Here is a 57,671-nt window from a genome sequence, read left to right as displayed (position 1 = left end):
GTATATACAAAAGTTAGAATTAAAGATATCGTAAAGGGGTAACACATGGCTCATAAGAAGGGACAAGGTGCTTCACGTAACGGTAGAGATAGTAACGCACAATTCCGCGGTATCAAAAAATACGGCGGAGAAAACGTAAAGCCTGGAACCATTATCGTTCGCCAATGCGGAACACGTTTCAAACCAGGAGTTAATGTTGGCCTGGGAAATGATTACACTATTTATAGTCTTATCGGTGGCAAGGTAAAATTTGAGAGAAACAGAGTTATCAGTGTTTTACCTGCAGAATAGTAAGACAACCTAAATAATAGAGAGTACTACCATCTCTCTATTATTTTCCTCCATCGCAAATATAACCACCAACTTTCTCACCAAAACTACTTTCAAAAATACCGCAGCGCCTTCATAGAAGATTTGTATATGGACACAAAAAAACTATTGGTACTTGTTTTATCCTGGTTACTTCCAGGAAGTGGTTATTGGTTTGTACAACAACGACTAAAAAGCGGCATACTATTTCTCCTAATTGTTCCAACATATTTTTTGGGAATTTGCATGCTGGATTTCTCCACATATTTTTTACACAAACATCGTTTCTACTATGTTTTGAATTTTGTCATCGGACTTCCTGGAATACTTTTTGTCAATTTTGCGACTAGCACTCCACAACTAGTATCTTCGCCTGATGTGATTCAGCTTGGTTTTTTGTGCATAGCAGTATCATCGCTACTCAATATACTGTTATTCTCCAAAATATATTTTACACTCAGTAAAGTTTCACGATGATTTCTCTAAAATTTCTGACAATGATATATTTGTGCTATATAATATGTATGTGCTCCGCCTTTACTTCAGAAGTCGACATCACCGTTTCTTTTGTAAAGGGGTGTAAACTTTTCGCTATAACCCTTGGCCTCCTTGCTATTATATTCTTTCTGATATAGAGAAACTGTGTAGGAGAATACGCATGTATGCTCAAGTCGCTCTCCCCTTACCATTAAAACAATTGTTTTCATATAGTATTCCCGAAGACTGTACCTTAGAAACAGGTATGCGCGTAAAAGTCCCCTTTGGCCGCCGTACGCAAATAGGGGTCTGCATTGAAACTGTTGCACAAATCGAAAATACAAAATTTCGTATCAAAAGCATTCACGAAGTCATCGACACGAAACCGGTAATCGATTGTGCAATGCTCGAACTGGCCAAATGGATGTCTCAATATTATAGATGCTCTCTCGGAGAAGCTCTGGAAACGATGGTTCCTAGTTTTTTGCAGCAAAAAAGTTATAGTAAAACCATCGCGTATTTACAAATTGCTGCTCATGAAGAAATAGAGCAGCAAATAGAGCAGCTGCAAACGAAATTTCCCCTACAGGCCCGTGTACTAAAGCTTGTGCGAGAATTTGATGGTGAACTCACGGCCAAGTCTATCTGCAATCGACTCGGTATAAGTCGTTCTGCGATAAAAACGCTACTGAAAAAAGAACTACTATGCGAGCGTTTTGAGGAACAAAATATCAATCCCTTTGACGAGATAGAGGTTGAAAAAGTAGAAAAACCACAGCTCAGTCGTGAACAGCAATCTATTGTGAACAACTTATTACCTGTTATGCGTGAACAACGCTTTTTTCCTGCTTTAGTACATGGCGTTACTGGCAGCGGCAAAACAGAAATATACATGCGTTGCATTGAAGAGGTGGTGGACAACAAACGTGCCGCTATTGTATTAGTACCCGAAATTGCCTTAACACCACAAACCGTAACGCGTTTTAAACAACGTTTTGCCAATGTTGCGGTATTGCATAGTGAACTTACCAATGCCCAACGCAATTTTCAGTGGCAAAACATTTTGCAAAATAAAGCCGACGTTATCATTGGTCCAAGGTCAGCATTGTTTGCGCCGGTAAGTAATTTAGGACTCATCGTTGTCGATGAAGAACACGAACCCTCCTTCAAACAACAAAATACACCCCGCTATAATGCACGAGACTCTGCGGTGAAAAGAGCACAAATTAGCGATATACCTATTATTTTAGGATCGGCGACACCGGCATTGGAGAGTTATTACAACACAGATACCGACAAATACAATCTATTTGCTTTGCACCAACGCGTTGGTGACAAAAAACTTCCGCATGTCAGTGTTATTGACATGAAGGAGGAGTGCCGTGATCACAAAAAGTTCGTATATTTTTCGCGCATTCTACTTAATGATTTACGAGCGGCTCTTGACAAAGGACAACAAGCGATTTTGTTTTTAAATCGTCGTGGTTTTGCCACAAGCTTGACTTGTCCACAGTGTGGCTATAATGCCAAGTGCGATAATTGTAACATTGCCTTGACATACCATAAGAAACATCACACCGCTATTTGTCACTATTGTAATTATGACTATATACCGCCAAAGAGTTGTCCCGTATGTTCTTGTCCAGCGATTTTATACGCAGGGGCAGGAACCCAAAAAATAGAAATGATGTTGAAAAAAATTTTTCCAGAAAATAACATTGTACGTATGGATAGTGACACTATGGTCGGAAAAGGTAAGTATGAAGACGTCCTGTCGCGATTTGGTAAGGGGGAAATTGATATTCTTCTTGGAACACAAATGATCGCAAAAGGTTTAGATTTTCCCAACGTGACCTTAGTTGGCATTATTTCTGCAGACACAGCACTTCAAGTGCCTGATTTTCGTGCAGCAGAGCGGACTTTTCAACTGATTGTCCAAGTGGCGGGGCGTTCTGGGCGTGGAGAAGTAGCGGGAAAAGTGATCGTGCAAACGTATCATCCCGATCATTATGCGATCCAGACTGCTATTCACCAGGACTATCATTCTTTTTTAAAGTATGAGATGGGGCAACGCAAGGACATTGGCTATCCGCCTTTTGCCAAACTACTACGCGTTCTCATTCAAGGAGAAAAAGAGCAACTTGTTATCGATGAATCCTTACGAATTTCTCGTTGTTTACGTCAAGATAAATACGCGAAAAATATACAGATATTAGGGCCCGCCCCTGCTCCCATAGATCGCATAAAAAATCGCTATCGCCATCATCTCATTATTAAATGTCAAAGTGTACAACTATCTATGCATTTTTCGGTGTTTCTAGACCGTATTATGGAAGATAGTCACAAATCATTACGGGTATCTCTTGATGTAGATCCAATATCACTTGTATGAGTAAACACTATGTTAACAAAAAAAATTCTTCATTTACTATCGTGCACTGTGTGTGACGAAAAGCTAATCGAGCACTCTAAAGGATTATTGTGTGAGAGTTGTAACAAAATATACCCGATTGAAGACGAAATCATCATTCTCTTGCCAGAAAAAGCAATCGACAACGTAAAATAATAGGACAATACTATGACAACAAAAAACGGAAAAACTAACAAGATCGCGACAAAATCGACGACGAAAACTCAGCAATTGCAAAAAATTTTCACAGAAAAAGTTAAAAAAGTGGCAATTTTTATCGGTAATCCCGACCCTGATTCTATTGGGGCCGGACTGGGAATGAATTTATTTATACAGCGAACCTGTGGCGCTGTATGTGACCTTATATATGAAGGTCAAGTATCACATCCGCAAAATAAAACACTGCTCAATGTTCTCAACATTCACTTTCTCAACAAAGATGAAGTTTTTGGTAGTGATCATCCCCCACTTGACGAAGTGTACGATAAATTTGTGTGCGTAGACCATGTTCCCAGGGAAAGATGGTGTAAAGAGTTGAATATGACGGCAGTGATCGATCATCACAAAGTGAATTACAACGATTCAGATTTTGTGGATATTCGTCAAGTAGGGTCGTGTTGCTCTATCGTACTTAGCTATCTGCTTGAAGCAGAAATAGACTTTTCCCAAGACGACGATGGTCTATTGTCCAAAGCAGTCACCGCAATGTTGTTTGGAGTGAAAACTGACACATTGGACTTGATGTCGGAAAGCGTGACGGATTTAGATTTCGATGCTTATCAACACCTAGTAAAATACGTCTCTCGTTCGGAACTCGAACCGATAATCAATTATCAACTGCCGGCATATTATTTTGATATTCGTCGCGTTTTAGAAGAAGAAGGCAACAGTATTACCAAGGGATCTTTTTTCGTTGCAGGAATAGGGATTATCACCGCAGCAAGGCGCGATTGTCTACCGATGCTTGCTGATGAGCGCGTACGTATGGAAGGTATCTCTACCGCTATTATATTTGCTGTCGTCGACAATTATGTTGAAGCGAGCATTCGCAGTAGCAATCCGGCGGTTGATGTAAATTCTTTTTGTAAAAAAGTTTTTGGCCGCGACTATGCCGGAGGAAAACTGGGAGCAGGAGCAGCGAAAATCCCGATGGGAATTCTTGCCATCGATTCCCTTCCTGCGGATTTGAAAAAAGAGGCATGGGAAACATATCGCAAAATTATTATGACCAAAGTATTTCGCATTTGTGATAGCGAATAACCCGTACAGTTTCATACAACGCTAGACAAGAGGTAAATATGACAACGCAAGAAAAAAGTAATATATCTTTACTGTTTATTCTTCAGGTAGCATTGGTATCCATTATGCTTCTTTTTATCGTAGGTTTCGCAATGGATGCCACATATAATCCACTGTATTTTTTTATCACTTTGTCTGCACCTGCTATTGCATTGCAACAAAAGCTGAGCATCTTGCCCACATCTTTTTTGCTAATTATTGCTGTACCTTATGTTATTGTCTGTCCAGTTGTCTCTGGTATTTTTTGTACATTAAAGTCTTGTAACATAAAAGAGGTTCTTGTTACCTGTTTTGCGTCTATTTTTACAGCATTCATCATTCACGCTGCTGGATTTTATATTTCCATTCTACCATATGCGGGATAGTAAATTGCCATTTTGTCTTCTTTGTTTCCTTATACAAAAACATCTAGATATTTATAATGTAATTTCGTAGTATAATACCTAAAATCAAGACGGACTATATGTGAGGAAAAAGGTATGAGTTTAGAAGAAAAATGGCAAAAGGCCGCAAAAGAAACACGCATTATCCGTTCGCGACTACAACGACTATCAAATACAGAAGCAACAACTCTAAGTTATATATTTTTGGCACCTTCCTTGGTAAACACTGGGGACACTGTGGTAAGAACTGGTAAAATAATCGTTGATAAGCCCGCCATTATTTTACCAAAAAATCTACCACAGTTTTTTGGTTTTGATTTTCAGGATGAACTAGGAGTAAACGACGATAGTGTACGCTCATTTTTGATTATAAGAGGGATTCAGTATCCGTCTTTAAAATATCAAAATGAGATTTCGACCATCGATGTATTTGAAGGTAATGTCGACAGTGCCATCGCGCATTTTGGTAATGATTTAGAACGTAAAGAAGATATCGAAACGGCTTTACTCGTCGGAAATACAGAGGCATGGCAATTATCATTGCTCATTTACGTTTCCGTACTCATTCAGCGTTCTCTACCAAAAGATCTCGACAATTTGTTCGACCAATTTAAAGATTTTTAAGCTGTTGTTTGGGTTGGTGTTGAGATGAGAGATTCTTTCTCCGGATTGGTGCCCTCACGGTTAGAGATTCTTTTCCGGATTGGTGCCCTCACCCGTAATTTTGGGGTTCGTTTAAGTTTAGGTGTTCTATCTCCGGATTGGTGCCCTCACGGTTAGAGATTCTTTTCCGGATTGGTGCCCTCACCCGTAATTTTGGGGTTCGTTTAAGTTTAGGTGTTCTATCTCCGGATTGGTGCCCTCACCATCGAATTTAAGGTTTTAGCTTCGCTAAAAGCCTTAATTCTCATGCCTCTCCCACGGGAGAGGCGTAACGCGTCTAAATTTGATTCCATTTGTTTTCTTTAGTGCTATCACAGTACAATATCAATCAAAAGAGTCTATTACATCACTACTTTTGATCCGCAACTCAAGCGAATTTTGTTTTTACCAAAAGAGAAGCATTACACCTCTCCCTGTGGGAGAGGTATGAGAATAGCAGCTTACAGCGCAGCTGTAACTGCTAATTCGATGGTGAGGGCACCAATCCGGAGAAAAAATCTCTAACCGTGAGGGCACCAATCCGGAGAAAGAATCTCTAACTCTAACCTACTCCCGCTTATACGCATTGTGTTCACGTCTTCTTTGGCTCACCGATTCTTCTGATGTCCCTTCTGTTACCACCTCATAAAGTGTCGCTTTTTTATCACCGTGTTTACGTAAAATACGTCCTAGCCGTTGAACGTGTTCGCGGACGCTTGCACTTCCCGAAAGAATAATTCCAATACTTGCCGAAGGAATATCCACTCCTTCATTGAGTACCTTTGAGGTGACGATGATACTGTAAACCCCCTCACTATACTTTTTTAAAATATCTTTGCGCTCTTTTATTTTGGTTTGGTGAGTGATGACGGGAACCAGAAAACGCAAGGAAATTTTGTAGGCTGTGGCATTGTCATGGGTAAAAATCAATAGGCGTTCATTGTGATGTTTGCGAATTAAGTATTCTAAGGTTTTTAGTTTGGAGGGTGTTGCTTGGGCAATTTGTTTTTGTTTGCGATATGCAATAAATGCACGGCGTCCTTCTTCGGTACGATGCGATACCTGGATGAATTTTTGCCAGCCGTTTCTTCCCATTTGTAGATAATTACGTCGTAGAAAAGTCACATATAATGAACGATTCTTTTGATACTCTTTTCTTTCTTCGGCGGAAAGTCGCGCGGTAACTTGGACAACATTGTAGTCGGCGAGATATGGTCCGGCCATTTCATTAATTTCTTTGCGAAACACACATGGGCCAATGAGGTAGTTCAAGTCATTATGTCCGCCATCTAATCTTTCAGGAGTGGCACTTAAACCCAGACGATATGGGGCTAAAATAAATTCAGCGCCTAGGCGATAGGTGCGACCTGGTAAATGATGACATTCGTCAAAAATAACTAGGCCGAATAAATTGCCTATTTTGTCAAAATGAATATAGGCGGAATCATAGGTGGTAATTGTAATAGATGCGGGTTGGTAATTTCCACCACCGATGAGTCCTATGGGAATGTTGGGAAAGAAATTTTTGACATTGTCGTACCATTGATGCATTAAATCGATGGTTGGTACCACAATTGCAGTACTACGTTTAGATTCGAGCATTGCCAAAATAGCGACAAATGACTTTCCTGTTCCCGTAGGTAAAACGACATAGCCACGTTTGCGAAATTTATTCCATGATGCAATGGCTTGTTTTTGATGATGAAATGGTTCGCGATCTAGTTGGTGATCCATTTGCAAAATTTCGTAGAGGCGTGCCTCGTCTTTGTAGGGGATTTCCTTGTTGTATAACACCGTAATCAGCTCGTGGTATTTGAATGCCGGAAGTCGAAAGCACTGTGTACGGTGATCCCACTTACAACCAGGAATTGACTGAACGACAAATGAATTGTCTGAATTTACCACAATGGACAATGTACCTTGGTAGAAAGAAATTGTTATCATGAAGCACCATAAAAGCGAATAAACGGAATCGGGAACGGGATCGTTTTTTGTCAATTTTTCGGGATCGGGATCGGGAACGGGATCGGGATCGTTTTTTGTCAATCAATTAGCGTAAGTCATAATAAATTTGTGTTGTATTCTATAGTAGTCTATGTATAATCTACCAAAAATTTTTACCGTAGAAAACCTTTTCTATTCACAGAAACGATTTTTATGATACGTTTACTAATCTGTAGCGTTGTATTCGTTTGTGGATGTGCAACAACAACAGAAAATTTAAACAACGAGGGAATTGCGCTCGCAAACCAACAAAAATATCAACAAGCGTTACAAAAGTTTCTTGAAGCATACCGTCAAAAACCGGATCGCTTTGAAAATTGTCTAAACGTGGCACAAATGTATGTGATGCTAAAAGATCCACAGCAAGCGATTGTCTATATTGACAAAGCCTTAGAACTCAATGCTCAAGTTCTCGACATTCACATTCTCAAAATGCAAGTGCTACTCCTGCAAGGCAAAAAGGCACAGGCCCTAGAGATATTGGATTCTGTGGCGGAAAAAAACCACAATAATCCACGTTTGTATGCGTTACTACTCTCGATGGGGGATAATGCCCTTTCTCAAAAAAAATGGGAAGAGAGTCGCCAATGGTACCAAAAAGCCATAGATCTTAGTCCTGAAGAAAGCAAGGCATACATTGCTCTCAGTCGTGCTCTTATATTCAAAGGTTCCCATGCTCAAAATAGTTATGAAAATTTTGCCACTTCCTCTGAGGTGAGGGATAGCGATTTCAACAAAGCAAAGGCAGCGCTTCGCAAAGCGGTTTACCTTGATAAAGATAGTGTTGATGCACACTTAATGTTGGGGATGATTGCGATGCAAACACAGAATTATCAGGATGCTCAGCTTGAATTTGCCGAGGTTTTACGTATTGATTCTAATCATCTTATCGCACTGACAGCTGCCAGTTTTAATCAAAGCCAAATGGGGAATATTTCCAAAAGTATGGAATATTTGCAGTCGGCGCAACAACTCTATCCTGATAGAGCTGAACCTTTGTGGTTAAAAGCGAACCTCCTTATACAACAACAGAGTTTTTCTGAAGCAGTCGCCACTTACATTACTATTTGGACAAAATTTCCTAATCTTCGCGATAGTATTGTGCAAAATTTTCGTATGAATTTTTCTCATTATTTTCCGTGGTTAGTCAAGCTAATAACAGATAGCAATCAACAAATTGCCGACTTTAGCTTTGATATGTTAAAAGAAGTTTCCCGTCAAAATTTTGCGCGTGATGTTGCAAAATGGCAGATGTGGTATAAAGAGAAAGGTCAACATGAAAGTCAAAAAAATTAAAATTATGGCATCATACGATTGGAGTATGTGCTATACCGTGTCAGAATTTTTTAAATTTCTCGACCCCGTTGTTCACTATAAAGGTGAAAAATATCGTTTAGAACTTGGCCGCGTTATTGCCAAACCACTTCTTTGCGGACAAAATTTAAATAACGAAGTCGATTTTGTTGTGGACCGTACCATTCACTGGAATGACTATTATAAATGTTGGGCGCAACAAGCTATAAACTCACAGATGAGTATTGTTAACCACAGTAACACTTTCCAAAATCACGATAAGCACAGTACTTACGATCTAATGGCACGCGCGATGCATCCTAAGGATCGTTTTCCCAAAACCGTTTTACTTCCACAATTTTATCCCTATACGGAAGATCTGGAAAAGCATGAAGAGTGGAAGGATCTACAAGGTTATATCACAAAATATACTAAGTTTGGTCACGATGAAAATTTACGCCAAACAGATTGGGAAAAAATTAACAATCAAATGGAAAGAGCAAAGCATTTTAGAGAACAAGGGAAAGTGGTTCGCGCACAATACTACGACAAAGGAAATTATTTGAAAGACGCGATGGAAACGTATTTCGACAACCAGTTTCCTATTTTTCTCAAAAAAGCCTTTGGTGGTGGGGGAAGTGATGTTTTTAAAATAGACAGCATGGATGAGTTGTATGCGAAATACGATGAAACAGATGGACGTACTTTCCATTTGCAAGAAGCGATTGAAAATTACGATTTATTTGTGCGTTGTATTGCCGCGGGTCCGCAAGTTCTTCCGATGCGTTTCCAACCAGATCATCCACATCATCAGCACTACAGTGAAGAAAAGTTGCATATGGATAAAGATATGTATGTGCGACTACGCAACTATGTGTTGTTTATTAACTCTTTCCATCGTTGGACTTACAACTCTTACGAAGCGCTAGTGAAAAATGGACAAATACACCCCATTGACTTCGCCAACGCATGTCCAGATAGTCACTTTACGTCTCTACACGTACACTTTCCGTGGGTGGTTTGTGCATGTCTGAAATGGTTTATGTATTGTGCGGTCACAGGAAAAGACATGCGTATTGACTTGGAGCAAAAGAAATACTTATCGGTACTCAATGATCCTAACAAGAGTGCACAAGAAAAGTATGATTTTTACTCTAAACTCAATGAAGAATATTTCGAGACAGAAGATTTCGAAAAGTTTTGCAACGAAAACTTTGCCGATATGGAAGAAAAAATGTTGCAGTTCTACGATCAGAGAATTGACGACGTCATACGCTATGCTCTTTATTACAGTGACTTTCCAAAACACGAGCACGATCAATTCTTTCATTACTACAAGCAAATGATGGAAGAAAATTTCCGCGCCAATCCTAAGGAATATTTGTCAACTGTTTTGTATAACTAGGGCAGTTTTCAGATTGGGTGCCCTCACCATCGAAAATTAGGTTGTCAGCTGCGCTGAAACCTGCTATTCTCATACCTCTCCCACGGGAGAGGTGTAATGCATCTTTTTTGGTAAAAACAAAATTTGCTTGATTTGCGGACGGAAGGTTGTGATACAATTATCTTTGATTGAGACGACATTTCGATACGCACAAAATAAAACAAATGGAAACAAATTAAGACGTGTTACGCCTCTCCCGGTGGGAGAGGCATGAGAATTAAGGCTTTTAGCGTAGCTAAAACCTTAAATTCGATGGTGAGGGCACCAATCCGGAGAAAGAATTTCTCATCTTAGCCGCGATGATGAGGGCACCAATCCGGAGAAAGAATCTCTCATCTCACCAATCCGGAGAAAGAATTTCTATAAACTAAACTCTTCCGGGCATTGATTGCGGAATTTTCCTTGGTAGGCGGCGTTGCCTATGGTGCGTTGAAAAATAAATTGACAAATGCGTACCCCTGGTACGATTTCTAGGGGAACAGGTCCAAAGTTACTCATTTCTAGCACTTGGTGGTTATCAATTCCCGGTTGCATAAAGCTCGCCGATATGTGTATGAGTAGTCCTACCCGTGCAAATTTACTTCTTCCTTCTAACCAACCGCATATACCATCGCTTAAAGTAATTCGTTCTACGGTAATACCGAGAATTGTTTCTCCAGGCATAAGTAAAAAAGTTTCGCCTTCTTTTAAACGCACACCTTTGGTTGCCTTGCGGTAGTCAACATCATTTTGAACGCGAATAACCTTTTTTGGTTTGTCAAATACCCGAAAAGAATGACTTAAATGGAGGTCCACAGATGCTGGTCCTACGTGATCTTCGTCAAATGGTGCAATTGCGATCTCTTTCGCAGAAACGGCTTTTAATATTTCATCGCGTGTTAGAATACTCATTTTGTGGAATTATCCTAAAATAAAAGTATGGGAAGTTGTTTATTTGCTATTGCTATTATTTTATTTTAAATCATGCTTGTGCATAAAGCAATAGAAATGTGATGTGGTGGGCTATCAGGCAGTGATGGAGATGAACGGGGCAGATTTAACTGCCCCTCATAACGTATGCATTCTTTAAGCTTGAGAAGAAGCAGAAGTTGCGATAATTTCTTCTGTTGTTGTGATTTCAGTTGTTTCAGTTGTTTCATTTTTGGTCGCGGTGATGATTTCGTCAATTTTACTATTTAACGCTTCTACTTTTTGCGCCAATGCTTCTACATCGCTTTTCGTAGGAATATTCATTTTGCTAAGTAGGTTAGAAATTTCTAGTGTTTTTTCTACATCGTTAATAGTTTGTTTTGTTTCGCTGTAACCTTTTTTCCACAATCCATTGGCCCAAGTATTGAGATTTTTTTCTACTTCTGTTCCTTTGAGAACAAACTGTTTAATTTTTTCTCCGGCTTGTTCCTGATATAAACTGAAAGCTCCAAGAGTCGCTAATCCAAGTTTTTTCAATTGTTGCTTTAAATTTTCTTGTGCTTCACAAGATTTTTGTAATAATTTTTGCGGTATATTTTGTGTGGTTTGTGTTATATTATTAGCTATTTCCATTTGGACGATCCTTTATAAAATTAGTTTTCTTTATCTCAAATTTTTAACTCTGAATAAAGTATAACGCACTGCGTCATAGAATGCAAGAAAAAAATATCGAGATATAAATTATCTTGACACTAAATTGATGTCTATTTTATAATTTAGTATTAAAATAGCGTCATGCTATGCCAAAAAACTCGTCGCCGAAAATGTAAAGACATTGTATTTTCTAGCTTTAATAAGTTAAAATTCTATATAAGCTATTCATAGAATATTGAAGTACATTACCAATTTAGTGACAAATCACTATTGGTTTCCAGGCACATTTTTAACTTACACATATACTTGGGATATGTTAGAAATAAATGTTTTTGGTAGGCTGGCAATGTTCTAAATAACAAACACAAAATTCTAATCACTATTTATTAACAAGATAGAGGGCATAGTAGTATTCCCCGAGAGGTAACTCTTGAAGTAAAAATTTAAAGTAATTTTTACAAACTATAAGGTGTATACATTTAGTTTACAGGAAAACAATACTAGCACGACAACTTCTTACTAAATCAAAGGTACACTAAATACTATTTCTTCAACTTTATTGGCCTCTTAGAGGTACGATTTTTAGTACTATCTTGCTTTTGAGGAATATAAAACTCATGTTCAGACGAAAAAATACTATACTAGGCCTCGACATTGGTACTTCAAGCATAAAAGCGATAGAGATGTCCTCCTCAGGTGGGAGCGGTGATTTTAGTATTACTGGTTATGGGCAAGTTGCTATTACAGATGTTGAAAATCCGCTAAATGACATCAAGGAACTTCTGCACACTAGTGGTATAAAATCAAAACGCGTCATAACAGGAGTTTCTGGACGAGAAGTAATTGTTCGCTACATCTCAATGCAACCTGTCGACAAAGAAAATCTTGCAGAAGCTGTACGTTTTGAAGCGGATAAATATATCCCCTATGACTTGGAAGAAGTGGTTCTCGATTCACAAAGACTGGATGACGATACCACTGTTAATGTAAGTACCTCTGGGGAAATGAAAGTACTTCTTGTAGCTGCAAAGCGCAGCCTCATCGAAAGTCGCGTTGGTTTGCTGCGCAGTTCAGAGCTACATCCTTCGATTATCGATGTTGACTCCTTTGCTTTGGGAAATGCTTTTGTATTGAAAAGTATGTTATCGCCACGGCCAGAAGTAGAAGGAAAAATTGTTTCTTTAGTCGATATTGGCTGTACGAAGACAAATATCAATATTATGATAGGTAATACTTCATTTTTTACACGTGAAATTTACCTTGCAGGAAATGAATTTACAGAAGAAATTCAAAAAAGGTTAGAAGTAACGACCGAAGAAGCAGAAGGGTTAAAAAGAGAACCTGGAATATTTGCTTTGGAAGTTCAAGAAGCCGTTGCGCCGGTTATTGAAGACCTTGCAAACGAGATCACCTTGTCTTTTGAATATTTTGAAGGACAATTCGAACGAGAAGTTGAAGAAATATTTGTATCCGGAGGCGGAAGCCAATTATTTTCCCTTGAACCAGATTTTGAAAGAATTTTTGGAAAAAGAATTAATCGTTGGGATCCAACAGAAAACTTTGAGATTAGAGAAGATCAAGTCGATATAGACGCATTGCGAGCCAACTCCTCTCAGTTAGCTATCGCGATCGGCTTAGCTTCACGCATTTATCAAAATAAGGTGTAAGTTATGATTACAATTAATCTACTTCCTCCCGAAGAGAGAGAAGCCCCTCCAACATCGGCAGCGCGTTTATTGGTGATCGCAGCAAGTGCCCTAATTGCACTTGTTTCTGTAGTCTTTTATGCAATGACCCACTACATTGATCTACCAAATATGCAAACTGCTCTACAAAAAAGTAAAAAAGAACTTGCCGAGTGGCAGTCAAAGAAAATACCACAGCGCCACACCCAAGCTTTTCAGGTGGCCACAGTACTCAAAAAACGTGAAGATACTATTGAAAATATTCGTCTCCTAAAAAGTGAGATGGCGCGTAAGCTCACCGAATACGCGCAAATTATCAAAGAACATGAATATTCATGGTCCGGTGATCTGCACATTAAGAGAAACGATGCCCCGTCGAACGCAAGACGTCGATTAATCCCAGGGCAAATAGTACAGCAAAACACAATTAAGATACCTACATATGAGTGGGCATACGCCGCACGTACCGCAGGTGACAAATTACAAACGGCGATTAACTACTATAAAGCCATACAAAGACACCCTTCTTTTTGGCGTGATTTTGAAAGAATCGCCACTCCTGAATACGAGCTACAAGAAGAAGATCCAGAACTTTTTAAGCCGCACCTCGGCTACAAGTTTGATATTCGCATGACGATGAAGATGAATAGGAAGAAGAAAAAATGAACAAGCTAACAGAAAAACAAATGAACCTGGCGATTGTGGGTGCTGGTGTTTTGGTGGCAATCATTTTCTTCACCATGCGACACTTTGATCAGGAAGAAATCGTTAGATTAGCAAATGAAAAAAAAGGCATTGATTCACAAGTTCAACAATTAAAAAATAAAGAGCGCCAAATCGAGGCGAAAAAGCAAGAACTTTATCTTATGCGTGCCAATACAGATGCCGTAAAACGCTTGCTACCTCAAGACAAAAAAGTCACTGAGTTCTTTGAATTAATGGAACAATTTCGTTTGCAAAACGAAATTCAGGCCTTCAATAAGGTAAACAAGGTAGATCCGCACTTCGAAATTAGAGAAGATGATGAAGAAGATGCTGGACCGAAACCACCACAAGTCGGTTTCCGACCACCGGTAGCTGTCCCCACAGCTTCCAATCCTTTTGTCGAAGATGGTTACCATGTCGAATTTAAGGGATCTTTTAACAATCTGGGTGAACTCATTAGTAAAATCGAATCACATGAACGTTTCTTTAGCGTTAAAGAAATCAAGATTGAATATGCCAATGGTAATCTTGAAGTGGATTTAAAAGATCAGGTAATGAAAGGTAAGGTTCAGTTGGTTGTGACCACGTTTACCTTCCAAAATCCCGATCCGACTATTGATGAAAAACTCGCTAAAATTCTCGACGGTTATGAACCGTCTACTTTGCTCAAGCAAAAAGTACGTGAACGCCGCGAGGAACTCCTCAAACGTTACGTTTTCCAGTGGACAGAACTTGAACTTATTGATGATCCCTTTTATCCCTTCCGCAGAATTGAAATTATCGTTCCCAAACCTGACGGTCTAGTAACTGGCGAGGCTCTTGACGATGCTAGCGCTGGTGAAATTCCCGAGAAAAAAATCGAAGAAATGTACAATGCGGTAAACACATTGTATAACGATACTTTAAAACCTCTGTCGTTGGAAGGGGACTGGACAAAACTTGAGGATGCTCTCAAAGAAAACAATATGCAAGAACAACTGCGTAGATTAAATCTATTGACGTTTCCTTCCGAGTTTGACGCCGACGGGCAAAAACGCGATAAGTTAAATAAAATTCGCGAAGACATCAAAGTTTGGGAAACATACATCGCGGAAATAAGTAAAGAAAAAGCGTTGCAAAAACTGATCGCAACTTTAAGCGAGAAAGTGAACGATGTTGCCAATTTATACAAGAAAGCACGTAAAAAAGGCGACGCACCAGAGCTTTTGAACCAAGTAGTAAAAAAGCACAACGACATTATGCCGGAAATTTTGGAACACAAAGACAAAGAACCACAATACAAAGTCTTGAGTTCAGCGCGTAAGAAGTTGGAGTTTTACTACAAAAAGGCGAAAATTCAACTAGAACTCATCGAACGGGTGAAAAAACTTGAGTTGACAGGTGTGATCTATCAACCAGACAAGAAAAAACCTTCGGTGGCCTTTATCAATAAGAAACCTGTGCGCACACGAAATAGTTTGCCATCGGGCTTTGTGGTGAAGGAAATCAACAATGGTTGGGTTGTTCTAGACTACAAAGGGGAAACCGTTCCTCTGCGAATGAAATCCCTAGCAGCCAAACAAAATTAACATTTAGGGCGCGAAAGCGTCCTAAAATTTGCATGGTCTAAATTGTCGAATATTTATTAGACTCTAACATAATTATAAACCTTCAAATGCTTCTTGGAAAGAAGTCTTGACGACCATAGCGTTTTTTGTATAATCTTTAGTTACAAACATTTATTCATAAATTCAAAAAAGTGGGCATATCAACAATAGCTGTAATGCTTCCCTAAAAATTTTGATTTTTTTGAAATAAGTTTTTCTGTTTTTACAACACTAATAATGTGGGTTTGATTGATAAGGCATTTGACTCTATCAACAAAAACTTCAAAATAATATAATTAAGTTTCTTGAAGGTCCACTCCTGGAGGTTTCCCCTGGGAAATGAAATTATAAATCATATTTCAATATTCTGATAAAAACAGTGGGAGAAACTTAAAACATTTATACCTTAGAAAGGCAGGAAATAGTTCATGCGTTTTTGCTATATTTTTGCGATTATAATATGCTGCTTACTTACTCTCCCGATACAAGCACAACAAAGTACACCTCCTCAGGCTCGTAGTGAACTTATTTCAATAGACGTGCGAGATAAGCCATTTTCGGACATAATCGAAGGGATAAGAGAGCAAACAAATAAAAACATCATATACGATGATGAAATCAAAGATGTTTATGTTACCATTAAGTTAGTACAACTTCCATGGTTGATGGTATTAAAAACAATAGCTAAAAGACACAATTGTATTGTAGAAGAATTAGATCTACAGGTAATCAAAATTTCAAAGCCCGCTGTGGTAAGAATGGAATTCAGCGGTGCTGATATACGCGATGTTATCGATCAGATCGCAGGTTTAGCTAATAAGAACATTATTATCTCTGAAGCAGTAAAAGGTCCTGTAAATTTGAGGTTACACGACGTTGCATGGCGTGATGCATTAGACGCAATTGTTAAAAACAGCGGTTTTGTTATTGTAGAAGAAAACAACATTTTGCGTGTAGTACGCCCTGAAGATATCGAAACGCAAGTAGAGACAGCTATTTTCAGATTGCGTTACATTCGTCCTAAGTCTCCATTTGTCGCACAAATGCAATCAAATTTCGTATTTTCACCAAACCAACAGCAGATTCAACAAGGACAAACACCACAAATTGGTCAAGGATCTGGTGTTCAAACAAGTAATTTCAGTTTATTAAACGCTCTGCAAACGGTAGTTACACCGAACCGAGGTAAAATTACCTACGATGATGGTACCAACACTCTTGTTATTACAGATACCAGACCAAAACTAGACAAGATGGCACAAATCATCAAGAAACTAGACAAAGAACCAAGACAAATTTTTATTGATGTAAAATTTGTACAAACCCAAAATAGCGACATTTTCAACTTTGGTTTGGGTTTTGGTGACACCGGTATTGAAATCACACATACATTTCCTGACCTTTTAAGTCGTCTACCATTTACAAATGGTGACAGTGGTTTCGAAGATGTCATTGCCTTTGCTACTGACGCACAACGTGATGAAGGTATACCTAACGATGCAAACATCGAAGCAATTCAAGATAACGATGGTCCGATCAACGAAGTAGGACAGCTTGACTTCAAAAACACACAGTTTGTTTTTAAACTGTTCAAGCAAGACGTAAAAACTAAAGTAATTCAAGCACCAAAACTAATTACACTCGATCACCACGAAGCAACCATTTTTGTCGGTGATACGATTTCTTTCGCAAAAACAGAATTTATCGAAAACGATAACGGAAACTTATCTGTACAGTTAGTAGAAGCAGATGACTCTCCGGTAACAGAAGGTTTTCAACTTCTCGTCGTTCCGCATGTTATTCCTGACACCAACAAAGTACAGTTGACTGTTGTTTTATCCAACACCTTACTGAGTGGTCAAGATGACAACGCGGGTATTGCTGGTTTCAACCGTTTTGTTGCTGGTGACGTGGAAATCCTCCTTCCACAGTTAACCGAACAAGTAGTTGTTACACACATGATTTTGGAATCAAGCCAAACAGCAATCGTCGGTGGTTTACTACAAATTACCGAAACGGAAAACATCAACAAGGTTCCTTTCCTTGGGGATTTACCAATGCTTGGTTACTTTTTTAAACGTAAAGATATCAACAAGCAAAAAGACGATTTATTTATCTTTATAACACCTCGTATAGTTGAAAGTGCACAAAATACACAACAGAAACTTCGAGTTGATATAAACGATTATAGAAAACGAGACGAAAAACAGTTCAACACTATTTGGGGTGGTAATAAGTAAGACCTTAAGCTTACAATTATACCCATGAAAAAATATGTAACTACCGATGAAAATAAGGTAGTTACATATTTCTATTCAGACTACTTCATTTTGCACTTCTACATTTCTTGTAGGCAAACCAAGAAATCCTTTCCCTACGAATGCAAAATTTAATATCTCACACCCCGATAGCATTTCTCTTAAAAAACTAGAACTAAGGAAAAAAAATGACCAAACGTATTATGCTCATAAACGTAAATGAACCAGAAGAAAATAGAATTGCCGTTATTGATAATGATCGCCTAGAGGAATTATATATAGAAAGAGCCTCATCTTTAGGTCATGTAGGTAACATATACAAAGGTAAGGTTGTAAACATAGAACCGTCCATTCAGGCCGCTTTTGTAGACATAGGCGAAGGACGCAATGGCTTTTTACATGTTTCCGATGTAATGCCTATATACGGGCACATGAACAGCAGTAATAATAGCCGTGACAGAAACAACCGCCATCGAAACAATCATCGTCGCAAGCGCGAAAAAAAAATCCAAGATTTACTTTCCAAAAACGCTGAAGTACTCGTACAGATTACCAAAGAAGGAATTGGTACTAAAGCACCCACATTAACAACATATTTATCTCTCCCGGGCAGATATATCGTTTTAATGCCATCTATTAAACGTTCCGGCGTTTCGCGAAAAATAGTAGACGAAAAAGTACGTAGACGTCTTAAGAAGACTCTTACAGAGTTAGAGCCACCAAAGGGAATGGGTTATATTATTCGCACCGCAGGTTCCGATAAAACAAAGGACGAGCTAGGTAGAGATTTAAACTACTTATTGGATTTGTGGAAAGTAATTACGCGCAGAGCAAAACACTCAACAAGCCCAGCAACAATTTATCAAGAAAGTGATCTCGTTACGCGAACATTGCGCGATATTTTTACCGATGACGTTGAAGAAATTATTGTTGATAGCGAAGATGATTACCAAAAAGCATTGGACTTCATGAGTCTATTGTCTTCTGATTACGAAGACCGCGTACAACTTTACAACAGCCACACCCCTCTTTTTCACGAATATCGTATCGAAGCCGAAATTGAAAAAATTTACAAAAAACACGTTCCACTGAAATCCGGTGGCCACTTAGCCATAGAACAAACAGAAGCGTTAGTAGCTATTGATGTTAACTCTGGGAAATATACCGGAGAAGAAGATATTGAAGAAACAGCACTACAAATCAATCTAGAAGCTGCTGTCGAAATTCCACGTCAACTACGTCTTCGTGATTTAGGCGGAGTGATTATTAACGACTTTATCGATATGAAGGATGAAAAAAACAAAGAGATTGTTGAGCGTGTATTTCGCGATGAAGTACGCAAAGACCGTGCACGAAATCGCGTGGCAAAAATCAGTCCTTTTGGTATCATTGAAATGACACGCCAAAGGTTGGGGCCTTCCTTGAAAAGCTATACCCACAATGTCTGTCCATACTGCGATGGCCATGGTTGGATTAAAAATTTAGAAAGCATGAGTTTACTGATCATGCGTAAAATTAAGCTAGGAGCATTATCGGGAAATATTCACAAAATTATTGCAACGATGAATCCTGAAGTCGCCCTTGATTTGGCAAACCGAAAGCGTAAAGCCTTGCATGAGTTGGAAGAAAAAATAGGTATATCTATCTTGATAAATCCATCTGATGCTTTTTCCATTGAAGATTCCAAAGTGGAATACTTTAATCGCACCGGCTTACCAATACAACTATAAGATACAACAGAAACAAACAAAGCCACAGGAAGCTAAACTCTTTCTGTGGCTTTTTTTAGAGGAAACCGAAGATGAAGGACGGCTTCATACGCAAAACAATCAAACGAATTGCCCTACTTCGCTATCAAGCCGATTTGGCGGCAACGCGTTTTCTGCTAAAGAGAAAAGGAAAACCAACCTATCAACTACGCGGAGCGTGTAAAATGTGCGCTCGTTGCTGTGAAGCGCCTAGCATTCGCGTTAACGTTGTGTTTTTTTATTTCAAGTCCTTGCGCTATTTGTTGCTAAAATGGCATAGCGTTATCAATGGTTTTGTCTTTGAAAGAGAAAATCCACAACTACGCATGATCGTATTCCGTTGCACCCATTTTGATCCCAAAACACGTATGTGCGATTCATACGATAGTCGTCCTGGTATGTGTCGCGATTATCCACGAAATTTAATATATTCGACCAATCCTGAGTTTTTCCCCGAATGTGGCTATTATGCTACGCTCCCCAATGCCAAGAAATTTTCTCAATCCTTGGATAAACTTAATCTTCCACCGGAGAAATTGGAAGAATTAAAGAGGAATTTGCATATCAAGGAATAGAATACTAATTTGTAAAAAAAGTATCCATGCGCCTATTGACATCCTCGGGATATTCGCGATGGACCCAATGTGTGGCGTCATCTATGTAATGTACGGCACAGCTTTTACACATTTTTGCACTTGGTTCAACCATTTTCCACGATAAATACGCATCTTTTTTTCCCCAGATAATCATTGTTGGTGCTTCCACTAATTTGCTGCGCATTTCTTGTTTGGCTATTGTGGAAAATTGATAGCGCATTCCGGCACGGTACCAATTGATCATGGCTGTGAAGGTGTATTTTTGTGACCATGCTTCTTGGTATTTCACTAGATCCTCTCCGGAAAAAGCTTTGTTTTTGGAGCTGTTGCGAAGTGCTTTTTTTAAGTTAAGTGCATGACGAATTATTCTTTCCGGTAAAAAGGGAACTTGGAAAGCCAGCATATACCAGCTACGACACATTTGCCGCACGCTTGAAAGTAAGTAATTACGAAGGACGACAAGATGTGGCATATTGCAAATGACCAGTTTTTTAACACGCTGTGGATAGTTTGTCGCCAGCCACCACGCAATTCCTCCGCCCCAGTCGTGACCGACAACGTATGCTTGATCTATATGCAAGTTGTCCATAAGTGCGACGATGTCACTGGTGAGAGTATCTAAATGATAGTTGCGCACTCCACGTGGTTTGTCGCTCAGGTTATATCCACGCTGATCTGGGGCAATGACGCGATAGCCTTTTTCGACAAAGTACGCAATCTGTTTTTGCCATCCATACCAAAAATCGGGAAATCCATGTAAGAAGATGATCGCATCGCCGTTTTCGTTGCCACCTTCGACTACGTGCAATTTGACGCCGTTGGCTTGTATTTGCTTGTGTTGTAGTTGCATAATTTCCTCTCTTTTTTTGTATGTGTGTTGTGTGTTCGTTTTTCGATTGGTGTAAAGAAAACGAATTCCTTTTCATATTGGTGCCCTCACCATCGAATCTAAGGTTTTAGCTTCGCTAAAAGGAATTCGTCTTCCGATTGGTGCCCTCACCATCGAATTAGCAGTTACAGCTATCGCTGTAAGCTGCTATTCTCATACCTCTCCCACAGGGAGAGGTGTAATGCTTCTCTTTTGTAAAAAACAAAATTCACTTGATTTGCGAGCCAAAATAATTTTGTGTCTCGACTTAGACGGTATAACATTAAACGAATGGACACACATTAAGACGTGTTACGCCTCTCCCTGTGGGAGAGGCATGAGAATTAAGGCTTTTAGCGAAGCTAAAACCTTAAATTCGATGGTGAGGGCACCAATCAGAAAACGAATTCCTTTTCTCGAAGCTAAAAACTTAAATTCGATGGTGAGAGCACCAATATAAAAACGAATTCCTTTTGTCGAAGCTAAAACCTTAAATTCGATGGTGAGAGCACCAATATAAAAACGAATTCCTTTTCTTTAGTGAATCTTTATCCGACCTTTACAAATCTTCACAAAAAATGTAGCATAGCCTATAAACAATAACCGTAAACACTGCGTTTTTCAAAGAGCTTTTTATGAAAACTTATGACTACTTTGCCATGCCGTTTCTCATTATTTTGACAGCAGCATGCTTTTTTCTTTCCATACGCAAATCTCCGCAGAATTTGCACAGTGACAGTATTCAACAAATTCATTTTCTCGTTCCCGGAGGTGTTGGTGGAGGTTGGGATACTACGGCTCGTACTGTGGGAGAGGTGCTGCGTAAGGCGAAATTGGTACCACAAATTTCTTATGAAAATCTGTCAGGAGGTGGCGGAGGTAAGGCCATCGCTCATGTGATTGAAACGGCAAAACATCAACAGCAAACATTGATGGTCAATTCAACTCCCATTGTGATTCGCTCATTACAAAAGGTATTTCCGCAATCTTTTCGCGATCTAACACCTATTGCTAGTATCATTGGTGATTATTCGTGTCTGGTTGTGACCAAAGATAGCAAGTACAACAACTGGTCGCAAATTGTCGCGGAGTATCGCCAAAAACCATCGAAGATTTCGATCGCGGGTGGTTCAGTCAAAGGTGGAATGGATCATCTTGTGGCGGCGATGATTTGTGAGGCTTGCGAGATTGAGCTTTCGGATCTTGTTTACATTCCCTACGATGCAGGGGGCAAAGCTCTCGCTGGCCTTATCTCTGGTGAAACACAGTTGTTGTCTACGGGACTCGGGGAAGCGATGGAATTGGCAAAAGCGGGGCAACTCAAAATTATCGCCGTAACCGCACCGAATAGAGTCAAGGCGATTTCTGATATTCCCACTTTTCGCGAATTGGGTTATGATGTTGTGTTTGCCAATTGGCGCGGTTTTTTTGCTCCGCCAGGGATACATGAAAAGCAACGAAAACTCTACGATAAACTCTTTCGTAAGATGTATGACGAAGTTTTGTGGAAAGAGGCACGTAAAAAAAATGGTTGGAGTGAAATCTACTATGCCAATGACGAATTCACTCAATTTTTGCAGCGTCAAGAACAGCAGCTACAAAAATTAATGACAAAACTCGGTTTCATTAAGGAGACACAAAAATGAATGAACAACGTGTCGGCGGTGTCATTTTTTTTGTTTTTTGCGCTTTGTATTTGTTCTTTGCTACGGATATTACCGTTACAAGTGAAAGTACCTTCAGTGCGCGGACTTTTCCTTATATTCTTGGCGTGATGGGATGCATTGTTTCTTTATTACTAATTGTTTTGCCATCCATTCAAAAAACAATTGCCCTCACACAATTGAAATGGTCCGCAGTTTTTGCAATGTGTTTGGCAATGCTTGTGTATGCTTTTTTGCTGTCGCGTATTGGTTTTATCATCGCAACTATTCTGTTTCTTAATACCTGTTTTATCATTATGCGCGAGAGAAAATGGCGACACATGTTCTACACTTCATTTTCATTGACATGTATATTTTGGTTATTACTAACGCAAGTGCTCAATATATATCTTGCTCCTGGTAGCTGGTGGATGGGATAAATTATGTGGGATGGAATTCTTATTGGTATCAGTACAGCGTTTTCTCCGGTAAACCTCATTGCGGTAATGTTGGGATGTTTTGCTGGAACATTTATTGGTCTATTGCCGGGGCTAGGGCCTATTTCCGCAATCGCGTTAATGATTCCTATTACCTATGGTCTAGACCCGGCGACAGGTATGATCTTGATGGCGGGTGTGTACTATGGGGCTATTTTTGGTGGCTCAACTTCTTCTATTTTAATCAATGCCCCTGGGGTGGCGGGAACGGTTGCCTCTTCTTTTGATGGATATCCTCTCGCCAAGTCAGGCAATGCCGGTAAGGCTCTTGCTCTCGCGGCATATTCATCTTTTATAGGTGGCACGGTCGCTACCTTTTTGTTGTTGCTTTTCGCACCGCTTCTCGCCAAAGTTTCTCTAAGTTTTCAATCGAGTGATTATTTTATGCTCATGGTGCTAGGCTTGACAACTGTGGCCGCCTTTTCTGGTAAGGGAAATTACTTAAAAGCAGGGATAATGACTATTTTTGGTCTAATGCTCTCTACCGTGGGAACAGATCTCTCCACTGGAGTGGAACGATATACTTTTGGGAGTATAGACCTTCTCGATGGCATTAGTTTTTTACTATTAGCCATGGCGTCTTTTGCTTTGGCCGAGGCACTACACAATATTCTCGTTCCGGTGAAGGAAAGCGATACGTCTTCGACGGAAGTTTCCGATTTGTCCATCAGTAAACAAGAATTTGGCGAAGTTGCTCCCACGATAGGGCGTTCTTCTATCTTGGGGTTTTTTGTTGGTATTTTGCCGGGAGCGGGTGCGACCATTGCCTCATTTTTGGCTTACGGCGTGGAGAGAAACTTAGCGAGTGAAGAACAAAAACAAAAATTTGGCAAAGGTAGTTTGCGGGGTTTAGCCGCTCCTGAAACGGCAAACAACGCGGCGTGCTCTGGCTCTTTTGTTCCCCTTCTCACGTTGGGTATTCCCGGATCGGGAACTACGGCGATTATGTTGGGGGCTCTTATTTCATATGGTGTGCAACCTGGGCCACGTTTATTTGTCGATCACCCGCAAGTATTTTGGTCGGTAATTATTTCCATGTATATTGGCAACATGGTACTTTTGATCATGAATTTACCTCTCATTCCCTACATCGCAAAGCTGCTCACGGTACCGCGACCTATTTTGATACCGCTTATTTTATTTTTCTCTTTGATCGGTGTGTACTTGGTTTCTTTTAACACGACTGATTTATACATCATGGTGTTTATCGCAATCTTTGCGCTACTATTACGTCTTCTTCAATTTCCCATTGCGCCAATGCTTTTAGGTTTTATACTTGGAAAACCAATAGAAGACAACCTATACCGTGCACTTCTCGCCAACAACGGCTCTGTTAGTTTTCTTTGGGAACGACCTATTACGCTAGCAATTTTCTGTCTAGTGTGTGCAGTGGTTATTTTGCCGTGTTGGCGCATATATCGGAAGCGAAGTAGCGATTAGCGTTTCGTTAAACCTATTTTTTGCGGACGAAAGTTAGGGAATATCTTTGCGATTTGTCGGTTGTTTAAAACATCGAGTAAAATTTCACTTAGTAGTGAACGGTAGTCGTATTGAACTTTTAATCCTCCCGGACCTTCTTCGTCATTGTCATTTTTGAGTCCCGGCCATTTACCAAGTACTTGACCGCCATTTATCTTGTTGCCCAAAGCAAAAAAGGTAAATGCGCGCCCATGGTCGGTACCCATGGAACTATTTTCGTAAACGCGGCGACCAAATTCGGTCATAACGACGGTAGTTACCGAATTTTTGTAGCGGTGTAAATCGGCATCAAATGCCGCAAGTCCTTTTGCAAGGGTGTCGATGTTACCTGCCTGAAGACCGTTTTCCTGTCCTTGAAAGAAATGCGTATCCCAACCACCTAAGTCGATACAAGCCACTTGCAAACCGAGTTGTCCCTTTATTAAACGCGCTACCTCGCGAAGCTCATTTCCAAAGGAATTTTGCGGATAGTTGGCGTTATTTTCCGGACGGTATTCACTTTTTTGGAGATTTTCGATTTTTTGCAATAAACCAAGAGTGTCTTGTCCATGTTGATTGAGAATATTGCTTTGTATGCCGTACATTTTCGCAATGGCATCCCGTGCAGATTGACTATTGCCACTTGCGGTATGAATTTTCAAGTCACTCAGGCTCTGAATTACATTGATATTAGGAGCACCGCGTAGTGACTCTGGGATTGTCGTTCCCATCGCGACAGCAGAAATGGCTTTTTTGTGTTCATTGTTATGTAAACGCAGATGTCTTCCCAACCAACCACTACCTAAAAGTTGGTGTTGGCTGCTTCCGTGTTCCATTTGATCTTGTGCTTCAAAATGTGAACCGCTTGTATTATCGGAACCTACTGCCTGAACGATTCCAAGTCTTCCTTCCTCAAAAAGTGGATAAAGAGGTGATAATTTAGGGTGGAAGGCATAGAAATCATCCAAACGAATCGAACTTTCGCGTTTATTGTTTTTGGGGGCGGCGATGTGGATGGAGGGACGCAAACGATAATAGTCATCGTCGCCATAAGGAACCACAAAATTTAATGTATCGGCACCACCACGTAAAAATACGCATACCAGTGTGGTACTTTGTTCTTTATTTTTGGCAAACAATAATTTACGGAGGAAACCTTGGCGTAATATATCCATAATATCAATACCTTTGAAAAGCGGGAGAACATAAAATAAGACCCAGTAACTCTTGTTGATTTGTCGCTTTTTTCATATCCTTGTCGTTCATGTATTCCGCAAAAATTTGTTGTTCTTGAGGTGTAGGTAGGCGACCTATAAAATGAGCGATGACCTTTGTTACTTGTTCTTTATCGTTGATGTTTAAACTTTTGAGAAGTTTCCGTAGATGAATACGTGTCCCAGAGACTTTGTTGGCGGCAACGGCATGCGCAAAATTCCAGCGCCACAACAGTGTTCCTAGCCAGGGTTGCATTTCATCGGGATAGCCATCAGGTGTGGGATATTGAAATGGCACTTGCCCCATACGCTCTAAGTAATTAATCTGTGGTCTTCGTGCATAAGTGTCAGCAGCCAAGAAGCGTAAAGAACTCACGATAAAATGAAATGGTCGTTTGAATTTTTGTGCAAAGAATGTTGGGTTGTAAAACTCTTCACTCAAAAAAAGATAGCGCAGGACAGCTTTGATATCTCCCTTGGTGTCGGAAAAAACTTTACTCATATTTGTCACAAGTTGTTTGGGAGGTTTGGGAGCAACAAACCGTTTGGCAAGTTTGTAACAAATATATGACGCGGTGGATGGATGGTTGCATACTATGTCAAGAACGCGTTCGAGATCTTCTTTTCCTCCATTTGCCGGCAAAGTATGTCCGAGTATTGTTTTTTGTCCTTGATCGTGAAGATGTACGTTAAAAAAAACATCGCGCTTGCGACGATGATAACGCCATCCGGTGAGTGCTCGCGCTACTTCAAAAACGTCTTTTTGGGTGTAACCTCCGTAAACACCTAAGGTGTGTAGTTCTAGTAATTCTCTAGCGTAGTTTTCGTTGGGAATATCTTGTGGTTTCTGCTTTTTGTTGGATTTACCATCCAAGTATACTAACATGGCCGGAGAAATTGCCGAAGCGCGAATTAAATCACGGAAATTCCCGAGAGCATGTTTGCGAATCACTTCACGGTCGTCAGTGGCTTTCAAGTAGATACAGTCGGCTTTTTCAATATGAATATTAAAATGGTCACTCCAAAATCCCACCATGACTTCAAAGAGCTGTCTACGACTGTAAATAGCGCGTAATAAAGTATGTTTTACCATTTCAGAACGCAGTGTTTTTTTCTTGTATTCGTAGCATGTGGAGAAATGATGATGAATCGTTTCAAAGCGTCGTGCACGGAGATCGCAAAGAGTGTCGTTGATGTTTTGCGGTTGCAATTGTTTCTCTAACCACGCTTTTCGTCCCATATTTTTTACTTTTTCGAGATCCCCCGGCCATAGACCATAGGTCGTTCGTGATAAAAAATGAAAATCTTTATCTAGCGTGCTTTGTTGTGCAGGAGTAAGCGTTTTGGGAATACCTTGCCCAAATTGTTTGGATACGGCACTGATCATGTCATTGCAACCACATAACGACAATGTTCCGGCCATGACTTTGACAAAATCGCGCCTATTCATCACTTTCCTCTTGTGAATTTTGTTCTGTGTTTGCGTTTTCCTGTGTTTTGGCATTTTGTAGCGAGCGTTGCTTGCGATAACTACGAGCACGCATTTTGGCGCCACAGCCAATGATGAGACCAGCAGGAAACAAGATAAACCAACCCAAAATGGGTAGTAGGCATGCTAGTGAAAAAGAGGCTCCTCCGGCGACGGTTGTTTTCCATAGAGAATTTTTGTCGGCAATGAGTCTTTGTCCTATCATCGTAACAAAACCGCTAAGGCCAATACATGAATATAGGAAAAATAAACTCAAAATAGTTGGACCCAAAATTTTTCCCATTTTTTTGGCGTTTTCACCTATAACAAGGGCGAAAAACACGGTACCCACACTGGGAATAAGTCCGTAGAAAAAATTCTTCTTTAGACCTTGAGAACACAATTCACTTATATCATTTGTCGTATCCAGCCATATCCCACGACAAAAAAGAAGTAGAGCATTGAGACTCAATAATAAACCGATAATAAACATCGTAATTGCCAATACATCTGCCATAATCATAATAAAAATCTCCTTGTTATAAGGTGACTAAGTTTGTAGGTTCGTTTTCAGATTGGTGCCCTCACCAATCGCCTTGTAGAGGTATAAAGAAAGCGAATTCGTTTTTATATTGGTGCCCTCACCAATCGCTTTGCATAGGTATAAAGAAAGCGAATTCGTTTTTATATTGGTGCCCTCACCATCGCCTTGTAGATTTCAGCTGCGCTGAAAGCAACAATGCTCATGCCTCTCCCACAGGAGAGGCGTAACACGTCTTAATGTGTATCCATTCGTTTTATGTTATACCGTCTAGTCGAGACACAAAATTACTTTGGCTCGCAAATCAAGTGAATTTTGTTTTTTACAAAAGAGAAGCATTAGACCTCTCCCTGTGGGAGAGGTACGAGAATAGCAGCTTACAGCGATAGCTGATAACTGCTATTCGATGGTGAGGGCACCAATCGGAAAACGAATTCACTTTCTTTATACAACGTAGCTTTAACCGCATTATTACATAATACTTTTCACAAAACAAAAAGGTTCACTTAAATAAAGTTAGGTGCGTCTAACTTTTTATTTTGAAAAACTAACTTTTTTGTTTGACTCGGCGTATCTAATGTGCTTAGATTAAAGTATACCAATTTATTGTAATTGGTCTGTATTGAAAACCCTGTGGTTTCGGTAATGGTTGTTGGCGGATAGTCCACGATCATTACCGAAACCACAAATTTATATTTACAAAGGTTTAAAAATGACAAAATACATGATAAGTTTATTACTCATTCTATTGGTAATTCCGTGTTATGCAGATCGTGATAAATTATATGTGGTGTCTACTACGGGAATGATAGCCGATGCATTAGAAAACGTCGGAGGAGACTTGATTACCGTTGATAGTCTTATGGGACCGGGAGTGGATCCTCACTTGTATAAGGCCACGGCAAATGACACCAAGAAACTCGCAAGGGCAGATATCATTTTTTACAATGGCCTACATCTTGAAGGCAAAATGCAAAAGATTTTAATGACGATGAGTCGTCGCAAAATTGTGTGTGCGATTACCAATGGTATCCCGGAGAGCAAACTTATAAAACCAGAGGGGTTTGATGGATTACACGATCCGCATATATGGTTCAATGTATCGTTGTGGCAAGAAGCTGTGAAGAAGATTACAGGAGTTTTGTGTGGGGTAGACCAAAAAAATGCGCAAGCGTACCAGAAAAATAGTGAGGCGTATATAAAAAAATTACAAACCTTGCATTCTTGGGCACAACAGCAAATAAATTTAATTCCTCAAAAAAGTCGGGTGCTGATTACGGCTCACGATGCTTTTGGCTATATGGGAAAAGCGTATGGCTTTGAAGTGATGGGATTACAAGGGGTAAGTACTGTTACCGAGTCGGGAATAAAAGATATTGAACGTATTGTTCAGGTAATTGTATCACGCAATATCAAAGCGATTTTTGAAGAAACTTCGGTGATGAATAAAGGTGTTGAGGCGGTAATAGAGCACTGTAAAGAGCTTGGTCATGAAGTTAAAATGGGTGGCTCACTATTTTCCGATGCTATGGGAGAGCCAGGTACAATCGAAGGCACATACGTTGGAATGGTAGAGCACAATGTAAAGACAATCGTTCGTGCCCTTTCTAGTACCGACAAAGAGTAAGATTATGGGGAGAGAATCGAAAAAAGTAGACGAAGAAACTGTTGCCGATGTTCACGACCTCACGGTATCATATCACATTCATCCGGTATTGTGGGATGTTGACTTTCAAGTACCGCGTGGGAAACTGATGGCAATTGTTGGGCCAAATGGGGCAGGAAAATCTACGTTAATTAAGGCAATGTTGGGAATCATTCCCTCAACAACTGGTTGGGTAAAAATCTTCAATGAACCATACCAGAAGGTGCGTCATCGTATCGGTTATGTACCGCAACGTGGATCTGTCGATTGGGATTTTCCCACAACAGCCATTGATGTTGTGACAATGGGGCGTTATGGCAAGATTGGTTGGTTTCGCCGCCCAGGGAAAAAAGATCGCGAAATCTCTTACACCTATTTAGAAAAAGTGGGTATGCAAGATTTTGCCCAGAGACAAATCAGTCAACTTTCCGGTGGGCAACAACAACGCGTTTTTTTGGCACGTGCTTTGGCCCAAGAAGCAGACATTTATTTTATGGATGAACCATTCGCAGGAGTAGACGTCGTTACCGAAAAGGCAATTGTCAATTTGTTATTCGAACTGCGCGAACAATCAAAAACCGTTATCGTTGTACATCATGATTTACAAACCGTAAATGAGTATTTTGATTGGATTTTGCTTCTCAATATGAGAAAAATTGCTATTGGTAATGTTGATGATACATTTAACGAAGAAAATCTGCGTAAAACATATGGTGGTAAACTTGCTATTCTCAGTAAAGCCGCTAATGCAATGACGAAAGGCCGGGTGGATGGAATTATTGACTAGCAATTGGTGGCTTTTTGACGAAATAGGTAAGTACTTTTTACCTGAAGGAAGTACTAGGCGTTGGGTGATGTTTGGTGCCATTTTATTGGGAATTTCTAGTGGAGTGATCGGCTCTTTCGCCTTGCTGCGCAAGCAAAGTTTACTCAGCGATGCGATGGCCCACGCTGCATTGCCAGGTATTTGTCTCATCTATATGCTCACTGGAGTGAAAGATCCACTGCTGTTTCTCGTTGGGGCGTCTATTACAGGGCTTCTTGGAGCTATTATTGTCTCGGAAATTCCCCGGCACACGCGTATCAAAAGCGATACGGCAATCGGTTTGGTGTTGTCGGTTTTCTTTGCATTTGGGATTGTATTACTGACGGTGATTCAAAAGAATTTTGGTGGTAACCAGGCAGGGTTAGACGCTTTTTTGTTTGGGAAAGCGGCCCTACTCGTGCGTTACGATTTGTATGTAATCGGAACGATGTGTCTATTGCTCATAGGCATCACCCTTTTATTTTACAAAGAGTTCAAACTTTTGACTTTTGACCGTGGCTTTGCGATAACTCTCGGTTTACCGGCGAAAAAATTAGAACTATGCATGACTTTGCTCATCGTATTAGCGGTAATGGTAGGACTACAAGCGGTGGGGGTTGTATTAATGGTGGCGATGCTCATTTTTCCTGCGGCAGCTGCGCGTCAATGGACCGATCAGCTAGGAAGAATGATTATTATTGCCGCGTTTGTTGGTGGTTTTGCAGGGGTAGTAGGGTCTTTTTGTTCGGCCATTATGAGCAAAGTTCCCACTGGACCGGTGATGGTTGTCGTATGCTCAACTATGTTAATTTTTAGTATGTTTTTTGCTCCCAATCGCGGACTTATTCCCAAGTGGCTTCGCTTGCGCAACAACCGACAGCGAATTCGCCGCGAGAATATATTGAAGTCTTGCTACAAAACTTGCGAAGAACGCGAGAACTGGAAGGTTATTTTTACTTTGAAAGATTTTACCACCTATTTTCGTTTTTCCAACTACGCCACACGGCAACTGCTCCATTATCTGGTGAAGAAACAGCGATTGGTATCGTTTAATGGTGGTTGGCAATTAACTCCTCAAGGTTTAGATAAGGCCGAACAAATTATACGTAAACATCGCTTGTGGGAAGTGTATCTCACGGAGAAAATGGACATAGCAAGTGACCATGTACACCGTGATGCCGAAGACATAGAGCATGCACTTGATGATAAAACAGTTCAGCAACTTGAGGAAGAACTGCAATCTCCGACACAGGACCCGCATGGAAAATCGATTCCCAATGTTGATTTCTCACGAGAAAGGAAAACAACATGACACTTATGGCATTTGCTAGTTTTGAAATTTGGATCATGGTCATTGGGGCTTTGGTATGTAGTGCTTGCGGCATTCTAGGATGTTTTTTGATCCTAAAAAAATTAGCTCTAATGGGGGATGCCATAAGCCACGCTGTTCTACCTGGAATCGTAGTAGCGGTGATGCTAAGTGGTAGTTTAAATTCCATCGCTATTTTTGTCGGAGCCGGTATCATCGGAGTTCTTACGCCCATTCTCGTGGATTCACTCAAAAGTTCACGTCTTATTGATGAAGACGCCGCAATTGGTTCGGTGTTTACATTTTTGTTTGCTATTGGAGTTATTATGGTGGCAAACGCGGGAAATATAGACTTAGATACCGAGTGTGTGCTATACGGAGAAATCGCTACAACACCCTTTGATACCTGGGTGGTGGGGGGAACGCCTTATGAGTTTGACGGCCATACTTTTATGAAGGGCGGAACCGATATCGGACCTAAGTCAGCTTGGACTTTGGGAATTGTACTTCTCATCAACATATTATTTATTTTTTTCTTTTACAAAGAACTCAAAATTTCAACATTCGATCCTGCTTTGGCACTATCCATGGGACTTAAACCGAAGCTAATCCATTACTTATTGATGTTTTTTGTGGCCATTACGACCATTGCGAGTTTTGAAGCCGTGGGAGCTATTATTGTGGTAGCGATGTTTATTGCCCCTGGAGCAAGTGCATATCTATTGACAGACCGTCTTTCATTGATGATTTTTCTTTCGGGAATCGTGGGGGCTGCGAGTTCTGTTCTTGGGTACATGCTGGCATTAGCATTGGGAGGAGATGTTTCTATTGCTGGATGTATGGCGGTTGCCGCAGGTGGTATTTTTGCCATGTGTTTTTTCTTTTCACCCAAGTACGGTGTTGTCGTACGTTTCGCACGTAGATATAAGTTGAAAAAACGTTTTCATGCCGAAAATGCGCTCGTGAATATGTATCGCACGCACGAACTAGGAGAAAGGTGTTTGGTAAAAAACTATCGTCATAATGTGATTGTGCGGTTTATACAGCAAAATATACTAACGGAAAAAGACGGAGAGCTTCACCTTACCGAATTTGGCACGGAAAAAGCACAAAATCTTATGCGTGCGCATCGTCTGTGGGAAGCGTATATTCACAAACTGGGTTTGCCCGAAGATCACGTTCACCAGCCAGCAGATGAAATGGAACACTATTTGACAAACGATTTATGTACGGAAATAGCGCAAGAATTAAAAAATCCACAGTCTGATCCCCATGGTAAACCTATACCTACCAAGCCTGCTTTGTAGTTTTTGCGAAACATTGTGAAAAAATAACAACGTTCTTGACTGTAGTCTGATAGATGATACATTGAAGTATCTTCTAATTCGGTAAATAATTACAGTAGGTGACGTTATGGACTCGTGGTATATCTACAATAAAAAACAGCAAAAAAAATATGGACCGTATTCGCAGGTGCAAATAAAATCTTTTGTCCACAATCAGAAAATAGATGAAACTTGCGTTGCGTCCAATAATCAAAAAACTTGGTACAATGCGCAACAACTTGAAAAGATGTTGCCTGTAACCAACAATATACAAAAAATAGGTAAATTTGAAGTTATTCGTGAACTTGGGCGTGGTGGCATGGGGGTCGTCTACCACGCCCGAGACACATTTCTCAATGACGAATGCGCGGTAAAGTTTATCCGTCTAGACCAAATGGATGAAAATACTACGAAAAGGTTCATCAGGGAAGCGCAATCCACAGCCAAACTCAAGCATCCCAATATCATTGCCGTCAAGGAACTCAATAGCATTGTTGATGCGCAAGGCAATCACCTTTATTATTTTTCCATGGATTACATAAAAGGTCTTTCCTTTGGAGAATACATTGCTCAAGACATCCCTCTCAAAGACAAATTAGGTGCTTTTGTCGCTGTATGTCGTGGTGTGGCATATGCTCATGAAAATAATATTATCCATCGCGATTTAAAACCTGCCAATATCATTGTCGCTGAAGACGGCACACCTATTATCCTTGACTTTGGTATAGCGCGAGACCTTGATATTACACCAAATATGACCAAAACCGGGGACATTGTCGGTACTCCGCGTTATATTGCTCCGGAGGTGATGGAAGGTAAAAAAGCCACTGCTAGTTGCGATACCTACGCATTGGGGGTTATTCTTTACGAAATTTTGACCGGTTTTTCTCCCTTTTCCGGAGAGAATGTTATTGAGATTTTGTTTCAAGTTTCGCACAGTACCCCTGTACGCCCCTCACGTGTAAATGACAAGATAAAAAAAGATGAAGATATTGAAGTAATTTGCCTAAAATGCCTAGAGAAAAGACCACGAAATCGCATTCATAGCGTAGGGTTTTTATGTGAAGAACTGCAGTGTGTTTTAGATGGGAAACCCACAAAAACCAAACCGCCGGGTTTCATGACAAAGAACTATAACTGGTTTCGAAAGAACAAATTACCGGGGACAATCATTGGTATTATGCTTATTATCATACCACCGTACTTGTTTATTCTCAATAACACCCTAGATGAGCAAAAACGGGCGTTACAGGAAAAACAACAGGCCATAGAGCAACAAAATATCGCGATGGAAGAGCAACGTCGCTTCAAGGTCAAGTCCTCTTTTGAAAATTACGACAAAGTTGCCAACGATAAGCTCATGCAGTTCTATGAAAAATTCTCTTCAGCGAAAGGAATACACTCGATCTTAGGAGAGATGAAAGGACAATATGAGGGCCTAGAAGAGAGAATAGAAGATAAAAAATACCACTCCATTTTGGTGAACGAAAAGCAAAATATACAAAACTTTTTTAACAGTACCCAAAAAATTATACGCTATTTCTTGCTACCCAGTTTGCCAAAGATTACTTCTAAGATCGAACTCACAGGAGTAAAAGATATTTATCAAATAGGTATGTCGACAAATAATGATATCGCGTTGATAAGTAAAGCCAGACAATTATATATGATGCACAGCGGCAACAATATTCCGCAACAAAATATCCATATGTTATCGCAGAAAAAAATAGTGGGGACATGTAACCGTTTCTGCTTTTCAAATAACGGTAGGTACTTGGCGGCTTTTTTTCTTAAGCCAATACCAGAGGAAGAAAAGAGTGAACAGCGTTTATTGATTTATGATATGCATGCCAAGCAGGTAATCAAGAGTGACGCAGTGTGGATGGCGATGGTTGACGGCAAGTTTTCTCCTAATGGCAGATACTTTGCGTATAGCTCACTTGAAAAAGGTCCGTCGCTATGGGATTTATACAGTGATAAACCGGCAAAAGAAATTTGCAAAAAGCGCCAGGGTAACAAAGCAAAACATTTTGAATTTTCTTCGAGCGGTAAGTATGTTTCCTTTCACGTGCAGAATGATGGTTACTATGTGTATGACATACAAAAAAAGCATACGCGAAAACTCGCGCATTATTTGAATAATGTATATCCCGTTTGGAGAAAAGATCAACTTTTTATATACTCCAACACCCGGTTAGAGCGTTACGATCTCCAGGTACAAGAACCACATACATATTCCTTTACACCCAACTGTATGGAAGGTTTGGCATCGGGAGCGGTGAGCTTTGATGGCAAAAAGTTTTTATGGGGAACAGAGGAGGGGACTCTTAATTATGTTTCCTTAGTGTCTAAAAATAAAGCGAATGTTATCAGTGCACAACAAGCTTTTAGTAAAATCAATAAGATTGCTTTTCTCAATGAACATTTTTTCTTTACTCTTGATGGGGAAAATCATTTTTATTTACGAGACCTGCTCAGTCGACAAGCCATTTATCATCAGCCAAACGTTTACTACGCCCGCTATGATGAACAGCGCAACGAAATTATCGTTGTCGTACAGAAAAAACAAAAGTTTTACCTGGAAAGATGGCGTGTACCCTATACGCTAAGACAATTATTGTTGCCAAATCGTAAAACTGAGAATGCTTACAAACTAGTAACTAAGCTAGCCGTGGATGAAAAGCTAGTCTCATCACATCCCGCTTTATTTGTCAAAAAGGGTAAGGAAATAAAGGCGGTGATACTGTCATGGCATAAAGCGTTGTCTATTTGGCAAAAAAAGGAAAATACATTTGCGAACTCATTGACATTTTCCCCGCTTCTCGATTTGAGAGACATAAAGTTGAGTCATGATGACGAGTGGCTTGTGATTCTTGCACACCATAAAAGGCTGCGTAAACAATACGTAATTAAAATTCATTGTGATAATCTTGCCCAACTCGATTTGCAGAACAGTGACAAAATTATTGACGGAGCACTTGTAAATGGACAAGTGGTAAACGAATGGGTGAATAATCCGACAAAGAAAGAAATAAGATGTGTTGCGCTTTCTCCGAACAATGATTTATACGTAAGTTATTCAAATGAGATATGGAAATATACTGCGGGTAAAATCAGAAAGTTAGCAAAGTGTTCACGTACCATCCGTGTTTTGTGTACACAACCAGAGAAAGGTCTTATGATTGCAGGGCAAGAGAAGAACTTTTTTTCTATTTTAGATGCTAACGGTAGAACTCTTTACACTGCGAGATTGGAAGAAAGCGAGAATGTTTTCGAAATAGCGGCGTGGTGTCCTCAAAATGAGCAGCAGCAAGCGATGTGTGCTATTGCAGGAAAAGACGGGCACTTGTATTTGGTATATGAAGGTAAAAACGGCAGGTGGCAACACCATTCGATTAGTTTACCTGGAAAAAAATATCAGTTGTCTTTTTCTCCCAATGGTAAAATGTTGGCCGTTTTTACTTCTCGGGATACTTATTTATACTCGATCGACACACAGAGCAACTTTCCTATTTTTTCCGGTTACCACAAAAATAATGGGGGAAATTTTTGCCGCGATTGGCAATACGCGGTGTTTCCTACAGCAAAGGCACGTGTTTTTATCTTTGATTTGCATAAGTTGTCGTTTGCAAATTTTGCCAACTATTTTTCGGACACTCCTGTTTCAGGAGAAAACTTATGGGTGAATCGCGTAAAAAACAAGTTTTCGAAACTTATGCAAGAGCAGCAGAATAAATAACAACATTAGGTGAAGCGATTATGGACTCGTGGTATATATATAACAAAAAGCAACAAAAGCAATATGGACCGTATTCCCCAGCGCAAATACAATCGTTTGTACGTGATCAGAAAATGGATGAAGTATGCGTGGCTTCCTGTGATCAGACAAATTGGTATGACGCGCAACAATTGACCAAGATATTTTCGGTGAGCAGTACAAAGAAAATAGGTAAATTTGAAATTATTCGCGAACTTGGGCGTGGTGGTATGGGAGTGGTGTACCATGCCCGCGATACCTTTTTGAAATATGAATGTGCGGTAAAGTTTATTCGCTTAGACCAGGGAATGGATGATCATAGTACCAAAAGGTTCATCACCGAAGCGCAGTCTATTGCCAAACTCAAACATCCCAACATCATCGGCATTAAAGAACTCAATAGTTTTGTCGATGCACAAAGCAATCACCTTTACTATTTTTCTATGGACTACATCAAAGGTATTCCCTTTGACGAGTACATTTCGCAAAAGATCCCTCTGAAAGAAAAATTGCAAACTTTCGTCGAAGTGTGTCGGGGAGTGGCCTATGCTCATGAAAACAATATCATCCACCGCGATTTAAAACCTGCGAATATTATTGTCTCTGAAGAAGGTGTCCCGGTTATTCTCGACTTTGGTTTAGCACGAAATTTAGACACTACGGAAAATATGACAAAAACAGGGGACATTATAGGTACACCAAAATATATTGCACCAGAGGTGATGCAAGGGCAAAAGGCCGGGGCGAGTTGTGATACATACGCCCTTGGTGTTATTCTCTATGAAATTTTGACAGGATTTCCCCCTTTTACCGGGGAGAACATGATTGAAATTTTATTTCAAGTTTCCCACACAAATCCCATTCGGCCGTCGCGGGTGAACAGTAAAGTGGGTAAGGAAAGTGATATCGAAGTTATTTGTCTAAAGTGTTTGGAGAAAAAAACCGTCAATCGCATTCATTCCGTACAATTTTTATGCGAAGAGCTACAATGTGTGATCGATCGAAAACCCACAAAAACAAAACCTCCAGGAATAGCGAAAAAATCTGTGATGTGGCTCAAGAAAAACAAAATTGCAGCAGGACTCGCTGTCTTGGCCCTATTGTTAACTCTTGTTTTTATCAATGTGAATCAAAAGTTGGATGATGCCACTCAAAAGTTGAATGATGCCACTCAAAAGTTGAATGATGCCAATAATCAGTTAGAAAAAGCCAAAGACAAAGAAGTGGCGTCGTTTGGAGACTATACGACAACGACAAAGAGTAAATTGATGCAGTTTTATGAAAAATACTCGTCCTCAAAAGGTATGCATTCTATTCTCGAAGACATAGAGGAGAAATATCGCGATGTGGAAAAAAAGTTAAATAATGACTACCGCGAGATACTTGTTCGCAAAGTGGAAAGTATGGAAGACTTTTTCGATAGCACTCGTAGCATAATGCGCTACTTTGTGATGCCGAGTTTACCAAAAATTACGTCCTCAGTGCCTATTCCTCATGTGGAAGATATTTATCAAGTGGAAATATCGACATTCAACGATATCGCGATTACTAGCAAAGAACAAAAAATGTACTTTGTGCGCAATAATGAACGACAACACAAGGCTCCGATTCTAATAGAAAAAAATCGTCTAGTGGCGTACTGCAATAATTTTTACTTTTCCCCCAATGGAAAATATCTCGCCGTACTTTTTCGAGAAACGGAGGTAGATAGGCAACGTCAATATTGCAGCGTTTACGATACGCAACTAAAGCAAGAAATCAAACGAGTCGAAACTAAACTAGGGCGTGTAGACGCTAAGTTTTCGAATGACTCGCGATTTTTGGCGTACTGTGATCTTGACGGTGGAGCATCTCTTATCGATACACATGAAAATAAAATCATAAGAGAGCTGTGTAAATTAAAAGGGAAAAATAAAGCGACAAATTTAGACTTCTCGCCTGATAGTCAGTATGTATCGTTTTGCGTTCACGATGACGGATACTATGTGTACCATATAAAAACGCAAAAAAGTCGCAAAGTCGGTCGTTATCGGCGTAAGCTATTCCCGGTGTGGAAAGATCATCAACTATACATTTACACTGGCCAAAAACTAGAACGTTATGACGCAAAATCTACAAGGATACAGCCGTATATTTTTTCATCTATTCCTTCAGAGGGGTTGGCGTGTAGTGAGATGAGTCCTAACGGTAATCTTTTACTTTGGGGAACAGATACAGGGCTTATTAACTATGTGACCTTACGCCCCAAATTTACGGCGCATGTTATGCACCGCCGACAAACGTATAACCAAGTCAAAAAAATATCTTTTATCAATGAGCATTTCTTTTTTACTTTGGATAAAGAAAATCATTTTTATTTACGTGATTCGTTTAGCAAGCAGACAATTTATCACCAGCCGCATGTCTATTATGCACGTTATGATAAAGGCAGAGAGGAACTTATCGTTGTTGTGGCGATCGAGGAGAAAAAACAAGAAAAGCAACAGGGAAAATCAAAGAAAAAGTTCTATGTGCAACGATGGAAAATGCCGTTTGTGATTCAAAAAATATTACACCCTAGTCGTAATACTCTTTCCACATATAACTTAGTGACACGTCAAATTTTTAATGAAAAATACATGTCCTCAAAACCGTGCATTTTTATCAAAAAGAACAATGAGGTAGAGGCCATCATTTTCCAGTGGCATAAAGGATTATCCATTTGGTATAAACGCGAAAATCGTTATGAAAATTTTCTTACCTTCAGTTTTCTCGTGTCGGTGTGGGATGTGAAAGTAAGCGATGATAACAAATGGGTGGCGGTTGCGGTACACAATAAAAAACTGCGTAGGCAGTACATTATTATGATCGAAAGCAGTAAACTCTCGCAACTGAACATACAAACGAGTCATAAAATAGTTGATGGGGTAAAAGTAAAGGGAAAGGCTGTTAAAAGTTGGTCTGTCGAGCAAGGAAATGAAGAAATTCGCAGCTTGATGTTCGCAAAAAATAATGATTTGTACTTCTCTCGGGGGCATGCACTGTGGAAGTATTCCAAAGGAGAAGTGCAAAAAATATGTCACCTTACACGTAAAATTCATTCTCTACAGAGGCATCCGACGCGCGATTTGATTGTTGTATGCCAAGAAATGAATTTGTTTTCCGTTATAAATAGTAAAGGAACTACTTTGTTTAAATCCTCGTTGCAGGAGGGGAAAAATGTTTTCGAAATCGCTGCTTGGTGCCCACAGAGTGAAAATGCAATGTTCGCAATCACCGGGCAAGAGGGAGAGTTGTACCTAGTTACTGAAGGGAAAGATGGGTGGCAACAACAGTTGATTTCAGTACCTGGAAAAAAATATCAGTTGTCTTTTTCTCCTGACGGGAAGATGTTGGCGATCTTTACATCTGTAGACACATACGTGTATTTGATAAAAACGGAACATCTCTTTCCGATTTTTTCGGGATATAACAAGAACAACGGTGGCAATCTTTGTAGTGATTGGCGCTATGCGGCGTTTCCGACAAGTAAGGCGCGTATGTTTTTGTTTGATTTGAATAGGTTGCAGTTTGAAAACTTTGCCAATTATTTTACCAAAAAATCTACCCAGGCAAAAAATTTATGGCCAAACAAAATCAGGGATAAGTTTTTTGAATATATCAAAGGTGAGTAGCGACTAGGTGTAGTAAAAGCGGCGAATTTTGCCGCTTTTTTATTGGTATCACCAAGCTAGATGACATGTCCTAGCCTGGAATAATCTTGCGGTGATTTTCTTTTACTTGAGCGGAAATTTTACCGAAACGGCGTTCGCGCGTACTGTAGCTTTGAATGGCTTGTAGTAGATCTTCTTTGGCGAAGTCCGGCCACATTGTGTGTGTTACCCACAATTCACTGTAAGATATTTGCCACAATAAAAAGTTCGAGACGCGCATATCTCCGCCAGTGCGGATGAGTAAATCAGGATCTTGCATGTTTGGTTGGTAAAGGTTTTGTGCAAAAAGTTGGTGGTTGATATCTTCGATGTTAATTTCTCCTTTTGCCACTTGTGCGGCAATTTTTTTTGTCGCATCTACAATTTCTGATCTACTGCCATAAGATAGGGCAAGGCACAATTTCATTCCATCGTTGTTGTAACTTACGTCAATAGATTTTTGCAATTCATGTTGTACATCTTTTGGTAGACGCTCTAGGTCGCCTATGGCACAAAAACGGATGTTGTTCTCCACTAAATTTTTGCGCTCTTTTCTCAAAAACCTTTTTAGTAAATTCATTAAGTATTGCACTTCATCCACCGGGCGTTGCCAGTTTTCTTCTGAAAAGGTGTACAAGGTAAGTTGTTCTACTCCTAGATGCGCACATTCTCGAGAGATTTTTTCCACTACCTTTGCACCTTGTTGGTGACCCATGATACGCGGTCGTTTTTTTGCCTGAGCCCAGCGTCCGTTACCGTCCATTATAATCGCTATGTGACGGGGAATATTCTCTATTTCTTTATCGTTCATTTCATCCCTACTTTAATTCAGATACCAACTTTTCGATAATACAAATGTAGTGACGAAAAGCTTTTTGTCCTTTTTCTGAAATTTGGTAACTGGTTTGAGGTTTGCGTCCTACAAATTTTTTTTCGACTTCGATATACTCATGCTTTTCCAGCATGCGTAGATGCATTCCCAAGTTACCATCAGTTGCTTTTAGGACTTGCTTTATATCGTTAAACGTCAATTTTTTGGAGGCAGACAAAGCTGACATAATTCCCAGACGTACTCGTTCGTGAATTACTTTGTCTAGCTCCAAAAGTTGATCTAACTGTATTACATCATCGCTCATATTTTTAGTCGCCATATTTACAATACAACCATACGCCATATACAATATGATATCCGCCAAATGATATTGCTAACATCAACATTGCGTACTGCTGTAAAAAAAACAAGCACAACATTGCTGTGATAATAAAAGAAGCACCCAGAAAGCGTACCGCTTTTACTGAAAACAAGCTAGCGCACCACACTCCTAAACCATACATTCCCATCCAGACAATGGGAATCCATTGCGGAGAATTATTGTTAATGCAATAAAGAGTCAACAATGCCCCCACCACAATTGCGGGAAAAATGGCATCAAAAATCATTCTTGCAAGGCGTGACCACGCAGGTTGTCCAGTTGTTTTTGCTTTGCGTTTGATAAAAATAATGTTAAGGGTTATCGCCAGTAAAAATACCATAAGCCATACGACAACAAAAGGGTGAAAATAATCTATTTGTTGTGAGAATACGTTTGGCCCTGCCAAATATTGTGTTGCAAAATAACCACTAACGGCAACCATGCCACTTAAAATACTCGCTTTTCCCGATAGGTTGGTATACTCTGTCGAAGACGATATTACGTTTTTGATATAATTAATATTTTGTACTATTTCGTTTTTGTTCATTTTCATACTTAAGATAAGATAATAGTTCTGTGATAAAATTGTAAGTAAAAAATATACTTTGCAATACAGAGTACTTTGTTTTTGTTGCTAAGTCAATGAAAAAATGTGGGTAAAAAAATACAAAACTCTCTACTTCGAAGGAATGTTATCCAAAAAATTGCGATATAATTGTGCTATTTGGTCAATAGCGCTTATTAAACGATGATCGCTGTCTAAAACATGTAGAGCACAGTGGTGTTTACGCGCAAAACGTATGCTATTGTCGACCGGAACAATATCGTCATGCCAACCGTGCACAATACTAATATGTGCAGTTTGTGGACTATATGTTTGTTTTTGAAAGTAGTTGGGCATGTATAGTGCGGGAGCCATTAAAAATAGTGCGGTGGGCTTTATGGTTTGCGCGGCAACCGTTGCCACATATCCTCCCATACTAGAACCAACCAGTACGACATTTTCATACGTGTCTTTATATACATTTTGTAGAAAATGCTGTGTGCGTTCGTCACCGTTTTTGGAAAATGTGTAATCAGGACTTTCTACAGCGTAAGAATATTCTTTGGAAATTTCCGCAAGACGCGAAATTTTGCTGCCCCATGGGCCACTTTCTTTGCCGTGGGCAAAATAAACAATCGAGGACATTTTTTCTCCTGTTGACGTATTTATATATATGGTAAGTCATCATATTATAGTTATGTGACCGCACTTTCAAAGTGTAAAATTGGAGTTGTGAGTTTTTACAGGAGAAAATAACTTAAATTCTTGCAGTGGAGATATTTATTGTTATCATTGAAATAGTTTGATAAACATCCAAATCGTTTTACAAACAACTCTATTGGCAGTCGATTTACGACTGTAAGTAAAACCAAAGTTATTACACAAGGAAAGCTGCGCTACTGCGTGGCGTGGCAACATACTTAATGATGAAAAGGAAACAAAAAAGAAACAACAAAGTTCGTCGGGCAATCACTCTAGAAGCGGCAAAAATGATGTATGTCGAAGGGGAAGCCCAATATTTTACTGCAAAAATGAAAGCTGCGCGTCAAATAAATATTGATGAGCGTCAATCCCAATTACCTTCCAATACTGAAATTCGTCATGAAATTTTGCGCCAGGCAAACCTTTATGAAGGTGAAAAACGCATTGAAAATTTAAAAACCATGCGTTTGTATGCACTGTCTCTCATGAGACAGTTACAGGATTTTCATCCAAAACTCATCGGTAGTACTCTCACAGGCCACATACGTAAAAATTCAGACATTGACCTTCATCTTTTTACACGCAATGTATCACTCATTACACAAATTCTAGACCAAGAAAACCTCGTGTATGAGGTCGAGCGTAAACGCGTGGTAAAATACAATGTCGAACGAATTTTTACTCATATACATCTCCACGGACTTTTTGAAGTGGAAATGAGCATATATACTTTAGATTACCTAAAATATCGTTTTAAATGTTCGATTACCGGGGAATTTATGCCCACGGCAACTATCGATGAATTGACACAACTTATCGACCGAGAATACCCACAAATTGACGTTACGATAGAATGTGAGAAGTATAGTAGTGAAGTAGTTGACAACTACGAGATGTTCAAGTCATTACTCGTACCATTGCAAGACGTCAATGGTGGAAAATACCATCCTGAAGGCGATGTTCTTTACCACAGTCTACAGGTATTCGAATTAGCACGTCGCGAGGGATATGGATACGATTTGGAGTTTTTACAAGCGGCTCTTCTCCATGATGTCGGAAAAGCGATTGATAAAAAACATCACGCCGAAATAGCTGCGCAAATTTTGGAACCATATGTTTCACCGCGTACACTATTTTTAATTCGCCATCACATGGATGCGCTTAAGATGCAAAAGGGAACACTAGGACATCGCCATCGGCAACGCTTGGTACGTAGCGAGTACTACGACGATTTAATGGCGTTGCGACGTTTTGACAATCGCGGACGCGAAAAAGGAATGTTTACCGATGACATTCGCGACGTGATCACATACATGAGAGAGTTAGAGATCACTCTGGAAGATATGTAGTTTTAGCGCAATATTTTAGCGGCCTGATTTACATATCAGGCTGCAATTGAGATACGTCACTTTAGTGGTTTTCGCCAACAATAATTCGTGCTACAATAGATGACATCGTAATGGGTACATAAGTCTGTTTGCTAGTAAGGAAATGTCATGAAATATTTGTATTGCTTTTTAATATTTAGTGTTGCGGCGTACGCTCAAAGTGATGAGATGAAAAAAATGTACGACGAATGGCAAATTATCAAAGTGGTCAATGCCATCGATACCACGGTAGATGAAAAAAAGTGGGAAGAGTGTCGTTCATATTTTTTGGATACCATCAAAGTCGATTTCTCCTCTTTAGTTGGTGGAAAACCTATGACTCTCGCCGCCGACGTTTTGATTGGAGCATGGAAGCGCGCTCTATATTCTGACAAGAAAAGTTTGCACATGCGTACAAACCATCGCGTCACCATCAAAGGTGACAACGCCGAAGTTTTTTCCCATGGTTACGCGCTCAATATACTACCAATGAAAAACGGTTCGGATTTGTGGGAAGTTTGGGGAACGTACGTTCACAAACTCAAACGTACCAAGGACGGTTGGAAAGTTTCGTACATGCAATTCACCGTCACCTATGCACGAGGCAACGAAAAGGTTCGCGAATTTGTGCCCGCGACTAAACCACAAGAGAAGGAACAACCAAAGAAAAAAGAGTAGCCTCTTTTGCAACCGCATAAAATTTATACCTTTTACAATGTGCGTTGTAGGGGCGGACCTAGTGTCCGCCCATTCCTGTAAATTACGATAGATGTAGATATTCACACACCTATTTTCTCTCCTCCGACATAAATATAATTTTGATTTGTGCAATGAATCTATAAGGCGACAACGACAATAAAAATGTACGATTTTATTCCTTCTTTATCTTCCACGGAAAACCAATATCATATGTCATGTAGCGCCACAAGTATTCACAAGGGCCAAATGTAAACCTTTGCAGCCATAATTTAGAAAAAATGATTTGTGCAATCCAAATGAGTATTACAACAATCAGTTGTTGGAAACGTACAAGATCACCAAAAAATCCCAGGTAGTAAAAAATGAAACTGCAAATAATGGATTGTCCAAAATAGTTGGTCAATGACATACGTCCCACACTAGAGAGAGTGTCGCGAAATTTAGTGATGAAGTTACTCTGACACCACAATATAATCATCGCCACATAGGAAAGCGCTAAGGGAATAGTACCGACCAAGTTCCACAAAGTTCCGAGAGTAATACAATACTCAAAAGCAAATGCTTGTTGTAACTTGTGTATAATTCCCCACAGAACAATCGTCGTTCCACATAAAGAACCATAGATCGCAGCACGTAGATAAAACTGTTTGCTACGTTGCCCGAGAAGAATACCCGATTTATACGCCGACATGCCGATCAGCATCCATCCTAGTGCATACCACAAACTGTAGTAGACGAACAACACTGTTTGCACTTCCATGGAAAAATATGCGCGGAGTGCGAATTGTTCTCCCCACGTACCTTCACGCCATACACGCGCCTCGGCTTGTTGTTCTTGCCATCCTGCGGACCACACTTCGCGTTCCGCGGCGATTTCACTTTGCGGTACTTCTAGTAACACCATATAGAGTAGAGAACACAGCAACGCGTATACGACAAACGCACAAATACCGCTGACAAACAATTTGCGCGGAGATGAATTGCGCCAAAAATACAATAGAAACGAACAAAGTGCATAGCACACGAGGATATCACCAAACCAAATCACATATGCGTGAAATAGACCAATCATAAGCAACCAAAAATTACGCTTGTAGTGCAGTCTTCCTGCACGAAGATTTTTTTTCTGCGCGTTTTGTAGGATAAGTAGCACGCTGGCCCCGAAGAGAAACGAAAATATGGCCATAAATTTGCCGTTGGCAAAGAGGGCATGTGTGACCCACATTACGATATTCATACCCGAAAAATCTTCCGCAGACATTGGATTGTCGTAGGCGATCGATGGCATGGCAAATGACTGAATATTCATCAATAAAATACCCAATATAGCGAAACCACGCAAAACATCTAAAATGATGATTCTTTTTTTTGGTTGTATGGAATCCATTCTTTTCTCTCTAGTAATCGTTATTGATTCATAATTTCAATGACCATGCCGCTGCAAATTTCCACGGCGCATTCCTCGATAACTAAGGTAACATACTCTCTGTTTTTAGAGCGTAAGAATTCAATTGCGCTAATTTTGGTAAGCGTTTTGTCAACAGAAGAAATCACGACAAAATCTCCTTTGTGGATAGTGCCGTGGATCACATCTCCTGCGATGCAAAAACCGCGATTTGGAATGGAAAACGTGTTGTGTACCTTAAACGTAGCGAGTTCACTGCTATATGGTGACATTTTTATTCCCTTTGTTTCTTCACATTATAAACTACGATGAAAATACAGTCTAAACAAAACTAGGCATGCCCATCTTTGGCCGTTTTTTATACCTAAACATAGAAGAAAGTCGCACAATAAAAAAATCTTGTCAATTTTGACATTGATTTTGTTACAATGAAAACGAGTTTATAAATTCTATTTACAGCGATGCTCAACAACTCGCTGTTGTTTTATGAAAATGAAACTACTTGCAGTTTCATACAGTAAAATTATGGAGGTCAACATGCGATATTTTGTTTTATGCATTTTATTTTGTGGATTTATGTTTGCTGAGCAAGCAACAAATTCAACTATCATGGTTCGTTGTGATGACGGATCTGAGTATGATTTTTTAAGCGCTCCTCAGGATATTAAGTTAGGTTCGATGAAAGGTGCAATTAATCCGAACGTCGACACCGTAGTCTTTATTCATGGTTTCAATAATTCATATAGTGGTGCAACAAGTTCTTATAGCAATGCACGTAACGTAATGTCTAAGGAACTTGGCAACGTCAATTATGTCGGAATTTATTGGCCATCGAACACTCTGGACTTTCCCACGGCAATTAAACGCGCGAATAAGTCGGGAAAATACATCATGCATATTGTTTCTGAAATTAACAAACAAACAGGTGGAAAGAGTCGCATTCACTTAGTATGCCATAGTCTCGGAGCAAGAGTGGTATTAAATACCTTGGCAGAAAATACCGCACGTTCTATTCCTTGGGGCAACATGTGTTTTTTAGCCGCAGCGGTAGACAAAGATGCATTTTTTACATTTAACGGCACAAACATAGTAGGACGCAATAATTTCATTGTCTACTCGGAAAACGATCTTGTCTTAAAATATTTATATTCGAGAGACCAAATCGCACAACTTCCCGGAGCGGAAAAATTCAATGCTCTGTCTTATGACGAAAAAGTACAGTATCTAGAAAATTTACCAAAGAGACAACTACGCTCGGCCTTTGATCGTTCTCTATACACAAAATTACAGGGAACTAGAGGCGTTGCTATGGGACTAGTGGGCGCTTTTTTAGGCAATTCTAACGAACTACAAAATGTAGAAAATCTTGATAAGAGTAGTATTGTCCCCAGTCACTCGTACTGGTCAAATAGCAAAATTCTCAGCTACACAGCTAAGAAGATAAAAGAGTAGACCTTCTCCATTATGCGATACCCTCCTGCCGGCGATTAGCCGCTGGAGAGGGCATCGCACACCAAAAAATACCTATCTTCATTCCAATTTAAGTTTCCATCTCCACATCTCCATACATAAACAATACCATATCAATTTTCATGACAAGGAATGATACATGAAGATATCTTTTTCAGCGATAGAACAGTATCGACCGATCAAACAACTCGGTGGTTGTCCTAGTTCTCTTTGTATTGGTGAAAGGAATATGTGTGGAGTGACAGATCGCGTTTTTTTCCGCAATTACTTGAAAAGTAGAGATGAATGGATCATCGATAAGTTGTACCAACAGGCACGAATTTTAGTCCCGTTGCGCCATGATAACATCGCAACGTGTTATGGTGTAAGAGAGTTTCCATGGAAGAATTACACTTGGCGGACAGATACCAAGCAAATGCACAGCACTGATGACACACTTTTTTGGTTTGTTTGGGAATATATTTCCGGTGTTGATTTGTACAGTTTTTTGATATATCATCTGCGATCGGGTCTATTGATCCCGCTACCTATAGTGGTTTGTATATTAAAACAAATAGCGATGGGACTTGCCTACGCCCACCAATATACGATCCACCATGATATTTCTCTCGAAAATTTTATTATCAACAAACAAGGTTTTTGCAAGATAATGGAATTTGGTATGGGGGACGTTATGGCCAAACAACCAGATCACTGGACGGGAAAATTGATGTATATGTCGCCCGAACAAATTTGCAATGATCCTGTGGACGAACGCTCGGATATTTTTTCTCTGGGCCTAGTTGCCTATCAACTCCTGACAGGAGTGCCAATATTATACGCGGCACCGCGTCTAAGTTTTGAAGACCAAGCACATAAAATCTATCAGCAAATGAAGATAATACCCCCACCACATCAAATGGAGCGTAATATTCCCGAAGAATTATCAATGATGGTAAAAAAAATGCTCGGATACAGACCAGAGTATCGCTACCAACGCGCCATAAAAATTGTAGAGGAGTTGGAGCGAAAGTATCCCGAGTTATGTATAGGTGCGCACAGCTTAGCAGCGTATATAAACTGTTCTCCAAATTTTGCAAAATGCAATACACAACAGAATCCGTCACTCGACTTTTTAGACACACATACCAGGGAATTAGATGCCGAAAACTATACTGCTCTTGGGAAAAAATTTATAAGTGAAAGAAAATATAGCTTATTTTTTCGCATGCTTTGTGAAAAACACAATATAAGATCATAGATTGCCATGTATAGCAGTACACCACGTATAAAGTAAGACCTGTAGGTGAGTCATTTTTCTTTAGCTTTTCAAACCAACAACGGTTGGAAAAAAATCATGTGCTGAACTGCGCAATGACAGTGTATAATTAAACTATACAACTGCTAACAATAGCCATATTTTTGGGAGAACTTTATGACAATAGCCGCTATAGAACATATCGTAATAGATAGTAACGGTAACGCCAAAATTAAAGATTCGCGTATCAAAGTAATACATTTAGTTATGGCAAAAAACGCCAACAACTGGTCAGTTGAAAATTTAATAGATGAGTATCCTCATTTGGCACCCGCTGCAATTTATGCCGCATTCGCATATTACTACGATCACAAAGAGGAAATGGAACAAAAAATCGAAGAATACAGCAAATATTCAGAAGAAATGGCTTCAAAAAATGCCAATTCCTCTGTTAGAAAAAAACTACTTGAGGCAAAGGAAAAAAAGTGATTAAGTTCTACATGGATGAACACGTAGCATATGCAATAACAAAAGCCTTGAAACGCAAAGGCATAGATGTTTTAACAATACAAGAAGATAACAGCATGAGCATTAGCGACCAAACTTTACTAGATCGAGCCACTCAACTTGGTCGTGTAGTGTTTACTCACGATGATGACTTTTTACGAGAATCTGTTGCACGACAAGAACAACAAACACATTTTTGTGGGATTGTATACGGACATCAAAAAAGAGTCTCTACTGGAAAGTGTATTGAAGATCTTGAGTTAATAGCAAGTATACAGCCCTGAAGATATGTTTAACCGAGTTGAGTTCCTCCCTTTATAGTTCATTCAAATCTCAATTACATAGCATTGTAATTTTGGGATCTTTCCCAAAAAAATATCACTGATAGCACTTTCCCCCTCGATAGACTTACACAATTTTTCCCGTACTTTGTTTAGAATTTAAGGGTTTTGTAATGTGCAGAAAGCGCTCAAGTCACGTAGGTCAGTGCCATTTTTTATTTCTATGGATGTTACTCGGGGAAAGTTTTTCAACTTGTCGATATTTTGGGTATCTTGCAAAACAATACTATGTACAAGATTATTTGCAACAGATATTTGGTCGGTATGCCTGGATTCACAAAGTTCCTGTGGCCAAGAATCGATGATATTTTGTGCGTAGCTCAGTGCTTGTTGTCTTTCTTGTGTGTTCGGCCAGTTTTCAAAATGTTGTATGGTCCATTGCCATAGTTTTTCACTAGGGGGTTGTTGTAGAGATTTTTGTAATTTTAGAAAGCGTTTGTTCATAAGATATCCGTTTTATGAAAATGTTTTTTTCGAGTATATCAATTTGGGATGGAAAACCAAAATGTCTTTATCGTGTGCGATCAAAATATTGCGTAATACGCATTCACTTTTGGTAATTTCCGGTTCGGGGATTTCACAGGAGAGCGGTATACCTACGTATGGTGGGGATGATGGTTTGTATCAGGATGAAAGCAGAATACTATGTTTGGACGATTTACGGCACAATCGCTACAAGGTATGGAGTGCTGTCAATACTATGCGTCGTTTGATGTACGATAAAAAACCAAATCGCGCGCATGAAATTTTGGCGTTGTGGGAAAAAAACGCGGTGTTTTCGCATTTTTTATTAGCAACGCAAAATATTGACAACTTACATAGCGAGGCCGGCAGCAACAGAGTATGCGAGATTCATGGAAATGTGTGGAAATTAGCGCAAAAAAAGTCACAACTTTACACGGAAAGTCAAGAGTTTTCCGATGAGTTACTTCTTGTAAATCACCCGGAGTATCGCGAAGATATACTCAAGAAATGGTCAGAAGAAAATGGCTATGATGTATGGAGCGACAAACAAATATTTGCGGCAATTCCCCCCGATTTTGAAGACAATGTCCGTCCGCACATTCATTTTTTTGATGAACCATATAATAGTAAGTTATTGTGGGTGGATGATTTTGCCAAACGTAAGGTCAATACGGTGCTTGTTATTGGCTGCTCCGGTAAAGTAAACGTGGTTCATAGAATTATTCAGCGCGTAAAAGAATACAATCCAAGTACAGAGATCATCGATATTAACTGTCAGAAAAATGACGTCGTCGCTGATATTCACCTTCGTGGTAAAGCGACAGAAATATTACAGTTACTGGGAGAAAACTTGGGAGATTTATGATCCCACAACTGGGATCATAAACAACTACGTTTTTTGAACTTGTGCAATCACATGTTGCAAACGATGACAGAATAAATCCAGATCTTTACGGGTTTGGTAGTAATGGGGTGAGGCGCGAACAACATCTTTGAATCCTAAGAGAGGGCTTAAAAAGGAAGGCATAACAGCCACATTGGTATTTTCTTGTGCCAACATGTTCTTGATTTGAATACTGGAAATGTTGTCTACCGTAAAAGTGACTATTCCACAATGTCCTCGTCCATCATCGCAAACTTTTATCCGTGGAATTTGCGATAGGCATTGGCGTAAGTAGTCACCCAAAAGCGACACCTTGTTTTGAATATTTTCCATTCCGATTTTGAGTGCATAGTCAACAGCCACTCCCAGGCCTAAAACCAAAGCCATATTTTTTTCGGTCAGTTCTATTTTACGGGCACCATAGCGCACTTGTAGTTGCTCTAGGACTTTTTCAGGAGAAAGTAGCGCGTACTGTTCCAGCATGGCCGGATAAATTTTTGCCTCTTTTTCTGTCGCAATATAGGCAAATCCCATTCCTCGCGGTCCGCGTAACCACTTACGGCTTGTGCCGACGAGAGCATCGCACTGAACTGCTTTGACATCAACCTGTCGTTGCCCCACTGATTGGCAAGCATCCACAAGATAAAATGCCGCAGTTGTGGTGAGCATTTCGCCTATTTGTTCAATAGGGTTGATCATACCACTATTGCATGCAATGTGTGTAATCGCAACGAGTTTGACTGTGGGATTCAGAAGTTTTTTTAAAGACTCTAGGCGTACTTGATTCTGCGCGTTGTGTTCTATGAACCCCAGTTGCGCGCCTGTTTTTTGACAAATATGGCGTAGAGACGCAATATTACTTCCATACTCGCTGCGCGACACGAGAATGGTATCGCCTTTGTTAAAATTCAGTCCATAGACAATACTATTCCATGCGTGGGTACCGCTTTCGGTGATGGCAATTTCATCAGAACTACATCTCAACAATTGCGCAAGACTGTGATACACCTTTTCGATGTTGCGTTGTGAACGATTTGCCAATTCATATCCGCCATGCAAGGCTTCTCTTTGTAAATAGTCCGTCATGGCATGTACCACCGGCGTTGGTGCTAGAGAAGCGCCAGCGTTATTTAAGTGCAAGACGTGTTCCACACCCGGTGTATCCTTGCGCAGTTGTTTGATGTTTAGCATGGTTTTTTAACTACTTTCCACAATGTATCGACAAAATAACCATGAGAATCTTCAAAGATATTACTAATTTCAAAACCGGTGTCGTGTGCAAGTTCACGAATATTTTCAAAGGTGTATTTGTAAGAATACTCTGTATGAATTCCTTCCCAGGCCTTTAGTGTGAAATTTTTATGAATAGACTTTATGGTGACATCTTGCTGTATACTACTGATTAACCAACTTTCCATGGCACCACTCACGACATTGTAGTGTGCAAAATGGGTAAACTTCTCTAGATCAAAGTTGGCTTGTAATTCATTGTTGATGCGTTGTAGGATATTTAAATTAAATCGACGTGTAACGCCCGCGCTGTCATTGTAAGCGGCATTCAGTACCGAAATGTCTTTTTTTAAGTCAAAGCCAATAAGTACGTAGTCTCCGTCATTTAGCGAATTCCATAAGTAGCGTAAAAATTTTTTGGCTTCGTTTAGGTTGAAGTTACCGATATTTGACCCTAAAAACATTACTAAGTTCGTAATATGATCCGAGTGCGCCAACCATGAGATGGCATTGAAATACTCGGCAACAACGCCTTTGACCTGTAAGGGGGTTTGCGCAAATTTATTTTTCAACGACTCCAATAAAATTTGCATCGCTTTTGAGGAGATATCCACAGGCGTATATTCAAAATCCAATCCTTGGTGTAAAAAATGGCGAAGCAATATGTTGGTTTTGCGTCCGTCACCAGCCCCCAGCTCGATCAGTCGTATTTTTTTAGGGATACTATCTAGGATTTTTTGCTTATGTGTTTCCAGTACTTCTGCTTCGCAATTGGTCAAATAATACTCGGGTAACTCTGTTATTTCTTGGAAAATTTTGCTGCCGACATCGTCATAAAAATATTTCGAATACAGACGTTTGGGATCGTTAGATAGTCCCTCTAAGACGTCTAAGGCAAAAACATTGTGAGAATAGTTCTGTGATGTCGCATCTAGTGTTTGATATGAAAAATTCATTTGTCCTCACTTTATTATGAAAGATCTTCGACTAAACGGATTCCCGTAAATTGAAAACGAGTTGTTGCCGCCCAAAAATTACGATAACTTATACGGATATGATTCATCGGAGTTGCACATGATCCGCCACGCAAAACTCTTTGGTTGTTCATGAACTTACCATTGTATTCGGCCAAAGCGCCCTGCAGCGTTGTAAAACGTGGGTATGGTTCATAGTGGTTGGATGTCCACTCCCACAAGCTTCCGTACATTTGTTGCAGTTCCTGTGTGGAAGATGCAGAACAAGGATGAAACAGTTTGCTATCTGCAAAATTTTGCGTTTGTTTTGTGGCTTTGGTGGTGCGTGCCGCATGTTCCCACTCACGCTCTGTTGGTAAACGCAGCTTTTTCTTTTCCGTAACAGCTTTCCATTCAGCAAATGCATTTGCTTCGTAAAAACTGACATGGCAAACAGGTTCGTTCTTGCGAATTTTACGCATCCCGCTCAGTGTCCACTCATAAAATTCATCATCTATTTTCTGCCAATACAACGGTGAATCCCAATGAGATTCCTTACAAGCCCCCCAACCATCGGCGAGCCATAGAAGAGCTTGTTGATAGCCGCCATCTTCTATAAAATTTAAATATTCACCGTTGGTAATCAAACGATTGCCAATGGCAAAATCATCCAAGTAATACTTATGAACGCCCAGCTCATTGTCCCAGCACCATCCGCCCTCCACATTTCCAAATTCAAATAATCCTCCGTCAAGGGGGATGAATGTAAGGTCACAACTAACGGACGTTTCATCACCTGCTTCACAATAGGGTTTTTGTAAATGAGGAGGATTGTACCCAAGAATATTTTTTACCTCAGTGATGAGAAGTTCTTGGTGTTGTTGCTCATGTTGTAGACCAATAAAAACAAGAGGAAACAATTTTTCCAAGTCCGATGTTTGGTTGATGAGTTCCAGCATTCTATGATCCACCGATTCTCGGTAACTAAACATTTCCGATGTTGTTGGAAAACATAATTTTCCTCGATCTTCGCGGGAAATGCGTGCGCCAAATGTTTCATAGTAGGAGTTTAAAACGTAATCATAACGTTTATCTAGCTCATTGTAAGCGTTGTGTTGGTGTAGTATATTTCGTGCAAAAAACCAACTTGTATGCCCTAAATTCCACCATGGAGGACTGACATCGGCCATTGGCTGAATGCGAAAAGCCTCTTGTGGTAAAGGAGCACATAACTCTAAAGTTAAACCACGTATTTGTTTATAAAAATCGACAAGTTGTTGTTTATCCATTGGTGCGACCTTTAAAAGAGTTTTATAAGACTAGAGAAAATCTCTAAAACACTAAAAATATGACTAATTCAATAACACGCTGTGAAAAATAAAACAAGTTTAAAGTACTGTTTTAGAAAAAATTTTGAAAAACGCTTGCAGTTCCGCTATTTATATTGGTTTTTTGAGTTTTTAAAATTTTTCTATTAAACAAAAATGAAAACTATATAATATATTGTTAAAGAAGTACTTAAGAAAAAATTTTTAAGGGGAGTACGTTGAAAAAACTTTTCATTTTAGTTTTAACTATTTTCAGTGTCTATGTTCCCGCGGAACATTTTATGGTGGGAACCGGAGTTTATGATGTGACAGGCCCCGCCGCTGAAGTTACGATGGCGGGTTTTGCTCGTACACAAATGCTAACGGGAGGAATTCATACTCGTTTGCGTGCACGAGCGTATGTCATTGAAGCTGAGGGAAAACGCGTGGTATTTGTGTGCGCCGACTTGCTTGCTATTCAGCAGGGAGTAAAGCTCAAGGTCATTGAAAAATTACAAAAAAAATATGGTGATTTGTACACCGCACAAAATGTGATGCTCAATGGTAACCATACGCACAGTGGTCCGGGAGGCTATGCGTGGTATACTCTATACTACACTTATGTTCTCGGATTTGACCAACGCAACTTTGACACGATTGTCGATGGAATTTGCGAAGCAATTACACGTGCACACGACAACATTGCTCCGGGACGCATTTTTCTTGCGCAAGGTGAGTTGGAAAACGCTTCGATCAATCGTTCTTTGGATGCGTATTTGGCAAACGTAGATGCCAATGAGCACTCTTCTGTCGATAAGACAATGACGGTATTGAAGTTTCAGCGTTTAGATGGCACAGAAATCGGAATGATTTCTTGGTTTGGTGTACACACCACTTCCGTATTTTTTGCACATCCTGATTACGGCAATAACGATGATCGTCACAGCAATAAGCTGATCAGCAGTGACAATAAAGGTTGGGCAGAACGCTATTTTGAAATGCAAAAAGGTAGCGATTACAAGAAGAAAGACACCTTTGTCGCGGCATTTGCCAACGGAGCATTGGGGGATGTGAGTCCGAACATTGTTGGTAACATGGACGGCGGTGGAATCAACGACTACGCGAGTTGTGCCATTTCCGGTAAAAAACAGTTTGATAAAGCCTGGGAACTGTATCACAATGCCTCTATTGAATTGCAGCCAAAAGTAGACTATCGCCATACATATCGCGATTTTTCGAATATTACCGTAAAAGCAAAATACACCGATGGTTTTCGCGATTATAAAACAACATTCGGTGCGATGGGTATTAGTTTTACTGCAGGTGTTGAACGCGATGGCCCGAGCGATTTGCCATACATCAAAGAGGGAATTTACCAAGGAAAATACGATCCGACACATGGAACAAAGATTATCTTTCTCGAAACAGGAAAATTACCCGATCCGTGGACTCCAAATATTTTGTCTGTACAACTATTTACCATTGGCAAAATGGCTCTTTTTGGTTTGCCAGCGGAGACAACAACTCACGCCAGTCGTAGAATTCGCAAAGCCGCAGCAGAAGAACTCGCCAAGTTAGGTGTGGATACACTTGTACTTACTTCTCCTACCAACGCTTTTTCCAGCTATGTATGTACACGAGAAGAATACAATCAACAGCATTACGAAGGTGGTTCTACGCTTTTTGGACAGTGGACTTGTGGTGCCTACCAACAACTCTTTAACGAATTGGCAAGTGCTATGGCAAAAAATTCTGAAGTTCCCCACGGTCCAACTCCTCCCGATTTGAGTGGACAGCAAATTGAGTTAGGAGAATCTGCTTACGATTTACCTCCTACATGGGGAGAATACGGTGATGTGGCCGAAGAAATGCCAAAACAGGTGGAAAGACTGAGCGTTGCCGAAATGGTATTTTGGGGAGCAAACCCACGCAATACTTTTAAGACAAACGATAGCTTTTTTACCATTGAACGTCAAACCGAAGAAGGTTGGGTTGCGGTAAAATATGACTATGACTTGGACACCGCTTTCTTGTGGACACGTGTGGGAAAGCATCAATCGCAAATACGCATTATGTGGGATATTCCTGGAGATACGGAAGCGGGAATTTATCGTATACACCACAGTGGTAAAGCAAAAGATGCTTACGGCGAATATCAAGACTACTCTGGTTACTCCAACGAGTTTGAAGTGGTTCCGTCCAAGAACTTATGGATTTCGCATTGTTATGCGCAGGGAAATAACATTTACTTCCGTTTAGAATACCCTGCTCCGACAGAGTACGATTTAGGTCATGGTTTGAAGTTTGTGAATAGTGGTAAGATTCGTTTTACCATTAACGGACAACGAGACGAAGTCTATGAAGCCGTACCAAATAAAAGCCAAGGCGCAGGATACTTTGTCGCACGTATCAAAGAAAAGGTAAAAGTGACGAGCGTAACCGTACCACAAGGATACGCAGAAGACGGTGATGGAAACGGCAACACCGAGTTCTCCACAAGTCGCTTGCGCTAAACAAGTGCTCTTTTTTTACTCGCACACCAGTGACATCTTTTCCTGTACGTGTTAGATGTACTCGGCTCCCCCTGTGGGGCAACGTCATTTAGTTAAGGTAAATGTAGTATTTTCAGTAGCTAGAGAAGTGAAGTGATGATATATCCCTTGCAAATGCTACATTTATAGTTTGTAATAAATAAATGAACGAACGAAAGATAGGGTGAAAATATGAGGTTAACATGAAAAACTTACTAGTAGTATCAACAATGA

At 39.9% G+C, this 57,671-nt stretch carries 50 protein-coding genes (1 of these 50 only partly in view); 33 read left to right on the top strand and 17 right to left on the bottom strand.

The features are described 5' to 3' along the window. The 8 genes from rplU to UABAM_RS29855 all read left to right on the top strand — a co-directional run. Positions 1–42, top strand: partial view of a 50S ribosomal protein L21 gene (rplU, locus tag UABAM_RS29890; protein ID WP_151971654.1) — the final stretch only. The gene continues 273 nt to the left of window position 1, outside the view; only the last 42 of its 315 coding nucleotides appear in the window; the start codon falls outside the window, past its left edge; its stop codon occupies positions 40–42. A gap of 3 nt (positions 43–45) precedes the next feature. After that, positions 46–291, top strand: coding sequence for a 50S ribosomal protein L27 (rpmA, locus tag UABAM_RS29885; RefSeq protein ID WP_151971653.1), 246 nt, complete (start codon positions 46–48; stop codon positions 289–291). Positions 292–420: 129 nt separating this feature from the next. Continuing rightward, the gene (locus UABAM_RS29880; protein ID WP_151971652.1) at positions 421–786 is read left to right on the top strand and encodes a DUF6677 family protein; all 366 of its coding nucleotides are present in this window, start codon (positions 421–423) and stop codon (positions 784–786) included. A 181-nt stretch (positions 787–967) separates the two neighbouring features. Continuing rightward, positions 968–3,178, top strand: a complete 2,211-nt coding sequence (priA, locus tag UABAM_RS29875; protein WP_151971651.1) for a replication restart helicase PriA — start codon at positions 968–970, stop codon at positions 3,176–3,178. Between the two features lie 9 nt (positions 3,179–3,187). Next, a complete protein-coding gene (locus UABAM_RS29870; protein ID WP_151971650.1) occupies positions 3,188–3,352 on the top strand; it encodes a Trm112 family protein in 165 nt (54 codons plus the stop codon). Positions 3,353–3,364: 12 nt separating this feature from the next. After that, positions 3,365–4,456 carry a DHH family phosphoesterase gene (locus tag UABAM_RS29865; protein ID WP_151971649.1) on the top strand — a complete coding sequence of 364 codons (1,092 nt, stop codon included), beginning with the start codon at positions 3,365–3,367 and terminating at the stop codon, positions 4,454–4,456. A 38-nt stretch (positions 4,457–4,494) separates the two neighbouring features. Further along, positions 4,495–4,860 carry a hypothetical protein gene (locus UABAM_RS29860; RefSeq protein WP_151971648.1) on the top strand — a complete coding sequence of 122 codons (366 nt, stop codon included), beginning with the start codon at positions 4,495–4,497 and terminating at the stop codon, positions 4,858–4,860. 114 nt (positions 4,861–4,974) lie between these two features. After that, positions 4,975–5,502: a hypothetical protein gene (locus UABAM_RS29855; RefSeq protein ID WP_151971647.1), complete on the top strand. Its 528-nt coding sequence runs from the start codon at positions 4,975–4,977 to the stop codon at positions 5,500–5,502. 585 nt (positions 5,503–6,087) lie between these two features. On the opposite strand, the gene UABAM_RS29850 is transcribed toward UABAM_RS29855, so the two are convergent. Continuing rightward, on the bottom strand, positions 6,088–7,566 hold the full coding sequence (locus UABAM_RS29850; protein ID WP_229759328.1) for a DEAD/DEAH box helicase family protein: 1,479 nt from the start codon (positions 7,564–7,566) through the stop codon (positions 6,088–6,090). Positions 7,567–7,677: 111 nt separating this feature from the next. Here UABAM_RS29850 and UABAM_RS29845 point away from each other — a divergent pair, with 111 nt between their 5' ends. Then, complete coding sequence (locus tag UABAM_RS29845; RefSeq protein ID WP_151971646.1) at positions 7,678–8,820, top strand: tetratricopeptide repeat protein; 1,143 nt, start codon at positions 7,678–7,680, stop codon at positions 8,818–8,820. Then, positions 8,801–10,222 (top strand): ATP-grasp domain-containing protein, encoded by a 1,422-nt coding sequence (locus tag UABAM_RS29840; protein ID WP_151971645.1) that lies wholly within the window; start codon positions 8,801–8,803, stop codon positions 10,220–10,222. The genes UABAM_RS29845 and UABAM_RS29840 overlap by 20 nt, the downstream gene beginning before the upstream one ends. 399 nt (positions 10,223–10,621) lie before the next feature. Here the strand turns inward: UABAM_RS29840 and dcd are convergent, their stop codons facing one another. Continuing rightward, positions 10,622–11,152, bottom strand: coding sequence for a dCTP deaminase (gene dcd, locus UABAM_RS29835; RefSeq protein ID WP_151971644.1), 531 nt, complete (start codon positions 11,150–11,152; stop codon positions 10,622–10,624). 174 nt (positions 11,153–11,326) lie between these two features. Beyond that, entirely contained in the window at positions 11,327–11,803 is a 477-nt protein-coding gene (locus UABAM_RS29830) for a phasin family protein (protein ID WP_151971643.1), read from the bottom strand. A 638-nt stretch (positions 11,804–12,441) separates the two neighbouring features. Between UABAM_RS29830 and pilM the strand changes: the two genes are divergently transcribed. The 6 genes from pilM to UABAM_RS29800 all read left to right on the top strand — a co-directional run bounded on the left by pilM (position 12,442) and on the right by UABAM_RS29800 (position 20,381). Continuing rightward, positions 12,442–13,491, top strand: coding sequence for a type IV pilus assembly protein PilM (gene pilM, locus UABAM_RS29825; protein ID WP_151971642.1), 1,050 nt, complete (start codon positions 12,442–12,444; stop codon positions 13,489–13,491). A 3-nt stretch (positions 13,492–13,494) separates the two neighbouring features. After that, positions 13,495–14,175 (top strand): hypothetical protein, encoded by a 681-nt coding sequence (locus tag UABAM_RS29820; RefSeq protein WP_151971641.1) that lies wholly within the window; start codon positions 13,495–13,497, stop codon positions 14,173–14,175. Further along, a complete protein-coding gene (locus UABAM_RS29815; RefSeq protein WP_151971640.1) occupies positions 14,172–15,782 on the top strand; it encodes a hypothetical protein in 1,611 nt (536 codons plus the stop codon). The genes UABAM_RS29820 and UABAM_RS29815 overlap by 4 nt, the downstream gene beginning before the upstream one ends. A 446-nt stretch (positions 15,783–16,228) precedes the next feature. Further along, on the top strand, positions 16,229–18,040 hold the full coding sequence (locus UABAM_RS29810; RefSeq protein ID WP_151971639.1) for a secretin N-terminal domain-containing protein: 1,812 nt from the start codon (positions 16,229–16,231) through the stop codon (positions 18,038–18,040). Positions 18,041–18,246: 206 nt separating this feature from the next. Next, positions 18,247–19,788, top strand: coding sequence for an Rne/Rng family ribonuclease (locus tag UABAM_RS29805; protein WP_151971638.1), 1,542 nt, complete (start codon positions 18,247–18,249; stop codon positions 19,786–19,788). Between the two features lie 71 nt (positions 19,789–19,859). After that, positions 19,860–20,381 (top strand): YkgJ family cysteine cluster protein, encoded by a 522-nt coding sequence (locus UABAM_RS29800; protein WP_151971637.1) that lies wholly within the window; start codon positions 19,860–19,862, stop codon positions 20,379–20,381. Between the two features lie 4 nt (positions 20,382–20,385). Here the strand turns inward: UABAM_RS29800 and UABAM_RS29795 are convergent, their stop codons facing one another. After that, the gene (locus tag UABAM_RS29795; protein ID WP_151971636.1) at positions 20,386–21,252 is read right to left on the bottom strand and encodes an alpha/beta fold hydrolase; all 867 of its coding nucleotides are present in this window, start codon (positions 21,250–21,252) and stop codon (positions 20,386–20,388) included. A gap of 653 nt (positions 21,253–21,905) precedes the next feature. Between UABAM_RS29795 and UABAM_RS29790 the strand changes: the two genes are divergently transcribed. From UABAM_RS29790 to UABAM_RS29780, 3 genes are read left to right on the top strand one after another with little or no spacing between them, the layout of a single operon-like run. Further along, on the top strand, positions 21,906–22,916 hold the full coding sequence (locus UABAM_RS29790) for a tripartite tricarboxylate transporter substrate binding protein (RefSeq protein WP_229759327.1): 1,011 nt from the start codon (positions 21,906–21,908) through the stop codon (positions 22,914–22,916). Next, positions 22,913–23,353 carry a tripartite tricarboxylate transporter TctB family protein gene (locus UABAM_RS29785; protein ID WP_151971635.1) on the top strand — a complete coding sequence of 147 codons (441 nt, stop codon included), beginning with the start codon at positions 22,913–22,915 and terminating at the stop codon, positions 23,351–23,353. The genes UABAM_RS29790 and UABAM_RS29785 overlap by 4 nt, the downstream gene beginning before the upstream one ends. Positions 23,354–23,356: 3 nt before the next feature. Then, a complete protein-coding gene (locus UABAM_RS29780) occupies positions 23,357–24,850 on the top strand; it encodes a tripartite tricarboxylate transporter permease (RefSeq protein WP_151971634.1) in 1,494 nt (497 codons plus the stop codon). Here the strand turns inward: UABAM_RS29780 and UABAM_RS29775 are convergent. From UABAM_RS29775 to UABAM_RS29765, 3 genes are read right to left on the bottom strand one after another with little or no spacing between them, the layout of a single operon-like run. After that, positions 24,847–26,043: a DUF1501 domain-containing protein gene (locus UABAM_RS29775; protein WP_151971633.1), complete on the bottom strand. Its 1,197-nt coding sequence runs from the start codon at positions 26,041–26,043 to the stop codon at positions 24,847–24,849. The genes UABAM_RS29780 and UABAM_RS29775 overlap by 4 nt on opposite strands. A gap of 4 nt (positions 26,044–26,047) precedes the next feature. Next, a complete protein-coding gene (locus UABAM_RS29770; RefSeq protein ID WP_173013654.1) occupies positions 26,048–27,532 on the bottom strand; it encodes a DUF1800 domain-containing protein in 1,485 nt (494 codons plus the stop codon). After that, positions 27,525–28,073 carry a hypothetical protein gene (locus UABAM_RS29765; RefSeq protein WP_151971631.1) on the bottom strand — a complete coding sequence of 183 codons (549 nt, stop codon included), beginning with the start codon at positions 28,071–28,073 and terminating at the stop codon, positions 27,525–27,527. Before UABAM_RS29765 ends, UABAM_RS29770 begins: the two co-directional genes overlap by 8 nt. A gap of 730 nt (positions 28,074–28,803) precedes the next feature. On the opposite strand from UABAM_RS29765, the gene UABAM_RS29760 reads away from it, so the two are divergent. From UABAM_RS29760 to UABAM_RS29735, 6 genes are all read left to right on the top strand, one after another. After that, complete coding sequence (locus tag UABAM_RS29760; protein WP_151971630.1) at positions 28,804–29,718, top strand: metal ABC transporter solute-binding protein, Zn/Mn family; 915 nt, start codon at positions 28,804–28,806, stop codon at positions 29,716–29,718. 4 nt (positions 29,719–29,722) lie between these two features. Further along, positions 29,723–30,523 carry a metal ABC transporter ATP-binding protein gene (locus UABAM_RS29755; protein WP_151971629.1) on the top strand — a complete coding sequence of 267 codons (801 nt, stop codon included), beginning with the start codon at positions 29,723–29,725 and terminating at the stop codon, positions 30,521–30,523. Continuing rightward, complete coding sequence (locus tag UABAM_RS29750; protein WP_151971628.1) at positions 30,507–31,853, top strand: metal ABC transporter permease; 1,347 nt, start codon at positions 30,507–30,509, stop codon at positions 31,851–31,853. Before UABAM_RS29755 ends, UABAM_RS29750 begins: the two co-directional genes overlap by 17 nt. Further along, a complete protein-coding gene (locus UABAM_RS29745; RefSeq protein WP_151971627.1) occupies positions 31,850–33,157 on the top strand; it encodes a metal ABC transporter permease in 1,308 nt (435 codons plus the stop codon). Before UABAM_RS29750 ends, UABAM_RS29745 begins: the two co-directional genes overlap by 4 nt. A gap of 106 nt (positions 33,158–33,263) precedes the next feature. Next, complete coding sequence (locus UABAM_RS29740; RefSeq protein WP_151971626.1) at positions 33,264–36,914, top strand: serine/threonine protein kinase; 3,651 nt, start codon at positions 33,264–33,266, stop codon at positions 36,912–36,914. Positions 36,915–36,934: 20 nt separating this feature from the next. Further along, positions 36,935–40,585: a serine/threonine protein kinase gene (locus tag UABAM_RS29735; protein WP_151971625.1), complete on the top strand. Its 3,651-nt coding sequence runs from the start codon at positions 36,935–36,937 to the stop codon at positions 40,583–40,585. A 70-nt stretch (positions 40,586–40,655) separates the two neighbouring features. On the opposite strand, the gene UABAM_RS29730 is transcribed toward UABAM_RS29735, so the two are convergent. From UABAM_RS29730 to UABAM_RS29715, 4 genes are all read right to left on the bottom strand, one after another. Beyond that, positions 40,656–41,414, bottom strand: a complete 759-nt coding sequence (locus UABAM_RS29730) for an isoprenyl transferase (RefSeq protein WP_151971624.1) — start codon at positions 41,412–41,414, stop codon at positions 40,656–40,658. Positions 41,415–41,421: 7 nt separating this feature from the next. Beyond that, positions 41,422–41,739: a winged helix-turn-helix domain-containing protein gene (locus UABAM_RS29725; RefSeq protein WP_151971623.1), complete on the bottom strand. Its 318-nt coding sequence runs from the start codon at positions 41,737–41,739 to the stop codon at positions 41,422–41,424. A gap of 4 nt (positions 41,740–41,743) precedes the next feature. Continuing rightward, complete coding sequence (locus tag UABAM_RS29720; protein WP_151971622.1) at positions 41,744–42,343, bottom strand: hypothetical protein; 600 nt, start codon at positions 42,341–42,343, stop codon at positions 41,744–41,746. Between the two features lie 129 nt (positions 42,344–42,472). Continuing rightward, the gene (locus UABAM_RS29715; RefSeq protein ID WP_151971621.1) at positions 42,473–42,985 is read right to left on the bottom strand and encodes a YqiA/YcfP family alpha/beta fold hydrolase; all 513 of its coding nucleotides are present in this window, start codon (positions 42,983–42,985) and stop codon (positions 42,473–42,475) included. Positions 42,986–43,263: 278 nt separating this feature from the next. On the opposite strand from UABAM_RS29715, the gene UABAM_RS29710 reads away from it, so the two are divergent. Together UABAM_RS29710 and UABAM_RS29705 are read left to right on the top strand one after the other, a co-directional pair. Further along, positions 43,264–44,391 carry an HD domain-containing protein gene (locus UABAM_RS29710; RefSeq protein WP_229759326.1) on the top strand — a complete coding sequence of 376 codons (1,128 nt, stop codon included), beginning with the start codon at positions 43,264–43,266 and terminating at the stop codon, positions 44,389–44,391. A gap of 147 nt (positions 44,392–44,538) precedes the next feature. Then, positions 44,539–45,087, top strand: coding sequence for a nuclear transport factor 2 family protein (locus UABAM_RS29705; RefSeq protein WP_151971620.1), 549 nt, complete (start codon positions 44,539–44,541; stop codon positions 45,085–45,087). A 193-nt stretch (positions 45,088–45,280) separates the two neighbouring features. Here UABAM_RS29705 and UABAM_RS29700 read toward each other — a convergent pair whose 3' ends face one another. Continuing rightward, positions 45,281–46,495, bottom strand: coding sequence for a DUF418 domain-containing protein (locus UABAM_RS29700; RefSeq protein WP_151971619.1), 1,215 nt, complete (start codon positions 46,493–46,495; stop codon positions 45,281–45,283). 20 nt (positions 46,496–46,515) lie between these two features. Then, positions 46,516–46,785, bottom strand: coding sequence for a hypothetical protein (locus UABAM_RS29695; protein WP_151971618.1), 270 nt, complete (start codon positions 46,783–46,785; stop codon positions 46,516–46,518). Between the two features lie 265 nt (positions 46,786–47,050). Here UABAM_RS29695 and UABAM_RS29690 point away from each other — a divergent pair, with 265 nt between their 5' ends. From UABAM_RS29690 to UABAM_RS29675, 4 genes are all read left to right on the top strand, one after another. Continuing rightward, positions 47,051–47,965, top strand: a complete 915-nt coding sequence (locus UABAM_RS29690) for a DUF726 domain-containing protein (protein WP_173013653.1) — start codon at positions 47,051–47,053, stop codon at positions 47,963–47,965. Positions 47,966–48,122: 157 nt separating this feature from the next. After that, on the top strand, positions 48,123–49,223 hold the full coding sequence (locus UABAM_RS29685; RefSeq protein WP_151971616.1) for a serine/threonine protein kinase: 1,101 nt from the start codon (positions 48,123–48,125) through the stop codon (positions 49,221–49,223). Positions 49,224–49,397: 174 nt separating this feature from the next. Beyond that, positions 49,398–49,709, top strand: a complete 312-nt coding sequence (locus UABAM_RS29680) for a DUF433 domain-containing protein (RefSeq protein ID WP_151971615.1) — start codon at positions 49,398–49,400, stop codon at positions 49,707–49,709. Further along, positions 49,706–50,011 (top strand): DUF5615 family PIN-like protein, encoded by a 306-nt coding sequence (locus tag UABAM_RS29675; protein WP_229759325.1) that lies wholly within the window; start codon positions 49,706–49,708, stop codon positions 50,009–50,011. The genes UABAM_RS29680 and UABAM_RS29675 overlap by 4 nt, the downstream gene beginning before the upstream one ends. Before the next feature lie 156 nt (positions 50,012–50,167). Here the strand turns inward: UABAM_RS29675 and UABAM_RS33605 are convergent, their stop codons facing one another. Next, entirely contained in the window at positions 50,168–50,512 is a 345-nt protein-coding gene (locus UABAM_RS33605) for a hypothetical protein (protein ID WP_173013652.1), read from the bottom strand. 61 nt (positions 50,513–50,573) lie between these two features. Here UABAM_RS33605 and UABAM_RS29670 point away from each other — a divergent pair, with 61 nt between their 5' ends. Then, positions 50,574–51,398 carry an SIR2 family NAD-dependent protein deacylase gene (locus tag UABAM_RS29670; protein WP_173013651.1) on the top strand — a complete coding sequence of 275 codons (825 nt, stop codon included), beginning with the start codon at positions 50,574–50,576 and terminating at the stop codon, positions 51,396–51,398. Positions 51,399–51,422: 24 nt separating this feature from the next. Here the strand turns inward: UABAM_RS29670 and UABAM_RS29665 are convergent, their stop codons facing one another. Genes UABAM_RS29665 through egtB form a run of 3 tightly spaced genes read right to left on the bottom strand, consistent with a single transcriptional unit; the run spans position 51,423 to position 54,888 of the window. Beyond that, positions 51,423–52,607 (bottom strand): aminotransferase class V-fold PLP-dependent enzyme, encoded by a 1,185-nt coding sequence (locus UABAM_RS29665; protein ID WP_151971613.1) that lies wholly within the window; start codon positions 52,605–52,607, stop codon positions 51,423–51,425. After that, positions 52,601–53,602, bottom strand: coding sequence for an L-histidine N(alpha)-methyltransferase (gene egtD / locus UABAM_RS29660; RefSeq protein ID WP_151971612.1), 1,002 nt, complete (start codon positions 53,600–53,602; stop codon positions 52,601–52,603). Before egtD ends, UABAM_RS29665 begins: the two co-directional genes overlap by 7 nt. A gap of 14 nt (positions 53,603–53,616) precedes the next feature. Next, positions 53,617–54,888 (bottom strand): ergothioneine biosynthesis protein EgtB, encoded by a 1,272-nt coding sequence (gene egtB / locus UABAM_RS29655; RefSeq protein WP_151971611.1) that lies wholly within the window; start codon positions 54,886–54,888, stop codon positions 53,617–53,619. Positions 54,889–55,145: 257 nt separating this feature from the next. Between egtB and UABAM_RS29650 the strand changes: the two genes are divergently transcribed. After that, positions 55,146–57,419: a neutral/alkaline non-lysosomal ceramidase N-terminal domain-containing protein gene (locus UABAM_RS29650; protein WP_151971610.1), complete on the top strand. Its 2,274-nt coding sequence runs from the start codon at positions 55,146–55,148 to the stop codon at positions 57,417–57,419. Positions 57,420–57,671 lie beyond the last annotated feature (252 nt).

Origin of the sequence: Candidatus Uabimicrobium amorphum (genome assembly GCF_009002475.1) — a bacterium.
GTDB classification, from domain to species: Bacteria; Planctomycetota; Uabimicrobiia; order Uabimicrobiales; family Uabimicrobiaceae; genus Uabimicrobium; species Uabimicrobium amorphum.
Note: the sequence above shows the minus strand (reverse complement) of the source record. Positions and strands in the feature narration are given on the sequence as shown.

Coding starts and splice junctions, on each gene's coding strand:
- dcd (WP_151971644.1), bottom strand. CDS start 11,152: ATGAGTATTCTAACACGCGATGAAATATTAAAAGCCGTTTCTGCGAAA.
- UABAM_RS29710 (WP_229759326.1), top strand. CDS start 43,264: ATGATGAAAAGGAAACAAAAAAGAAACAACAAAGTTCGTCGGGCAATC.
- UABAM_RS29795 (WP_151971636.1), bottom strand. CDS start 21,252: ATGCAACTACAACACAAGCAAATACAAGCCAACGGCGTCAAATTGCAC.
- UABAM_RS29780 (WP_151971634.1), top strand. CDS start 23,357: ATGTGGGATGGAATTCTTATTGGTATCAGTACAGCGTTTTCTCCGGTA.
- UABAM_RS29790 (WP_229759327.1), top strand. CDS start 21,906: ATGAAAACTTATGACTACTTTGCCATGCCGTTTCTCATTATTTTGACA.
- UABAM_RS29845 (WP_151971646.1), top strand. CDS start 7,678: ATGATACGTTTACTAATCTGTAGCGTTGTATTCGTTTGTGGATGTGCA.
- UABAM_RS29705 (WP_151971620.1), top strand. CDS start 44,539: ATGAAATATTTGTATTGCTTTTTAATATTTAGTGTTGCGGCGTACGCT.
- UABAM_RS29735 (WP_151971625.1), top strand. CDS start 36,935: ATGGACTCGTGGTATATATATAACAAAAAGCAACAAAAGCAATATGGA.
- UABAM_RS29770 (WP_173013654.1), bottom strand. CDS start 27,532: ATGAATAGGCGCGATTTTGTCAAAGTCATGGCCGGAACATTGTCGTTA.
- UABAM_RS29880 (WP_151971652.1), top strand. CDS start 421: ATGGACACAAAAAAACTATTGGTACTTGTTTTATCCTGGTTACTTCCA.
- UABAM_RS29760 (WP_151971630.1), top strand. CDS start 28,804: ATGACAAAATACATGATAAGTTTATTACTCATTCTATTGGTAATTCCG.
- UABAM_RS29725 (WP_151971623.1), bottom strand. CDS start 41,739: ATGAGCGATGATGTAATACAGTTAGATCAACTTTTGGAGCTAGACAAA.
- UABAM_RS29815 (WP_151971640.1), top strand. CDS start 14,172: ATGAACAAGCTAACAGAAAAACAAATGAACCTGGCGATTGTGGGTGCT.
- egtB (WP_151971611.1), bottom strand. CDS start 54,888: ATGGATAAACAACAACTTGTCGATTTTTATAAACAAATACGTGGTTTA.
- UABAM_RS29855 (WP_151971647.1), top strand. CDS start 4,975: ATGAGTTTAGAAGAAAAATGGCAAAAGGCCGCAAAAGAAACACGCATT.
- UABAM_RS29755 (WP_151971629.1), top strand. CDS start 29,723: ATGGGGAGAGAATCGAAAAAAGTAGACGAAGAAACTGTTGCCGATGTT.
- UABAM_RS29685 (WP_151971616.1), top strand. CDS start 48,123: ATGAAGATATCTTTTTCAGCGATAGAACAGTATCGACCGATCAAACAA.
- UABAM_RS29830 (WP_151971643.1), bottom strand. CDS start 11,803: ATGGAAATAGCTAATAATATAACACAAACCACACAAAATATACCGCAA.
- UABAM_RS29690 (WP_173013653.1), top strand. CDS start 47,051: ATGCGATATTTTGTTTTATGCATTTTATTTTGTGGATTTATGTTTGCT.
- UABAM_RS29680 (WP_151971615.1), top strand. CDS start 49,398: ATGACAATAGCCGCTATAGAACATATCGTAATAGATAGTAACGGTAAC.
- UABAM_RS29730 (WP_151971624.1), bottom strand. CDS start 41,414: ATGAACGATAAAGAAATAGAGAATATTCCCCGTCACATAGCGATTATA.
- UABAM_RS29670 (WP_173013651.1), top strand. CDS start 50,574: ATGTCTTTATCGTGTGCGATCAAAATATTGCGTAATACGCATTCACTT.
- UABAM_RS29715 (WP_151971621.1), bottom strand. CDS start 42,985: ATGTCCTCGATTGTTTATTTTGCCCACGGCAAAGAAAGTGGCCCATGG.
- UABAM_RS29870 (WP_151971650.1), top strand. CDS start 3,188: ATGTTAACAAAAAAAATTCTTCATTTACTATCGTGCACTGTGTGTGAC.
- UABAM_RS29785 (WP_151971635.1), top strand. CDS start 22,913: ATGAATGAACAACGTGTCGGCGGTGTCATTTTTTTTGTTTTTTGCGCT.
- UABAM_RS29745 (WP_151971627.1), top strand. CDS start 31,850: ATGACACTTATGGCATTTGCTAGTTTTGAAATTTGGATCATGGTCATT.
- pilM (WP_151971642.1), top strand. CDS start 12,442: ATGTTCAGACGAAAAAATACTATACTAGGCCTCGACATTGGTACTTCA.
- priA (WP_151971651.1), top strand. CDS start 968: ATGTATGCTCAAGTCGCTCTCCCCTTACCATTAAAACAATTGTTTTCA.
- UABAM_RS29695 (WP_151971618.1), bottom strand. CDS start 46,785: ATGTCACCATATAGCAGTGAACTCGCTACGTTTAAGGTACACAACACG.
- UABAM_RS29865 (WP_151971649.1), top strand. CDS start 3,365: ATGACAACAAAAAACGGAAAAACTAACAAGATCGCGACAAAATCGACG.
- UABAM_RS29750 (WP_151971628.1), top strand. CDS start 30,507: ATGGAATTATTGACTAGCAATTGGTGGCTTTTTGACGAAATAGGTAAG.
- UABAM_RS33605 (WP_173013652.1), bottom strand. CDS start 50,512: ATGAACAAACGCTTTCTAAAATTACAAAAATCTCTACAACAACCCCCT.
- egtD (WP_151971612.1), bottom strand. CDS start 53,602: ATGAATTTTTCATATCAAACACTAGATGCGACATCACAGAACTATTCT.
- UABAM_RS29700 (WP_151971619.1), bottom strand. CDS start 46,495: ATGGATTCCATACAACCAAAAAAAAGAATCATCATTTTAGATGTTTTG.
- UABAM_RS29665 (WP_151971613.1), bottom strand. CDS start 52,607: ATGCTAAACATCAAACAACTGCGCAAGGATACACCGGGTGTGGAACAC.
- UABAM_RS29720 (WP_151971622.1), bottom strand. CDS start 42,343: ATGAACAAAAACGAAATAGTACAAAATATTAATTATATCAAAAACGTA.
- UABAM_RS29840 (WP_151971645.1), top strand. CDS start 8,801: ATGAAAGTCAAAAAAATTAAAATTATGGCATCATACGATTGGAGTATG.
- UABAM_RS29800 (WP_151971637.1), top strand. CDS start 19,860: ATGAAGGACGGCTTCATACGCAAAACAATCAAACGAATTGCCCTACTT.
- UABAM_RS29820 (WP_151971641.1), top strand. CDS start 13,495: ATGATTACAATTAATCTACTTCCTCCCGAAGAGAGAGAAGCCCCTCCA.
- UABAM_RS29740 (WP_151971626.1), top strand. CDS start 33,264: ATGGACTCGTGGTATATCTACAATAAAAAACAGCAAAAAAAATATGGA.
- UABAM_RS29775 (WP_151971633.1), bottom strand. CDS start 26,043: ATGGATATATTACGCCAAGGTTTCCTCCGTAAATTATTGTTTGCCAAA.
- UABAM_RS29860 (WP_151971648.1), top strand. CDS start 4,495: ATGACAACGCAAGAAAAAAGTAATATATCTTTACTGTTTATTCTTCAG.
- rpmA (WP_151971653.1), top strand. CDS start 46: ATGGCTCATAAGAAGGGACAAGGTGCTTCACGTAACGGTAGAGATAGT.
- UABAM_RS29765 (WP_151971631.1), bottom strand. CDS start 28,073: ATGATTATGGCAGATGTATTGGCAATTACGATGTTTATTATCGGTTTA.
- UABAM_RS29805 (WP_151971638.1), top strand. CDS start 18,247: ATGACCAAACGTATTATGCTCATAAACGTAAATGAACCAGAAGAAAAT.
- UABAM_RS29810 (WP_151971639.1), top strand. CDS start 16,229: ATGCGTTTTTGCTATATTTTTGCGATTATAATATGCTGCTTACTTACT.